At 72.1% G+C, this 57,671-nt stretch carries 47 protein-coding genes (1 of these 47 only partly in view); 29 read left to right on the top strand and 18 right to left on the bottom strand.

All coding sequences use genetic code 11. From position 1 onward, the window contains the following. The 9 genes in view from ACGFH8_RS00475 to ACGFH8_RS00435 are tightly spaced (at most 18 nt apart) and all read left to right on the top strand, a layout consistent with a single transcriptional unit that may run on beyond the window. Window positions 1-1,299 carry the 3' portion of an ABC transporter substrate-binding protein gene (locus tag ACGFH8_RS00475; RefSeq protein ID WP_393361147.1) on the top strand. It extends 345 nt beyond the left edge of the window, so only the last 1,299 of its 1,644 coding nucleotides appear in the window; the start codon falls outside the window, past its left edge; it ends in the stop codon at window positions 1,297-1,299. A 1-nt stretch (window position 1,300) separates the two neighbouring features. Further along, window positions 1,301-2,236: an ABC transporter permease gene (locus tag ACGFH8_RS00470; protein WP_393361144.1), complete on the top strand. Its 936-nt coding sequence runs from the start codon at window positions 1,301-1,303 to the stop codon at window positions 2,234-2,236. A gap of 5 nt (window positions 2,237-2,241) precedes the next feature. Then, window positions 2,242-3,132, top strand: a complete 891-nt coding sequence (locus ACGFH8_RS00465; RefSeq protein WP_393361141.1) for an ABC transporter permease — start codon at window positions 2,242-2,244, stop codon at window positions 3,130-3,132. After that, window positions 3,132-4,757 carry a dipeptide ABC transporter ATP-binding protein gene (locus tag ACGFH8_RS00460; RefSeq protein ID WP_393361138.1) on the top strand — a complete coding sequence of 542 codons (1,626 nt, stop codon included), beginning with the start codon at window positions 3,132-3,134 and terminating at the stop codon, window positions 4,755-4,757. Before ACGFH8_RS00465 ends, ACGFH8_RS00460 begins: the two co-directional genes overlap by 1 nt. A gap of 11 nt (window positions 4,758-4,768) precedes the next feature. After that, complete coding sequence (locus tag ACGFH8_RS00455) at window positions 4,769-5,977, top strand: LLM class flavin-dependent oxidoreductase (protein ID WP_393361135.1); 1,209 nt, start codon at window positions 4,769-4,771, stop codon at window positions 5,975-5,977. Window positions 5,978-5,993: 16 nt separating this feature from the next. After that, window positions 5,994-7,340, top strand: a complete 1,347-nt coding sequence (locus ACGFH8_RS00450; protein ID WP_393361132.1) for an NtaA/DmoA family FMN-dependent monooxygenase — start codon at window positions 5,994-5,996, stop codon at window positions 7,338-7,340. Then, window positions 7,337-7,852 (top strand): GNAT family N-acetyltransferase, encoded by a 516-nt coding sequence (locus ACGFH8_RS00445; protein ID WP_393361129.1) that lies wholly within the window; start codon window positions 7,337-7,339, stop codon window positions 7,850-7,852. The genes ACGFH8_RS00450 and ACGFH8_RS00445 overlap by 4 nt, the downstream gene beginning before the upstream one ends. Continuing rightward, window positions 7,849-8,916, top strand: coding sequence for an LLM class flavin-dependent oxidoreductase (locus ACGFH8_RS00440; RefSeq protein ID WP_393361126.1), 1,068 nt, complete (start codon window positions 7,849-7,851; stop codon window positions 8,914-8,916). The genes ACGFH8_RS00445 and ACGFH8_RS00440 overlap by 4 nt, the downstream gene beginning before the upstream one ends. An 18-nt stretch (window positions 8,917-8,934) precedes the next feature. Further along, window positions 8,935-10,059: an LLM class flavin-dependent oxidoreductase gene (locus ACGFH8_RS00435; protein WP_393361123.1), complete on the top strand. Its 1,125-nt coding sequence runs from the start codon at window positions 8,935-8,937 to the stop codon at window positions 10,057-10,059. A 13-nt stretch (window positions 10,060-10,072) separates the two neighbouring features. Here ACGFH8_RS00435 and ACGFH8_RS00430 read toward each other — a convergent pair whose 3' ends face one another. From ACGFH8_RS00430 to ACGFH8_RS00420, 3 genes are read right to left on the bottom strand one after another with little or no spacing between them, the layout of a single operon-like run. Next, window positions 10,073-10,729 carry a response regulator gene (locus tag ACGFH8_RS00430; RefSeq protein ID WP_393361120.1) on the bottom strand — a complete coding sequence of 219 codons (657 nt, stop codon included), beginning with the start codon at window positions 10,727-10,729 and terminating at the stop codon, window positions 10,073-10,075. Continuing rightward, window positions 10,726-12,021: a sensor histidine kinase gene (locus ACGFH8_RS00425; protein WP_393361117.1), complete on the bottom strand. Its 1,296-nt coding sequence runs from the start codon at window positions 12,019-12,021 to the stop codon at window positions 10,726-10,728. The genes ACGFH8_RS00430 and ACGFH8_RS00425 overlap by 4 nt, the downstream gene beginning before the upstream one ends. A gap of 42 nt (window positions 12,022-12,063) precedes the next feature. After that, the gene (locus ACGFH8_RS00420; RefSeq protein WP_393361114.1) at window positions 12,064-14,004 is read right to left on the bottom strand and encodes a serine hydrolase domain-containing protein; all 1,941 of its coding nucleotides are present in this window, start codon (window positions 14,002-14,004) and stop codon (window positions 12,064-12,066) included. A 321-nt stretch (window positions 14,005-14,325) separates the two neighbouring features. Here ACGFH8_RS00420 and ACGFH8_RS00415 point away from each other — a divergent pair, with 321 nt between their 5' ends. Both ACGFH8_RS00415 and ACGFH8_RS00410 read left to right on the top strand, forming a co-directional pair. Next, entirely contained in the window at window positions 14,326-15,015 is a 690-nt protein-coding gene (locus ACGFH8_RS00415; protein WP_393361111.1) for a hypothetical protein, read from the top strand. Between the two features lie 187 nt (window positions 15,016-15,202). Further along, a complete protein-coding gene (locus ACGFH8_RS00410; RefSeq protein ID WP_393361108.1) occupies window positions 15,203-15,907 on the top strand; it encodes a hypothetical protein in 705 nt (234 codons plus the stop codon). Here the strand turns inward: ACGFH8_RS00410 and ACGFH8_RS00405 are convergent. Further along, a complete protein-coding gene (locus ACGFH8_RS00405) occupies window positions 15,904-17,268 on the bottom strand; it encodes a serine/threonine-protein kinase (RefSeq protein ID WP_393361105.1) in 1,365 nt (454 codons plus the stop codon). The two genes, ACGFH8_RS00410 and ACGFH8_RS00405, sit on opposite strands and share 4 nt — an antisense overlap. 53 nt (window positions 17,269-17,321) lie before the next feature. Between ACGFH8_RS00405 and ACGFH8_RS00400 the strand changes: the two genes are divergently transcribed. Continuing rightward, the gene (locus ACGFH8_RS00400) at window positions 17,322-17,873 is read left to right on the top strand and encodes an RNA polymerase sigma factor (RefSeq protein ID WP_393361102.1); all 552 of its coding nucleotides are present in this window, start codon (window positions 17,322-17,324) and stop codon (window positions 17,871-17,873) included. A 179-nt stretch (window positions 17,874-18,052) separates the two neighbouring features. Then, the gene (locus ACGFH8_RS00395) at window positions 18,053-20,137 is read left to right on the top strand and encodes a PQQ-dependent sugar dehydrogenase (RefSeq protein WP_393361099.1); all 2,085 of its coding nucleotides are present in this window, start codon (window positions 18,053-18,055) and stop codon (window positions 20,135-20,137) included. Between the two features lie 19 nt (window positions 20,138-20,156). Here the strand turns inward: ACGFH8_RS00395 and helR are convergent, their stop codons facing one another. Together helR and ACGFH8_RS00385 are read right to left on the bottom strand one after the other, a co-directional pair. Continuing rightward, window positions 20,157-22,286 carry an RNA polymerase recycling motor ATPase HelR gene (gene helR / locus ACGFH8_RS00390; protein ID WP_393361096.1) on the bottom strand — a complete coding sequence of 710 codons (2,130 nt, stop codon included), beginning with the start codon at window positions 22,284-22,286 and terminating at the stop codon, window positions 20,157-20,159. Between the two features lie 150 nt (window positions 22,287-22,436). After that, a complete protein-coding gene (locus ACGFH8_RS00385) occupies window positions 22,437-22,817 on the bottom strand; it encodes a YccF domain-containing protein (protein WP_393361093.1) in 381 nt (126 codons plus the stop codon). Window positions 22,818-23,001: 184 nt separating this feature from the next. On the opposite strand from ACGFH8_RS00385, the gene ACGFH8_RS00380 reads away from it, so the two are divergent. Next, entirely contained in the window at window positions 23,002-23,571 is a 570-nt protein-coding gene (locus ACGFH8_RS00380; protein ID WP_393361090.1) for a hypothetical protein, read from the top strand. A 138-nt stretch (window positions 23,572-23,709) separates the two neighbouring features. Further along, window positions 23,710-24,651: a DUF4394 domain-containing protein gene (locus ACGFH8_RS00375; RefSeq protein WP_393361087.1), complete on the top strand. Its 942-nt coding sequence runs from the start codon at window positions 23,710-23,712 to the stop codon at window positions 24,649-24,651. A gap of 75 nt (window positions 24,652-24,726) precedes the next feature. Here the strand turns inward: ACGFH8_RS00375 and ACGFH8_RS00370 are convergent, their stop codons facing one another. From ACGFH8_RS00370 to ACGFH8_RS00345, 6 genes are all read right to left on the bottom strand, one after another. Next, window positions 24,727-25,467: a hypothetical protein gene (locus ACGFH8_RS00370; RefSeq protein WP_393361084.1), complete on the bottom strand. Its 741-nt coding sequence runs from the start codon at window positions 25,465-25,467 to the stop codon at window positions 24,727-24,729. Between the two features lie 74 nt (window positions 25,468-25,541). Further along, entirely contained in the window at window positions 25,542-25,922 is a 381-nt protein-coding gene (locus tag ACGFH8_RS00365) for a DUF742 domain-containing protein (RefSeq protein ID WP_393361081.1), read from the bottom strand. Then, a complete protein-coding gene (locus ACGFH8_RS00360) occupies window positions 25,900-26,346 on the bottom strand; it encodes a roadblock/LC7 domain-containing protein (protein ID WP_393361078.1) in 447 nt (148 codons plus the stop codon). The genes ACGFH8_RS00365 and ACGFH8_RS00360 overlap by 23 nt, the downstream gene beginning before the upstream one ends. Continuing rightward, window positions 26,343-28,310 (bottom strand): nitrate- and nitrite sensing domain-containing protein, encoded by a 1,968-nt coding sequence (locus tag ACGFH8_RS00355; RefSeq protein WP_393361075.1) that lies wholly within the window; start codon window positions 28,308-28,310, stop codon window positions 26,343-26,345. Before ACGFH8_RS00355 ends, ACGFH8_RS00360 begins: the two co-directional genes overlap by 4 nt. A 43-nt stretch (window positions 28,311-28,353) precedes the next feature. Next, window positions 28,354-30,921 carry a LuxR C-terminal-related transcriptional regulator gene (locus tag ACGFH8_RS00350; protein WP_393361072.1) on the bottom strand — a complete coding sequence of 856 codons (2,568 nt, stop codon included), beginning with the start codon at window positions 30,919-30,921 and terminating at the stop codon, window positions 28,354-28,356. 5 nt (window positions 30,922-30,926) lie between these two features. Next, window positions 30,927-32,183, bottom strand: coding sequence for an Hsp70 family protein (locus tag ACGFH8_RS00345; protein WP_393361069.1), 1,257 nt, complete (start codon window positions 32,181-32,183; stop codon window positions 30,927-30,929). Window positions 32,184-32,476: 293 nt separating this feature from the next. On the opposite strand from ACGFH8_RS00345, the gene ACGFH8_RS00340 reads away from it, so the two are divergent. From ACGFH8_RS00340 to ACGFH8_RS00330, 3 genes are all read left to right on the top strand, one after another. Continuing rightward, window positions 32,477-33,364 (top strand): IniB N-terminal domain-containing protein, encoded by an 888-nt coding sequence (locus tag ACGFH8_RS00340; RefSeq protein WP_393361066.1) that lies wholly within the window; start codon window positions 32,477-32,479, stop codon window positions 33,362-33,364. A gap of 115 nt (window positions 33,365-33,479) precedes the next feature. After that, entirely contained in the window at window positions 33,480-35,330 is a 1,851-nt protein-coding gene (locus tag ACGFH8_RS00335) for a dynamin family protein (RefSeq protein WP_393364396.1), read from the top strand. Further along, window positions 35,327-36,787 (top strand): hypothetical protein, encoded by a 1,461-nt coding sequence (locus ACGFH8_RS00330; protein WP_393361063.1) that lies wholly within the window; start codon window positions 35,327-35,329, stop codon window positions 36,785-36,787. Before ACGFH8_RS00335 ends, ACGFH8_RS00330 begins: the two co-directional genes overlap by 4 nt. A 67-nt stretch (window positions 36,788-36,854) precedes the next feature. On the opposite strand, the gene ACGFH8_RS00325 is transcribed toward ACGFH8_RS00330, so the two are convergent. After that, on the bottom strand, window positions 36,855-37,514 hold the full coding sequence (locus ACGFH8_RS00325; protein ID WP_393364393.1) for a DUF2470 domain-containing protein: 660 nt from the start codon (window positions 37,512-37,514) through the stop codon (window positions 36,855-36,857). Between the two features lie 110 nt (window positions 37,515-37,624). On the opposite strand from ACGFH8_RS00325, the gene rpsD reads away from it, so the two are divergent. Together rpsD and ACGFH8_RS00315 are read left to right on the top strand one after the other, a co-directional pair. Beyond that, the gene (rpsD, locus tag ACGFH8_RS00320; RefSeq protein WP_393361060.1) at window positions 37,625-38,233 is read left to right on the top strand and encodes a 30S ribosomal protein S4; all 609 of its coding nucleotides are present in this window, start codon (window positions 37,625-37,627) and stop codon (window positions 38,231-38,233) included. Window positions 38,234-38,490: 257 nt separating this feature from the next. Then, a complete protein-coding gene (locus tag ACGFH8_RS00315) occupies window positions 38,491-42,420 on the top strand; it encodes a ThuA domain-containing protein (RefSeq protein WP_393361057.1) in 3,930 nt (1,309 codons plus the stop codon). 54 nt (window positions 42,421-42,474) lie between these two features. Here the strand turns inward: ACGFH8_RS00315 and ACGFH8_RS00310 are convergent, their stop codons facing one another. After that, window positions 42,475-42,879 carry a hypothetical protein gene (locus tag ACGFH8_RS00310; protein ID WP_393361054.1) on the bottom strand — a complete coding sequence of 135 codons (405 nt, stop codon included), beginning with the start codon at window positions 42,877-42,879 and terminating at the stop codon, window positions 42,475-42,477. Between the two features lie 86 nt (window positions 42,880-42,965). Here ACGFH8_RS00310 and ACGFH8_RS00305 point away from each other — a divergent pair, with 86 nt between their 5' ends. From ACGFH8_RS00305 to ACGFH8_RS00295, 3 genes are all read left to right on the top strand, one after another. Beyond that, window positions 42,966-43,313 (top strand): PadR family transcriptional regulator, encoded by a 348-nt coding sequence (locus tag ACGFH8_RS00305; protein ID WP_393361051.1) that lies wholly within the window; start codon window positions 42,966-42,968, stop codon window positions 43,311-43,313. After that, the gene (locus ACGFH8_RS00300) at window positions 43,310-44,386 is read left to right on the top strand and encodes a hypothetical protein (RefSeq protein ID WP_393361048.1); all 1,077 of its coding nucleotides are present in this window, start codon (window positions 43,310-43,312) and stop codon (window positions 44,384-44,386) included. The genes ACGFH8_RS00305 and ACGFH8_RS00300 overlap by 4 nt, the downstream gene beginning before the upstream one ends. Window positions 44,387-44,492: 106 nt before the next feature. Further along, complete coding sequence (locus ACGFH8_RS00295) at window positions 44,493-48,431, top strand: polysaccharide lyase family 8 super-sandwich domain-containing protein (protein WP_393361045.1); 3,939 nt, start codon at window positions 44,493-44,495, stop codon at window positions 48,429-48,431. An 87-nt stretch (window positions 48,432-48,518) separates the two neighbouring features. Here the strand turns inward: ACGFH8_RS00295 and ACGFH8_RS00290 are convergent, their stop codons facing one another. Then, a complete protein-coding gene (locus ACGFH8_RS00290; protein WP_393361042.1) occupies window positions 48,519-48,983 on the bottom strand; it encodes a septum formation initiator in 465 nt (154 codons plus the stop codon). Between the two features lie 102 nt (window positions 48,984-49,085). On the opposite strand from ACGFH8_RS00290, the gene ACGFH8_RS00285 reads away from it, so the two are divergent. From ACGFH8_RS00285 to ACGFH8_RS00275, 3 genes are read left to right on the top strand one after another with little or no spacing between them, the layout of a single operon-like run. Beyond that, window positions 49,086-49,781, top strand: coding sequence for a response regulator transcription factor (locus tag ACGFH8_RS00285; protein ID WP_393361039.1), 696 nt, complete (start codon window positions 49,086-49,088; stop codon window positions 49,779-49,781). Next, the gene (locus tag ACGFH8_RS00280; protein ID WP_393361036.1) at window positions 49,778-51,067 is read left to right on the top strand and encodes an ATP-binding protein; all 1,290 of its coding nucleotides are present in this window, start codon (window positions 49,778-49,780) and stop codon (window positions 51,065-51,067) included. The genes ACGFH8_RS00285 and ACGFH8_RS00280 overlap by 4 nt, the downstream gene beginning before the upstream one ends. Window positions 51,068-51,095: 28 nt before the next feature. Next, window positions 51,096-51,650: a DUF5872 domain-containing protein gene (locus ACGFH8_RS00275; RefSeq protein ID WP_357250082.1), complete on the top strand. Its 555-nt coding sequence runs from the start codon at window positions 51,096-51,098 to the stop codon at window positions 51,648-51,650. A gap of 33 nt (window positions 51,651-51,683) precedes the next feature. Here ACGFH8_RS00275 and ACGFH8_RS00270 read toward each other — a convergent pair whose 3' ends face one another. After that, a complete protein-coding gene (locus ACGFH8_RS00270) occupies window positions 51,684-52,565 on the bottom strand; it encodes a LysR substrate-binding domain-containing protein (RefSeq protein ID WP_393361033.1) in 882 nt (293 codons plus the stop codon). A gap of 100 nt (window positions 52,566-52,665) precedes the next feature. Between ACGFH8_RS00270 and ACGFH8_RS00265 the strand changes: the two genes are divergently transcribed. Next, window positions 52,666-53,115, top strand: a complete 450-nt coding sequence (locus ACGFH8_RS00265; protein ID WP_393361030.1) for a GNAT family N-acetyltransferase — start codon at window positions 52,666-52,668, stop codon at window positions 53,113-53,115. A gap of 162 nt (window positions 53,116-53,277) precedes the next feature. Next, window positions 53,278-53,850, top strand: coding sequence for a PepSY domain-containing protein (locus tag ACGFH8_RS00260; protein WP_393361027.1), 573 nt, complete (start codon window positions 53,278-53,280; stop codon window positions 53,848-53,850). 84 nt (window positions 53,851-53,934) lie between these two features. Here ACGFH8_RS00260 and ACGFH8_RS00255 read toward each other — a convergent pair whose 3' ends face one another. Together ACGFH8_RS00255 and ACGFH8_RS00250 are read right to left on the bottom strand one after the other, a co-directional pair. Next, window positions 53,935-55,881: an ABC transporter ATP-binding protein gene (locus tag ACGFH8_RS00255; protein ID WP_393361024.1), complete on the bottom strand. Its 1,947-nt coding sequence runs from the start codon at window positions 55,879-55,881 to the stop codon at window positions 53,935-53,937. Window positions 55,882-55,976: 95 nt separating this feature from the next. After that, window positions 55,977-56,675, bottom strand: a complete 699-nt coding sequence (locus ACGFH8_RS00250; RefSeq protein ID WP_393361021.1) for a class I SAM-dependent methyltransferase — start codon at window positions 56,673-56,675, stop codon at window positions 55,977-55,979. 49 nt (window positions 56,676-56,724) lie between these two features. Between ACGFH8_RS00250 and ACGFH8_RS00245 the strand changes: the two genes are divergently transcribed. Then, complete coding sequence (locus ACGFH8_RS00245) at window positions 56,725-57,363, top strand: TetR/AcrR family transcriptional regulator (RefSeq protein WP_393361018.1); 639 nt, start codon at window positions 56,725-56,727, stop codon at window positions 57,361-57,363. The last annotated feature ends 308 nt before the right edge of the window (window positions 57,364-57,671 follow it).

The raw sequence follows: 57,671 nt of genomic DNA, 5'->3' as shown, positions 1-57,671 counted from the left end.
ACCCCCTTCGACTCGGCGGCCGTCAAGGCCAACATCGACAAACTCCGGGAACCCGGGTACGCCCCGGGCGTCGCCGCCGTCCAACTGCGCAACCTCAGGGCCGTCGAGACCGTCGACCCACGCACCGTACGACTCGTCCTCAGCGCGCCGGACGTGCTGATCCTCGACTTCCTGGCCTCCCCGCAGGGCGCGCAGGTCTCCCCGACGTCGCTGCGGCAGGCGAAGAACCTCAAGGCCGGTGGCACCGATGTGGTCGGCACCGGGCCGTTCGTACTGGACCGCTACGTCCCCGGTCAGGAGCTGCGCTACCGGCGCAACCCCGGCTACGACTGGGCGCCGCCCACCGCCACACACACCGGTCCGGCCCACCTCGACGGGATCACCTACCGGTTCCTCAAGGAGTCGGCGGTGCGCGTCGGGGCCCTCACGTCCAACCAGGTGCAGCTCATCGAGGGGGTACCGGCCACCGACCAGCCGCTGGTCACCGGCAACCGGGCGCTGCGCCTGACCCGCGAGCTGAACTCCGGTTCCGCGTACTCCTACTACTTCAACACCTCGCACGCGCCCTTCGACGACCTGCGGGTCAGGCAGGCGTTCCGGGAGGCCGTCGACGTCGACACCGTGTTGAGGTCGGTCTACCGCGACACCGCCACCCGGGCCTGGAGCGTGATCAGCCCGTCCAGCCCGCTCTACGACAAGCGGCTCGAAGGCGGCTACGGCGGCGACAGCGCCAAGGCCAACACCCTGCTCGACCAGGCCGGCTGGGCGGCCCGGGACGCCGACGGCTACCGGGTGAAGGCCGGCAAGCGGCTCACCGTACGCCTCGTGCAGTCCGCACCCTTCGTCCGGGACCGCCGCGACGTCCTCGCCCAGGCCGTGCAGGCCGCGGTGAAGCAGAGCGCCGGCATCGACCTGAAGGTCTCACTCGTCGACCAGGGCACCGCCACCGACGCGTTACAGCGCAACGAGTACGAGGTCTTCGACAACTCACGCGCCGACACCGACGCCGGCGCGGCACTCAACCTGCTGCTGCACTCGAAGGGCGGCATCAACCGCACGCAGGTCAACGACCCGCGCATCGACAAGCTCCTGGAGGCCGGTCAGGCCACCGCCGACCCGACCAAGCGTGCCGGCATCTACGCCGACCTGCAGCAGCAGGTCGTCGCCGAGCAGGCCCTCCTGCTGCCGCTGTACGCCCCGGCCGACCAGATAGCCGCCAGCACCGGAGTCGGCGGGGTGCGCTTCGAGCCCACCGCCGGGGTTCCCGCCAGCGCCTACGACCTGTGGATCGGCAAGTGACATGAGCCGCCCTCCCGTACGTGCCGTGGCCCGCCGACTCGGTGCCGGCCTGATCGTGCTCTGGGTCGCGGCCACCGCCGCCTACCTGGCGCTGCTGGCCGCGCCCGGTGACACAGTGGACAACATCGTCGGCGACGGTGCGGACACCCCGCAGATCCGTGCCGAGATCATCGCCGAGTGGGGCCTGGACCGGCCGGCCATCGTCCAGTACGTCGACTATCTCCGGCGCGTCGCCGACGGCGATCTGGGTCGCTCCTACCTGCTGCAACGTCCGGTCGCCGACGTGATCGGCGAACAACTCGCCCCCACCCTCGCCCTCGCGGTCGCCGCCGCCGGGCTCGGGGTGCTCCTCGCCCTGCTCATCGCGGTGGCCACCGCCGGGGACCGGCGCCCGTGGCTGCGCCGGGCCAGCTCCGGCACCGAACTGCTGCTGGTGTCCACCCCGTCGTTCCTGATCGGGCTCGTGTTGCTCAGTGTGCTGTCGTTCCGGTTCGGGCTCTTCCCGGTCTCCGGTGATCGGGGGGTCGCCGCGTTGGTGCTGCCCGCCGTCACCCTCGCGCTGCCCATCGCCGGGCTGCTCGCTCAGGTGCTTCGCGACGGGCTCGACCGTGCCCTGGACCAGCCGTTCGTGCTCACCGCCCGATCCCGGGGCGTCCGGGAACGAACGGTGCTGGTCCGCCACGCCCTACGCCACGCCCTGCTGGCGGCCGTCAGCCTGGCCGGCTGGATCTTCGGCATTGTGATCGGCGGCACCGTCATCGTCGAACAGGTCTTCGGTCGGCCCGGCCTCGGCCAGGTCATCCTCACGGCGGTCTCGAACCGGGACATGCCGATGGTGCTGGCCGTGGTCACCCTCTCCGCAGCCGGCTACGTCGTAGTCAACACCACTGCCGACCTGGCGTACCTACTGGTCGACCCGCGTCTGCGAAGGAGCTGACCCCGATGACCGTCACCCTGGGCCCCCCGCTCACCGACGCCCCCGCGCTGCCCCTCGCCGACCCCGCCCGTCCGGCCGTACGCCGACGGCCCCGGCCGCGACCCGGCCCGCTCGTCGCCGGGGCGTACCTGCTGCTGCTTGTCGTCGCCGCGGCCTGGCCGGCGGTGCTCGCCCCCGGCGACCCTCTCGCGGCCGACCCGTTGGCCGTGCTCTCCCCGCCGAACGCGGCGCACTGGCTCGGCACCGACCACCTCGGCCGCGACGTCTGGACCCGGGTGGTGCACGGCGCCGGCCACTCGCTCACCATCGGGGTAGCCGCCACCGCGATCGCGGTGAGCGGCGGCGTGCTGCTCGGCCTGCTCGCCGGCCTCGCGCACCGGTTCGCCGACGAGGCGCTCAGCCGCACGCTCGACGCGCTGTCGGCGTTCCCGATGCTGCTGCTGGCGCTGCTGTTCATCGCCATCGCCGGTCCCGGCACCGTCAGCCTGATCGTGGCGATCGGCATCGCCACCCTGCCGCACCACGCCCGGGTGGTGCGCGGTCAGACACTCGTGGTCCGCCGTTCCGGCTACGTCGAGCAGGCCGTCACCTTCGGCCAGTCCCGGCCTCGACTCGTGGTGCGGCACGTGCTGCCAAACGTGGTCGGTCCGGTGCCGGTGCTCGCCGTGATCGGGCTCGGCGAGGCCATCCTGGCCGCCGCCGGGCTCAGCTTCCTCGGCATGGGCCCGCAGCCACCGTCACCGGAGTGGGGGGCGATGCTCTCCGAGGGCCGCAACTACCTCCAGGTGGCCTGGTGGATCAGCATCCTGCCCGGCCTGGCGGTCACCGCAACCGTGGTGTCGCTGACCGTCGTCGGCCGGCACTGGCAGGCCCGCTTCGACGGGCGGCGGCACTGATGGCCCCCCTGGTCACGGTCGAGGACCTGCACGTCGACTTCGACACCCCGACCGGCCCGGTGGCCGCGGTGCGGGGGATCAGCTTCACCGTGGAGCGCGGCGAGTGCGTGGCGGTCGTCGGCGAGTCCGGCTCCGGCAAGAGCGTCACCGCTCGTACCCTTGTCGGTCTCGCCGGGCCGGGCGCGCGCGTCCGCGCCGCTCGGCTCGAACTGGCCGACCAGGACGTGCGGGGCCATCGACCGCGGGACTGGCGGCGGGTCCGTGGCCGGCTTGCCGGGCTGGTCCTGCAGGACGCGCTGGTCTCCCTCGACCCGCTGCGAACGGTGGGCGCCGAGATCGGCGAGGTGCTCACCACCCACGGCATCGTCGGCCGCCGGGAACGAGCCGGCCGGGTCGGCCACCTGCTCGACCAGGTCCACCTCCCGGAGCCGGAGCGCCGCGCCCGGCAGTACCCGCACCAGCTCTCCGGAGGGCTGCGGCAGCGGGCGCTCATCGCCTCGGCGATCGCCGGGGAACCGGCCCTGCTCATCGCCGACGAGCCCACCACCGCGCTGGACGTCACCGTGCAGGCGCAGATCCTGCGGCTGCTCGCCGAGCGGCGGGCCACCGGGGTGAGTCTCCTGCTGATCAGTCATGACCTGGCGGTGGTCGCCCAGATCGCCGACCGGGTCCTGGTGCTGCGCGACGGTCGGATCGTCGAGCAGGGTCCCACCGCCACGCTGCTGCGGGCCCCCACGCATCCGTACACCCGGCAGTTGCTGGACGCGGTGCCCTCGGCGACGTCGCGGGGACGCCGGCTCGGGGTGTCCCGGTCCGGAGGCGCACGGGCGGCCCTGCCCGCCCGGCCCGAGGTCCGTGCCGACGACACCGTGCTCGACGCGACCGGGCTGACCAAGACCTACGGCGAGCAGACCGTCGTGCGGGACGTCTCCTTCACCATCGCCCGGGGCGAGACGCTCGGCCTGGTCGGGGAATCCGGCTCCGGCAAGAGCACCGTCGCCCGGATCGTCGCCGGTCTGCTCGACGCCGACGCGGGCGCCGTCACCTTCGAGGGCGCCGCGTGGGCCGGCGTGCGGGAGCGGAACCGCCGCCCGCTGCGACGCCGGTTGCAGCTGATCTCCCAGGACCCGCTGAGTTCCTTCGACCCCCGCTACACCGTCGGGCGGGTCGTCGCGGAGAACCTCGACGGCGACGTCAGCCGGTCGGACCGGCGCGACCGCGTCGTCGACCTGCTGCGTCGGGTCGGTCTCGGCGCGGACCTGGTCGACAGGCACCCCCGGCACCTCTCCGGCGGCCAACGGCAGCGGGTCGCCATCGCCCGCGCGATCGCTCCCCGACCCAGCGTGATCGTCTGCGACGAGCCCGTCTCCGCCCTCGACGTCTCCGTGCAGGCCCAGGTCCTCGACCTGCTGGCCGACCTACGGGCCACCGACGGCACCGCCCTGCTCTTCATCTCCCACGACCTGGGTGTGGTCCACCACCTCAGCGACCGGGTGCTTGTCATGCACGACGGCGCGGTGGTCGAACAGGGCCCGGTCGGCGACGTCTTCAGCTACCCCCGACACGACTACACCAGGTCCCTGCTGGACGCGCTGCCCACGCTGGTCACCGCCGGCCGACCGTAGGAGGAGACACCATGACCGACAAGAGCCTGCACCTGGCCGTGGCGCTCGACGGTCTCGGCTGGCACCCCGCCGCGTGGCGGCTCTCGCGCGCCGACGCGACCGCCCCACTGACCGCCCGCTACTGGAACGCCCTCGCGGGCGAGGCCGAACACGGCGCACTTGACCTGCTCACCATCGAGGACAGCCTCGACCTCCAGACGTCCCGGCCGGACGGCCCCGACGACCGCACCGACCAGCTCCGGGGACGGCTCGACGCGGTGCAGGTCGCCGCCCGGCTCGCCCCGCTGACCCGGCACATCGGGCTGATCCCGACCACAAGCACCACCCACACCGAGCCGTTCCACGTCTCCACGGCGATCGCCACGCTCGACCACGTCAGCGGCGGGCGGGCCGGTTGGCGGCCCCGCGTCTCCGCCCGCCGGGCCGAGGCCGGGCACTTCGGCCGCCGTGACATCCCACCGCTGGACCCGACCCGGCTCGACGAACCGGAGGTCGTCCGGCTCGTCGGTGACCTCATCGCCGAGGCCGGCGACGCGGTGGAGGTGGTCCGCCGGCTCTGGGACAGCTGGCAGGACGACGCCGTGATCCGAGACGTGCCGACCGGCCGCTTCGTCGACCGGGAGCGGCTGCACTACGTCGACTTCACCGGCCCGTGGTTCTCGGTCCGGGGCCCCTCCATCGTGCCCCGGTCACCGCAGGGACAACCTGTCGTCGCCGCGCTGGCCCACGCGGCGGTGACGTACGCGTTCGCCGCCCGGCACGCCGACGTCGTCTTCGTCACCCCGACCGATGCCGGGCACGCCGCCGCGATCGTGGCCGAAGTGCGGGCGGCCGAGGAGACCGTCGGCCGGAGCGAAGGGCGACTGCGCGTCCTCGCCGACCTGGTCGTGCTGCTCGACGACACGTCGGCGCTGGCCCGACACCGCGGGGCACGCCTGGACGAGCTGCACGGTGCGGAGTTCACGTCCGACGCGGCGGTCTTCGCCGGCACGCCGGGGCAGTTGGCCGAGTTGCTCGCCGAGTGGCACCGGGCCGGAGTGGACGGTTTCCGGCTGCGACCGGCCGTGCTCCCCGACGACCTGACCGCGGTCACCCGGGCGGTGGTGCCCGCGCTGCGGGACCGCGGCCTGTTCCGCGCCGGCTATCCGGCCGGATCGCTGCGTGACCTGCTCGGCCTGCCCCGACCGGCCAGCCGGTACGCCGTCGCGGCGACCGCCTGAGCACTGGAGACCCGTCATGCCCAAGCAGATCATCCTGGCCGCGCACTTTCCCGGCGTGAACAACACCACCGTGTGGCGCGACCCGGCGTCCGGCAGCCAGATCGACTTCGCCTCCTTCGTCCACCTGGCCCGCACCGCGGAACGGGGCAAGTTCGACTTCTTCTTCCTCGCCGAGGGGCTGCGACTACGCGAGCAGCGGGGCCGCATCCACGACCTGGACGTCGTCGGCCGCCCGGACACGTTGACAGTGCTCGCCGCCCTCGCGGCCGTCACCACACACCTGGGTCTCGCCGGCACGCTCAACGCCACGTTCCGCGAGCCGTACGAGTTGGCCCGGCAGTTGGCCAGCCTCGACCACCTCTCCGGCGGGCGGGCGGCCTGGAACGTCGTCACCACCTCCGACGCGTTCACCGGGGAGAACTTCCGCCGGGGCGGCTACCTGGACCGCTCGCTGCGCTACGACCGGGCCGCCGAGTTCGTGCGTACGGCACGGGAGTTGTGGGAGTCGTGGCCGGCGGACGCGATCGTGGGCGACCGGGACGCTGGCCGCTTCGTCACCGAGGCCGCCCCCGGCGGCTTCGCCCACCACGGCGACCAGTTCGACATCGCGGGGCATTTCACGGTGCCCCGCAGTCCGCAGGTGCACCCGGTGATCCTGCAGGCCGGCGACTCGCCGGACGGGCGCGAGTTCGCGGCGTCCAGCGCCGACGCGATTTTCTCCCGGCACGGCACCCTGGAGGACGGCCAGGACTTCTACCGGGACGTGAAGTCCCGGCTGGCCCGCTACGGCCGCCGACCCGAGGACCTGTTGGTCATCCCCGGTGTCACGTTCGTGCTCGGCGACACCGACGCCGAGGCGCAGGAACGCGCGCACCACATCCGCCGCCAGCAGGTCAGCCCGCAGACCGCGATCCTGCTGCTGGAACAACTGTGGAACCGGGACCTGTCCGGGTACGACCCGGAGGGACCACTGCCCGCCGAGGACCCGGACGTCTCCGGCGACGCGATCAGCCGAGGTCGCGCCGGCATGTATCCCGACCCGGTCGATACCGCGCGGCGGTGGCGGGCGCTGGCCGAGGAGAAGGGGCTCGGCATCCGCGATCTGATCATCGAGGTCACCGGCCGGCAGTCCTTCGTCGGCACCGCGCGGCAGGTCGCCGAGCGGATGAACCACTTCGTGCAGTCGGACGCCGCCGACGGGTTCATCCTGGTGCCGCACCTGACCCCCGGCGGGCTCGACGAGTTCGTCGACCAGGTCGTGCCGCTGTTGCAGGAACGCGGTGTCTTCCGCAGCGAGTACACCGGCACCACCCTGCGCGACCACCTCGGTCTCGCCCCCGCCCGTCCGGTCGGTGCGGTGTGACCCCGCCGGCCCTCGTGTGCCAGCGACGCTGGAACGACCCGGACGCCGTCGCGCTGCGCGCGGCCATGACCGGGGAGATGCGCCAGCGGTACGCGGACCGCCTCGCCGACCCGATCCACCTGCCGGACGCGCAGGCGATCGCCTCGACCTCGGTCGCCTGGACCGGTGTGGCCTACACCGCCGACGCCACCCCGGTCGGGCACGCCGCGCTGCGCTGGCGCGGCGCCGACCTGGAGCTCAAACGGATGTACGTGCTGCCCGCTCATCGGGGGCGCGGCGTCGCCCAGGCACTTCTCGACGCGATCCGGGAGACGGCCGATCGGCTCGGCGCGGCGCGGATCGTGCTACAGACCGGTGACCGCCAACCCGACGCGGTCCGCCGCTACGAGGTGGCCGGCTACCGGCCGATCCCGGTGTTCGCCCCGTACGACGTGTTGCCGTACTCCCGCTGCTTCGCCCTGGTGCTGCGTCCGACCCTGACCCTGCCCGCGAAAGTGACGGTCCCGGCGTGAAGTTCCTGCTGATAACGCTCATCACCCACCTGCCCGACCCGGTCACCGGCCAGCGCAGGAGCACCACCGACAGGTTCCGGGACGTGGTCGACACGGCAGTCCTCGCCGAGGAACTCGGGTTCGACGGGTACGGCGTCGGTGAACGGCACGAGCGCCCGTTCATCTCGTCGTCGCCGCCCGTGGTGTTGAGCCACATCGCGGCCCGCACCTCCACCATCCGGCTGTTCACCGCGGTCACCACGCTCAGCCTGCTGGACCCGGTCCGTGCCTACGAGGACTACGCCACCCTGGACCACCTCTCCGACGGCCGACTCGAACTGATCATCGGCAAGGGCAACGGCGCCGCGCAGGCGCACCTGTTCCATGTCACCGCCGAGGACCAGTGGGACCGCAACCGGGAGGGCTACGAGCTGTTCCGCAGGCTCTGGCGGGAGGACACGGTCACCTGGTCCGGGACGTACCGGCCGTCGCTCACCGAGGCCGAGACCTGGCCACGCCCGCTGCAACAGCCCATCCGGGTCTGGCACGGCAGTGCCACCAGCAGGGACTCCGTCGACCTCGCCGCCCGGTACGGCGACCCGATCTTCTCCGCCAACGTCACGAACCCCATCGAGCCGTACGCCGACCTCATCAGTTACTACCGGGAACGGTGGGTCCACTACGGGCACGACCCGGCGGACGCCCTCGTCGGTGCCGGCAGCGCCGGCTTCTACGTGGCCCGCACCTCGCAGGAGGCCATCGAGCGGTACCGGCCGATCTTCGACGCCCGGCTGGTCGCGTTCCGGCGGCTCGGCATCCAGCCGGTCTTCGCGACCCTGGAGGACGCCATCGAGCGCAGCTCGATCCTGGTCGGCAGCCCGCAACAGCTCGTGGACAAGGTGCTGCGCTACCACGAGCGGTTCGGCCACGAGGTCATCCACCTCCAGGCCGACCACGACGGGCTGACCGACAAGCAGCACCGGGAGAGCCTGGAACTCTTCCAGGCCGAGGTGGCCCCGGTGCTGCGCCGGGAGATCCCCAGCCGCCCCTTCGCGCCGCCGGCGACCGCCGCCGCGGCGGCCTGACCAGAAACGGGGACCACGATGCCGTCCACGCCACTGTCCATCCTCGACCTGTCCCCGGTGCCCGCCGGCGGCACCGTCACCGACGCCCTGCGTAATACCGTCGACCTGGCCCGCCGGGCCGAGCAGTCCGGCTACCACCGCTACTGGCTGGCCGAGCACCACCTCGCCGCCGGTGTCGCCAGTTCCGCGCCGGCCGTGCTGATCGGGCAGATCGCCGCGGCCACCAGCGTGCTCCGCGTCGGCTCCGGGGCCGTCCAGGTCGGGCACCGGACCGCCCTGTCGGTGGTCGAGGAGTTCGGCACCCTCGCCGCCCTGCACCCCGGCCGCATCGACCTCGGGCTGGGTCGCTCCGGCCAGCGGCGCATCGAGGCGGCCCGGGAGAGCGCCGCGCCCGCCCCGCCGCCGGTGGCGGCTCGGGTGGTCGACGGGCTGCTCATCCCGCCACCGTTCTCGTACGCCCAGGTGCTCGCCTCGCCACGCTTCGCCCTGAGCACCGCACTGCTGCACCAGCCGGGCGCCCAGCCACCACCCTTCGCCGAGCAGGTGGCCGACGTGCTGGCCCTGCTGCGCGGCGACTACGCCGACGCCGACGGCCTGGACGCGCACGCCGTGCCGGGAGAGGGCACCGACCTGCAGGTGTGGCTGTTGGGCAGCAGCGGAGGGGAGAGCGCGCAACTCGCTGGCGCGCTGGGCCTGCCCTTCGCCGCCAACTACCACGTCAGCCCCTCGTCGATCCTCGACGCGGTCGCCGCCTACCGGGCCGCGTTCCAACCCTCGCCCACGCTCGCCGAGCCGTACGTGGTGGTCTCCGCCGACGTGGTCGTCGCCGAGACCGACGACACGGCCCGCCGGTTGGCCGCACCGTACGGGCCGTGGGTGCGCAGCATCCGCAGCGGCGAGGGCGCGATGCCCTTCCCGAGCCCCGAGCAGGCCGCCGCGCTGCCGTGGACCGACGACGACCGCGATCTCGTCGCCGACCGGGTGGACACCCAGTTCGTCGGATCACCACCGACGGTGGTCGAGCGGCTGCGCACCCTGCGGGACGTCACTGCGGCCGACGAGCTGCTCGTCACCACGATCACCCACGCGCACGCCGACCGGGTCAGCTCCTACGAGCTGCTCGCCAAGGAGTGGAACGACTGAGGCGGTGCGCCCGTCAGGGGCGGGCCACCCCGTTCTGGTACGCCCACACGACGGTCTGCAGCCGGTCCCGTGCGCCGATCTTGCCCATGGCGCGCCCGAGGTGCGACTTGACGGTGCTGGTCTCGATGAACAGCCGGTCGGCGATCTCGACGTTCGACAGCCCCTGCGCGAGCAACTGCACGATCTCGGTCTCCCGCGCGGTGAGCTGGTGGGCCGTCGCGGCGTCCGAGCGGGGCGCGGGGGTGCGCCTGGCGAATTCCGAGATCACCCGGCGGGTGACGGCCTGGTCGACGAGGCCGTACCCGTCGGCGAGGCGACGGACCGCCTCGACGAGGTCCTCCGGTTCGCAGTCCTTGAGGATGAATCCGCTGGCGCCGGCCTCCAGCGCGCCGAAGACGTACTCGTCGAGGTCGAACGTCGTCACCACGAGCACCGCCGGTGGCGTTCCGGCGGCGTCCGCGAGGATCTGCCGGGTCGCGGTGAGCCCGTCGCCGTGTGGCATCCGGACGTCCATGCAGATCACGTCGGGTTGCAGTCGACGGGCCAGGTCGGCGGCGGCCGTACCGCTGGACGCCTCCGCGACGACCTCGATGTCGCCGGCCTCTTCGAGGATGACGCGGAAGCCGGCGCGGACGACCGCCTGGTCGTCGACGAGCATCACTCTGATCATGCCGGGGCCTCTCCCTCTGCCGGCGACGCGACGGGGTCGTTCGTCGGTAGCGTCGTGGTGACCGACCAACCGCCGGCGGTGGTCGGGCCGGCCGCGAAACTCGCGCCGATGAGCTGTGCGCGCTCGCGCATGCCGACCAGGCCGACACCGCCGGTGCGCGGCGCCGGCACGGTACGCCGGGCGGCGGGTTCGTTCACCACCTCCAGGGACACCGAGCGGGGCCGGAAGCGGAGCACCACCCGCGCCGCCGCGCCCGGGGCGTGCTGACGGGCGTTGCTGAGCGACTCCTGCGCGATCCGGTAGAGCGCGACGTCGGCGATCGGCGACACCGCACGCTGCTGCCCCTCGCGGACGAACTCGACCGGACCGGCGAGGGTGCCGACGGTGCGGACCAGGTCGTCGAGCATGCCCAGGCCCGGCACCGGTGTGGCGCCGTCGCCGCCCTCGTGTCCCGGGCGGCCGCGCAGCACGCCGACGACCAGCCGCAGGTTGTCCAGGGTCTCCTTGCCCTGGCTCCGGATCCAGGCCACCCCGGCCTTCGCGGCTGCCGGGTCCCGGTCGATCAACCGCTCGACCGCCGCCGCCTGCACGACCATGCCGGAGAGGTGGTGGGCCGCCACGTCGTGCAGCTCCCGGGCCATCCGGGTGCGCTCCGCGCCGATCGCCCCCTGGATCTTCGTCTGCTGTTCCCGGACCGCCTCCTCCGCCCGCACCCGGACCAGCTCCACATAGCGCCGGGACGTGGCCACGTACGTGCCGACGAATGTCGCGCCGAGGTAGGTCAGCGCGCTCGCGGAGACGTACGCGACGCCCGTCAGGAGATCGGGGGTCACCACGAAGGCCGCCCCGACCGACTCCACCAGCACGGCCGCGCCGACGGCCAGCAGCGCGCGCCGGGACGGCAGCACCGACCCGATGGTGTACGCCACGACGAACGGCGCGACGCCCCGGACGGTCGCCTCGGGCAGCGAGACGCCGATGACGGGCAGTTGGAGGCCGACGACGAGCGCGAGGCAGAGCAGCGGGCGGACCCGACGCAGGCACAGCAGCATCGCCTGGACGCAGCAGACGGCGATGAGCAGCCACGCCCGCGTCGGGTCGAAGGACACCCCGTCCTCCGGTGCCACGAACCAGATCAGCACCGTCAACAGGACGAACGTCAGGACGGTCAGGGCCGCCGCGAGCAGGCAGTCCCGGGGGAACACCCCGGTCACGCCGAGTCGGGTGAGGCGTTCGTCGAGCCACCTCGTCAGTCGCGGCGAGCCGGGTTCGGTGCCGGTGTGGTCCCTCATGCGGTGCGCATCCTCGCTCCGGATCGTCCCGGGTCGGGCGGGTCAGTAGGAGATGCTAGGCGCGAGCAGCCGGAACTCCACGGCGAACCAGCCCGCACCGGCGAGGGCGAGCAGGAGCAGGGCGCTGCCGGCGATCCTGCGCCAGCCGAGGTGGCGTCGGACGTCGTCGGCCAGCCGCACGGCGGCGGGCAGCACACCGAGCAGACCGACAAGTTGCAGCACCTGAACGGCGCGCAGGACACCACCGGGGATCTCCCGCAGGCTCATGATGCTGCTGATGGCCAGCACCCACCCGGCCAGGGCGAGGAGCGTGCCGGCGACGGCGACGCGGCTCAGGATCCGCGCGGTGCGCCCGGCCCGCTCGCGCGGGGCGCGGCCGAGCCGGCGGCGGACGAGCGCGCCGACCGGCCAGGACAGCACGGTCAGCAGCAGCACGACCGTCGAGACGGCGAGCACCGGGACGGCCACCGTCGAGGCGCGGGCGGGCTCGACGGGCAGCAACGCGAACGCGGAGTCGAAACCGATCGCCTCGATCCGGTCGTCGGTTGCCCGCATGGCGATCGTGCGCTGCCCGCCGACCTCCCGCCAGACCCAGGGGGCCACCTCCTCGTAGCGGGCGGGGGAGTCGGACAGCGGCCCGGGCTCGAACAGCAACCGGTCGCCGTCGGTGACGCTCACCGTCGTCCGCCCGACCAGGCCGATCGCCGTCAGGAAGTTGCTCCGTATCGCTCGCGAGGACTCGTACGTGCCGGCTGCCAGCGCGGCGTGCTCGGCGGTGGTTGCCGGGTCGACGCCGGCGGTCGGCTGCCCGCCGCGGGCGGGGAAGTAGCGGTCGGCGAAACCGTTCACGACCGACTCGCGGAGTTCGTGGCTGGCGAGCGCCCCCGAGCCGTTGCTGTTGAGTGAGAGGAAGATGCCGGTCCGGTCGTCGGGGTAGATCTGCAGGTGGGTGTGGAAGTACGCGGTGTCGCCGCCGTGGCCGAGGATCCGGTGGCCGTTGCGGCTCTCGTCGAAGAAGCCGAGGGTCATCCGGGGTCCGTCGGCCAGGGTGCCGAGCGATGTCGCGTCGAGTGCCGGGCGCTGCATCAGCTCGCGGGTCGGCGGGTCCAGCAGTGCCCCGAAACCGACGGGCTCCCCGAGTTGGGCGAGCATGAACCGTGCCATGTCCGTGGCCGGGGCGCTCAGCGCGCCGGGCGGGGGCGTGCCGATGATCTCGAAGGGCGCGGCGGGTGCGCCGGAGGTGTCGTACCCCTTGGACATCCGCTCGCGCAGCGGCGTCGGCAGGGGCTGCTCGAAGCTCGACGACGGCATGCCCGCCCGGTCCAGGATGTTGCGCTGGACGTACTCCTCGAAGCGCGTCCCCGTGACGCGCTCGACGACGTAACCCGCGACCGCGTTGCCGTAGTTGGAGTACGCCGGGACCGTGCCCGGCTCGTAGATCTGCTCCGGCGGGTCGGTCACCAGCGCCCGGCGCAGGTTGACGGTGCCGCCGCCGGTGCCGATGAGGCCGGCGACCCGCTCCTCGAAACCGGCGGTGTGCGTCAGCAGGTGCCGCAGGGTGACGGCTCGCTCGAAGCCGCGCGGCAGGCGGAAATCGAGGTACGTCTGGACGTCGGCGTCGAGGTTCAGCTTGCCGCTCTGCACGAGTTGCAGGACGGCGGTGGCGGTGACGAGCTTCGACACCGATCCCATCCGGAACAGATGCCGGTCCGGGTCGACAGGCACCGCCCCGACGCCACCGTCACCGGTGTCGGCGTGGCCGTACCCCCGGGTGGTGACAATGCGGCCATTGTGGACGACGGCGACGGTGGCCCCGGCGATGCCGGTGCGGTCCAGCGCGGCAGGCAACAGACCGTCGAGCCAGGCGTTGACGTCGGCGTCGGTCAGGGCGGAGGCCGCCCCGTTCGCGGCAGCCGGTGCCGCCGGAGCGTCGACTGGTGGCGCGGGAGCGCTCTGCCCCGCGCCACAGCCCGCGGTGCTCACGGCGATGACGACAGCGGTCGCCACCACCGCGCCGAGGCGGACGACGGGCCGTGCGATTCGGGCGGAGCGGGATGGGGAAGAGGAAAGAGATCGCATCGTCGGTTACTGCCTTTCCAGGCGAACGGGTGTCCGGAGCAGGTCCGTACGGCGTCACCCGACGCCCTGGGCCAAGCCTGTTCCAGCGATCGCACCCCGCCATCTGGCGCAGGACGGCAATGCGCCTACGACCTGAGGAGGAGGGGCATGTGCACCGGCGCGTGAACCACCTCCCGCACCTGTGCATCAAACCAAGTGACAGATCCCGTAGAGAAAGGACCTCTCATGCGCGGCAGACTGCTTGTCGGTGTGGTGCTCACCCTTACGTTCGTCGGCGGTTGCACGTCACCGATGGACCGGGTCGGCGGCGACGCGGCGCCCGCCGGCTCCCCGTCCGCCAGCGTGAGCCCGACACCGAGCGATCCGGCGTCGGCCACCCCCAGCCCGACCGCTCCGGCCAGCCCCACCCCGGCCACCAGCACCACCGGGCCGGCCAAGCCGCCGAGCGAGATCAGGCGGACCGACTGGCCCAACGCGGTCATCAACAACCTGAAATTCTGCGGTGGCTCCGCCACTGTCACGTTCCGCAGCGGATCGAACGGCGCCCCCGTGCCGTGCCGGATCCTGCCGGGCGGCGCGCGCCCGGTGTACGCCGAGTTCCTCGTCGAGGAGCCCGCGATCGCGCCGTCCACCGAGGATGCCCTCGTCCTCGTTCAACTGGGCGATCCCGGCTCCCGACGGGCACAGGCCCTGGTGCCCGTCCAGCTCTCCGACACCGGCGGGAAGCGGTCCGCGTGGCGGCCCATTCTGATCGGCAGCGGCAACCACGCCGACGAGATCGAGACGTTCATCTCGTACCGGGTGGTGGGCGAGCAGGTGCAGGCCACCGTCCGCAAGCTCGATGGCAGCACCGAGAAGCGGCAGTGGCGCAACGCCGACGGCCACGGAGACTGGGAACTGACTACCGTTTCGTGACCATCGACGCGTGCACCCGCAACGTGCTGAGGATCTTCGCTCCCGCGAGAACACGGCACCGCACCTGCGACCTGAGGAGGAGAGGCGTGCGCACCGGCGGTGGAAAGATCCTCGCTCGTTGCGTGAACCACCTCCCGCGTCTGGGCATCAAATGTGGTGACGGATCCCGCAGAGGAAAGGACCACCTATGCACGGCAAACTGCTCGTCGGTGTGGCACTCGGCGTCACGCTCGGCGCTGGCTGCACCCCATCGGTAGACCGGCAAGACGGTGACGCGGTGCCCGCCGGCTCTTCCGCGGGCAGCGCGAGCCCGTCGGCGTCGAGCGCCCCGACGCCCGCCAGCTCCGGCCCGGGTACGCCGGCCACCGCCGGCGCCACCCAGGGTGCTCCCGTCTCCGGCACCTCCGGGCCGGCCACCCAGGTGAGCGAGATCAGGCAGACCGACTGGCCCAACGCGGTGATTCGCAAGCTGACCTTCTGCAGCGAGTCCGACGACGCCGTGGTGTTCCGCAACGGGTCGAACGGGTTCGACGTGCCGTGCCGGATCCTGCCCGGCGGCGCGCAGCCGGTGTACGGCGAGTTCATCGTCGAGGAACCGGCGAACGCGCCGTCGACCGAGGACGCGCTCGTCCTCGTCGAACTGGGCAACGCGAACGCCTCACGACGCCAGGCGCTCGTGCCCGTGCAGCTCTCGGACAACGGCCGGGGACGCCAGGCGTGGCCGGCCATCAGGGGAGACCAGCCCGGTTCCGGAGTTGACCAGGTCATGACGTTCGTCTCGTACCGGCTGGTGGGCCAGAACGTGGAGGCCACCGTCCGCACGATCGACGGCGGCACCGAGACCCGCCGGTGGCGCAAGGCCGACGGCAGCGGCAACTGGGAGCGGTACTAAGGCTCGGCCGTGGTGCCGGTCACGCGCAGCGTGTCCAGGATCTCGTCGGTGCGATCCGCGCCCGCGGTCTGTCTGACCTGGACCCAGACGTCGAGGGTGCCGTTGGCCGTGGTCAGGATGACCTCGCTGAAGGTCGTCGTGGTGTTGGCGCACCGCGTCCAGCGCCGGACGGTCCCGCTGAGGCTGCCGACCGTGATCGTGCGGTCGGCAGCACGGGTGCAACGGTTGTGGCCGGTCAGAGTGGGCGGGACCGTCGCGGTGGTGCGAGTCCGGCTCACCCCGACGAACACGCCGGGCGTGGGACTGTTCGCGTTGGACCACTCGGTGAGGTCGGGCCCGACGACCAGGCCCGGGTAGTGTGCGCCGGGCGGGCCGATCACTCCCGGTTTCCAGCCGCCGTCGCGGAGGTGCCGGGCCCAGTCGTCGGGCACGGCGACGGAGATGGTGCCGGTCGCGTCGCGTACCCGGGTCCAGCCCGGCGGCGTGGCGGAGGCGGCCGACGAACCGGCCAGGACCAGCGTCGTGACCACCGTGCCGACGGTGGTGAGGGCCCGGCGGGCGCGCCGTGGCGACGGCCGGGCCGGACCCGTTCGTGGGGCCAGTAGGCCCTCCAGCGCGGCGGCGTACGCGGCAGCGCTGGGCCAGCGGCGGTCCGGATCACGGTGCAGGGCGCGGCGGACGACGCGCTCGACCACGGCGGGTACGGCCGACGCGGTCTGCCCCGCCTGCCCCGGCGGCGCTCCGGTCATCATGTGCTGGGTCAGGGCGCCCATCGCGTAGACGTCGGCGCGCGCGTCCAGCGTGCCGCCCGCGACGAGCTGTTCCGGTGCCATGTAACCGGGCGTGCCGGCGACGAGCGTGAACCCGGACGCGTGCGCGAGGGCCTTGGCCAGTCCCAGGTCGGCGACCAGCACCCGGGCTCCGGCGGCGGTGGTGTCGAAGAGGACGTTCGAGGGTTTGAGGTCCCGGTGCAGCACTCCCTTGTCGTGCAGGACCGCCACGGCCCGGGCGATGTCGGCGGCGGTCCGTAGCGCCTCGCGTACCGGCATCGGGCCGTCGGCCAGCCGATCGGCGAGCGTGCCGCCTCCGGCGTACGTCATCACCAGGTACGGCCGGCCGTCGGGCAGCTCGCCGATGTCCAACACCCGGACCAGGTGGTCGGAGTCCACCTGCCGCATGAACCGGGCCTCCTGGCGGAAACGCGCCCGGATGTCGGCCCGTTGCGACCAGTTCTCGGCGAGCACCTTCACGGCCACCGGGGCCTGCAACTCGTCGTCGTACGCCAGCCACACGGTGGCGAACGCGCCGGCACCGACCGGGCGTGCGACGCGGTACCGGCCGATCTGCGGCGGAATGGACACCGCCGTATTATCCGGCACCGCGGCAACGGTGTCGCACGAGCGGGGGAGCGCCGGTGGTGGAGGAGTCGTCGACCGAGGAGCTGGCACGCCGGGCGGCGACCGGCGACAGCGCGGCACGTGACGAATTGCTGGCGGCGATCGGTCCGCGGGTCCTCGAGCAGTGTGGCCGGTTCCTGCCCTGTCAGCAGGACGCGGAGGAGGCGGCGCAGGACGCGTTGCTGCAGGTGGCCAGGAACATCGAGCGATTCGAGGGTCGGTCGCTCTTCTCGACCTGGTTGCATGTCGTGGTCGCCAACTGTGCCCGCCAGACCTATCGGTCGCTGCGGCGACGGGCAGCCGAGCGGCCGAGTCCGCTGCTGCCCGTCGAGATTGCCGATCCCCGTACGACGAGCGTCATCGCCGGGTCGCGTCTCGATCTGCTCGACGCGTTGGACCGGCTGGAGGCCCACCGGCCGGAGTTGGTGACGGCGCTCGTGCTGCGGGACCTGTGCCAGCTGGACTACCAGGAGATGGCCGAGCAGTTGGGCGTGCCGGTCGGCACGCTGAAGTCGCGGATCCATCACGCCCGCCGGCACGTCCGGGAGTCGTTGCAGGGCGGGGACTAGGGCGGCGGCCCCTGCCGGACATCGCATCGATCTGGGGTTTTGTCGCCGATCACCTGACATCGTTTGACATGCGCCGGCGACCCATCTTTGATATTCGATGTTCACAGTTCGACTTGGTCGGGCGCCGGGCCATCCGGTGCCGGGGGCGGTCCGGTCGACGCCCCGACCCTGGAGGACTGATGGCAGCCTTCGCGCGGCCCAACCCACGCCACGCACGACGACGACGGCTACTGCCGGCGGCGATGGCAGCGGTGACGCTGCTGACCGTCGCGATCGGCGTACCCGCATCGGCCGCGGTGGCCTCGACGGTGGTCGGCGTGGCCTCGGGCCGCTGCCTGGACGTCGTCGGCAACGTCCGGACGGCCGGCGCCGGCGTCAACATCTACGACTGCAACGGTCAGGCCAACCAGGCCTGGACGTTCACCTCGGCCGGCGAGCTGCGGGTCTACGACGAGACGATGTGCCTGGACGTGGTCGGTCAGGACACCACCGCGCCGGCCACCCTGCAGATCAACACCTGCACCGGTGGCGCCAACCAGCGCTGGCGGATCAACACCAACGGGACCATCGTCGGCGTCCAGTCCAGCCTGTGCCTGGACGTCAACGGCGCCGGCACCGCCAACAGCACCCTGGTGGGTCTCTGGACCTGCAACGGGCAGGCCAACCAGCGCTGGACGACGGCGCTGGGCAGCTCCGACGCCCAGCCGCCCACGGCGCCGGGCAGCCCGCGGGTCAGCGGCCTGACGTGCAACTCCGTGACCTTCGCCTGGAACGCCTCGACGGACAACGTCGCGGTGGCCTTCTACGACATCTACCACGACGGTCAGCTGATGACGTCGGTGAGCGGCTCGACGCTGTCCGCAAGCCTCACCGTGGTCGCCGGAGCGACCTGGGGCCTGTACGTCAACGCCCGCGACGCCGCCGGCAACGTGTCCCAGGCGAGCAGCACCGTGTCGATCACGCCCCCGCAGTGTCAGGCCGACACCCAGGCGCCGACCGCGCCGCAACAGCTCACCGGCAGCGCCTCGGGCACCACCGTGACCCTGCGCTGGACCGCGTCCACCGACAACGTCGGCGTCCGGGCGTACGACGTCTTCCGGGGTGGCGTGAAGGTCGGCACGGTCACCGGCACGCCCCCGGCGACCACCTTCACCGACAGCGGGCTGGCGGCGAACACCGCGTACCAGTACTACGTGGTGGCCCGGGACGCGCAGGACAACACCTCCTCGCGCAGCGCCACCACGACGGTGACCACGGGCGCGGGCTGCGGCAACCCGGTGTGCGGGGTGCGCCAGGTCACCACCGACACCGACATCCCGTGGGGGCTCGTCACGCTGTCGGACGGCACCGTGCTCTACAACCGCCGCGACGCGCACGACGTCATCCAGCTCAACCCCACCACCGGGGTCAAGACCAACCTGGGCACGGTGCCGAACGTGCAGAGCACCGACGGTGAGGGCGGCCTGCTCGGGCTCGCCGTGTCGGCCAGCTTCGCCAGCGACCGCTGGCTGTACATCATGCACACCTCGCCCAGCGACAACCGGATCGTGCGGATCAAGTTCGAGAACGGCCGCCTCAACACCTCCAGCGAGCAGGTGCTGGTCAGCGGCATCCGACGCAACAAGTACCACGACGGTGGTCGGCTGCGCTTCGGCCCGGACGGCAAGCTGTACGCCAGCACGGGCGACGCGCAGAACGGCAACTACGCGCAGGACCGCTCGGCCCTCGAAGGCAAGATCCTGCGCCTCAACCCGGACGGCACCGTCCCCTCGGACAACCCGTTCGGCAACTACGTGTGGAGCTACGGCCACCGCAACCCGCAGGGGCTGGCGTTCGACTCGCAGGGCCGGCTGTGGGAGCAGGAATTCGGCAACTCGATCATGGATGAGACCAACCTGATCACGAAGGGCGGCAACTACGGCTGGCCGGCGTGTGAGGGCACCAGCGGCACCTGCGGCACCGCCGGGTTCATCGCACCGGCGCGCACCTATCCGACCGCGGACGGGTCCTGCTCCGGGATCGCGATCGTGCGGGACGCGCTCTACGTGGCCTGTGCCCGGGGCGCGCGGATGTACCGCGCGGTGATCAGCGGCAGCAGCCTGACGAACGTGCAGACGTACTTCAGTGGCACCTACGGTCGCCTGCGGACGGTGGAGCCGGCTCCGGACGGCGGGCTGTGGCTGACCACCACGACCACCGGCGACAAGGACAGCACCCCGAACAACAGCAACGAGAGGATCCTGCACGTCACGTTGGGCAACTGACAGCCGTGGGCCGGGCGGCTCAGCACCTCGTCAGGATGACGAGCTGCTGGGTCGCTCGGGTCATCGCGACGTAGCGGTCCACCGCCCCCTCGACGCCGGTGCCGAACGCCTCCGGGTCGATCAGCACGACCAGGTCGAACTCGAGACCCTTGGCCTGCTCCGGGCTCAGCGACCGGACCCGCGACGTCGGCGCGAACGTCGGGTCGCCGATCACGCAGGCGGTCCCGTCGGTGTGTGCGGTGAGCCAGGCGTCCAGGATCGCGCCCAGCTCGGCCACCGAGCCGCGCACGACGGGAAGCCCGTTGCCGCGGATGGAGGTCGGCACGTTGGCGTCCGGGAGCACGGCCCGGATGACCGGCTCGGCCTCCGCCATGACCTCCTCCGGGGTCCGGTAGTTGATGCTCAGCGAGGCCAGGGTGATCCGGTCGAACCCGACCCGCTCAAGGCGTTCCTGCCACGACTCGCTGAACCCGTGTCGGGCCTGGGCGCGGTCCCCGACGATCGTGAGACTGCGCGACGGGCACCGCGCCAGCACCATCTGCCACTCGGCGTCGGTCAACTCCTGGGCCTCGTCCACGACGATGTGCGCGAACGGGCCGGCCAGCAGGTCCGGCTCCGCGGTGCGCACCGCGGACTCGCCGGCCAGGACGTCGTGCAGGTCGGGCTGGCGCAGCATCGTCAGCAGCCCCTCACCGTCGTCGTAGGCGTCGGCCGCGAGCAGTTCGTCGACGACCCGGGCGCGGTGTTCGCGTTCCACCTCGGCGGCCGGGTCGTGTCGCTGCGTGTGCCCCGACGCGACGCCGAGGCGCCGCCGGGCCGCGTCCAGCAGCGGCAGGTCGGAAACGGTCCAGGCCCGGGGGTCGTCACGCTGGAGCTTCCGTACCTCCGCCGGGCTGAGCCAGGGCGCGCACGTGCGCAGGTACGCGGGCACCGACCACAGGTCTCCCACCAGGTCGGCCGCGTCGAGCAACGGCCAGGCCCGGTTGACGGCGGAGCGCAGCTCGCGGTTGCGCGACAGCGACAGGCGCAGCACGTCGTCCGGCTCGTCGCCGTCGTACCTGTCCACGAGGATCGTGAGCAACTCCGCCCAGATCTCGTCGCGCGCCTCGTTGTGCGGGGTGCCCGGCCCCGCCGCCTGGAACGCGTCGGCCCAGTCGTCGGCGCTCAGCCGGATGTCGGCCTCGTCGGTCGTGACGGTCATCGGCGCGCCGGGCGGGTCCTCGTAGAACCGGACGGCCGCCTCGATCGCCCCGACCAGGTCCGCCGAGGACTTCAGCCGGGCCACCTCCGGGTCGGGCTCGACGATCGCCGCGCCGCCCTCCTCGACGAGGTCGCGAAGGGTGCAGGTCTGTACGTCCTCCTCGCCGAGACTGGGCAGGACGTCGGAGACGTAGGCCAGGTAGGGCTGGTGCGGCCCGACGAAGAGCACTCCGCCTCGGCGTTGGCCCAGGCGTGGGTCGGAGTAGAGCAGGTAGGCGGTGCGGTGCAGCGCGACGACCGTCTTCCCGGTGCCCGGACCGCCGTCCACGACGAGCGCGCCGGCAGATCCCGCCCGGATGATGGCATCCTGGTCGGCCTGGATGGTGCTGAGCACGTCCCGCATCCGGGCGGATCGGGCGCTGCCCAGACTGGCGATGAACGCGGACTGGTCGTCGAGCGCGACGGCGTGCTCCACGAACCCGTCCGAGGTGAACACCTCGTCCCAGTAGTCACTGATCCGGCCCCGCGTCCACCGGTACCGGCGACGGCTGGCCAGACCCATCGGGTTGGCGTGGGTCGCGCCGAAGAACGGCTCGGCGGCGGGTGAGCGCCAGTCGAGCAGCAGCCGCCGACCCGTGCTGTCGGTGAGGCCGCGCCGCCCGACGTACGCGGGCTCGGGCTCGTCCGCACCGACCACGTGGCCGAGACACAGGTCCAGGCCGTAGCGACTGAGCGCACGCAGGCGGTCGGTCAGCCGGCGGATCTCCTCGTCCCGGTCCATCGCCTGCCGGCCCCTGCCGCCGGGCGCCCGGCGCTCGGCGGCAAGGCGTTCGGAGAGTTCGGCGTTCAGCCGGTCCAGGTGCTGCGCCATCGTGGCGAAGTGCTGCTCGTCCCGGGCGATGAGCGTCGGGTCGGCCTTGGGGGAGAGGTGCGCGGGGAGATCGAACACGGAGGTAGGCAGGGAACTCAAATGACGTCCAATTCGGCAGATTCTGGTCTCGGCCGACGAATTCTGCGGCACGACCCGGGTCTTGCCGCAAGCCCCCCAGTGCGCTATATGTTAGAAGTGGCGGGGACCGAGGGTCCCCGTTTTCCAAGCTCAGGGCGTGTCCACGACCTCGCGGCCGAGGGGCCAGAACGCCGCCGGCACGAGCTTGAAGTTGGCGATGCCGAACGGGATCCCAATGATCGTCACGCAGAGGGCGATGCCCGCGACGACGTGGGACAACGCGAGCCACCAGCCCGCCAGCACCAGCCAGAGGATGTTCGCCACCCCGGAGGCCACGCCCGCGCCGGGCTTCGGCACCAGGGTGCGGCCGAAGGGCCACAGCGAGTAGACGGCGAGGCGCAGCGACGCCACGCCGAACGGGATGGTGACGACCAGGACGAAGCAGATGAGTGCGGCGACGCCGTACCCGACCGCCAGCACGATGCCACCGCCGAAGATGAGCCACAGCACATTCAGTACGAAACGAATCACCCCTCCAGCATGAGCGATGCTCGCCACCCGACCGTCGCCGCACGCCGCCCCGCCGATCTGGCGCGCCTGAGGGGCGAGGGCGCACCGAGGGTCTGCTCGGTGGGAAACCTGAGGCGGAACCCAGGGCCGGGCGAGGGATCTTCCCGGAGGCTGGCGGGGCGCCGACGACCAGATGATGATCGGCATGAAACGCGCAGCGCTCTACGTGATCGCCGGACCGGTCGGCATCGCCGCCTACGGCCTGGTCCGCCTGTGGGCACGATCCGACGGTGTGTACGGCCCGGGGATCGACTGGCAGGCCGCCCATCTGGTCGCGCTCGCCGGCATGGTGTGCTTCGTACCGGGTGTGCTCGCGCTGTCCCGCCTCCTGCCGCGCAGCCCCTGGCGCACCGGGGTGGTGACCCTCACGATGGTGGGGCTCGCCGCGACGATGGTGCAGTTCGGCGCCGACATCGTGGAGGGTCTCCTGGCCGCGGACCGGGCGGAGATGTCGGCGCTCGGCGCGGACTTCAAGGACATCCCCGGCGTCGAGGTGGCCTTCTACGACGTCGTACCCCAGTTCTTCTTCCTCGGCCTGGTCATCCTCGCGGGCATGCTCGCCGCGAGACGGCGGCTGCCGTGGTGGAGCGTGCCGCTCCTGGTCGCCGGCATCGTCCTACCGGTCGTCACCCTCGACCTGCTGCCCGTCGCCGGCCTGGCCATGCTGGTGGCGCTCGCGCCGGCGCTGCCGGCCCTCCGAAGGGAATTCGGATAGTACGTGATCCGACAGTAACCGCGAAGTTGGCCGTATAGCGTCTGACCTGGGCAAACGTTCTGATTGGACCGATCGGGACGACCCACTCCGATGCCACTGCCGGGCATTTCCCGTATTCCGCGCAAGGAAGGCCCGCCCATGCATCGCACGATCCATCGAGGACTGCTCCTGACCGGCACAGCCGTCGTCATCGCACTGCTGACGACCTCGACGGGCGCTGCGGCCCGGCCGGACCGCGTCGCGTCGGCGCGTACCTCGTCCCCCGCTCTGGCGTTGTTGGACGCCGGCCCCTGCACGATTCTGTGGGACCTGCTCAACGCCGGTGGCCGCAACGGTCGGGTGGCGGTCGGTCTGACCGAGGACCAGCAGTTGTTGAAGTTCGCCGCCAACCGACCGGAGCTGCCCTGCGTGATCGGCACCGTGGACCTGCCCGGCGCGGAGAACCTCGTGGGCATCGACTACCGGGTCCAGGACGGCCGGCTCTACGGCGTCGGGAACAACGGCGGCATCTTCACCCTGTCCACGAGCACCGCCGCCGCCACCAAGGTCAGCCAGTTGACCGTCCCCCTCAGCGGGTCGTTCTTCGGCGTCGACTTCAACCCGGCCGCCGACCGCCTGCGCATCATCAGCGACGTGGGCCAGAATCTGCGGCACAACGTCAACGTCGGCGGCGTCACCCTCGCCGACGGCACCCTCACCTACCCGCCCGCGGTCGCCGCCGCCCCCGGCCTGACCGCGGCGGCCTACACGAACATCGACCTCGATCCGTCCACCGCGACCACGTTGTTCGACATCGACACCAACCTCGACCAGGTCGCGCTGCAGTCCCCGGCCAACTCCGGCCAACTCGTCGCCACCGGCAGCCTGGGCGTGGCCGCCAACCCACGGGCCGGCCTCGACATCCACAGCACCCTGCGCGGCGGACGAGCGGTGAGCAACAACGCCTACGCCGTCCTCAACGGCGGCTTCCCCAGCCAGGTGTACCAGATCGACCTGCTCACCGGCGCGGCACAGCTGACCGGCGCGTTCGCCGTGAAATACCTGGTCATCGATCTCGCGCTGCACCTCAACCAGCAGTAGGCCGGGTGTCCGGCAGGGGGTGGCCCACCGTCGGGTGGGTCACCCCCGGGCCGTGCTCCGGCCGGCGCGTGCCGGTCAGTTCGGCAGACCGGTGCAGGCGGCCCCGTCGATGGCGCACGCGTCGGGGGCGGCGCCGGCGGGCGTGCCGTTGACCCGGAACGTCACCCGGACCGACGCGTTGCCGAGCGCCGGACCGGTGCTGCCGTCCGGCACGAACGTCCACACCGCGCCGTCGCGGCTGGCCCGCGCGCCCTCGACCGCGCTGACCCGCAGCGACTCCCGGGGAAACGTGAGCACCAACGTCCACTGTGCCGCCGGCGCCGGTTCGGGGTTGGTGATCGTCACGGCCGCACCGTAACTGAGCAGGGCGGTGTCCTCGATGGTGAAGGCGGCGGTCCGGGCGGCCGGCGGGGGCGCGGCCGTCGACCCGGTCGGCGCGGGCCTGGTCGTGGCCCCGACGGTCGGTGGGACCGCGGTGACCGAGGCGGACGGCGGGGGAGCGGCCGCCGCCGGGCTGGTGGCCGCCGGTCGTGCCCGCGCCTGGGGAGTGCCGGCCGGCGGAGTGCCCGCCTGATCCACCGACAGTGGCGGGTCGAGAGTCACCGGCGCCAGCTTCCCCGGCGTACGCAGCACCCCGGCGACGAGTACGGCTGTCGTGACCAGCACCCCGAGCACCGCGACCACCGCCACCCAGATGACCCGCGAGGCGTCGTCCCGGCCGGTGAGCACCCGCCGGGCGGCGGTGGCGAAGGCCACGATCCGGTCCAGCAGGATGATCGCCACGGTACGGCGTGGCTGGGGTGGTGTTGCCGGCACTGCCTGTCTCCCCTTCGGTTCGTCGCCGGAGGCCCGTCCGCGATCGGGCCGGATCGCGGCTGGCCGCTGTCCTGTCACAGGGCGCGGAGCCCGACGAGTATCGCCTCGAGCAGATCCTCGGTCGGCAGCTCCGACAGCACGGGCGGGTCGTGCGTCTCGATCAGGCCGGCCGCGAGCAGGTCGCCGAGCAGCACCCGGACGGTGCCCAGCGGCAGGTCCAGCTCGGCGCCGACCTCGGCGACCGACACCGGATGGTGGCACAGCTCGACGATTCGCGCCTGTTCGGGAAAGAGGGGTGTGGCAGGCGTGACCCCCCGCCGGGCGACGACAAGTGAGATCAGGTCGAATTGGCCGCGCGCGGGAGCGGTACGCCCGCCGGTCATCGTGTACGGCCGGGCGACCGGGCCCGCGTCGTCGTCGTACCACGCCTCGTCAGCCGTGCCGCCGGTGTGCACCGGTGTCCCCGATCGTCGCGGAGGAGGCCGGACCCAGTGTGATCGGCAGGTGCCGCTCGGCCTGCCCGACGAAGAGCGCCACCTCGTACGCCATGTCGCCGACCTTGACGTCGTCACCGGCGATCCGCACGGTGAGGATGGTCCCGTTCGGGACGGTGGCGACGAACAGGAAGGCGCGCGTCATCTGCACCACGACCTGACGCAGAGCGCCCGCGTCGCAGGTCCGGGTGGCGGCGAGCCCCAACGCGATCAGGCCGGCGACGACACCGGAGATCTGCTCGGCCAGCTTCGTCTCCACCTGCCGGGAGCCGCCGAGGAGCAAGCCGTCCGGGGAGAGCACGAGGGCGAACTCCGCGCCGTGCACTCGGTCGACCAGGCGGTCCAGGGCGCCGGTCAGGTCGTCGCTGACCACTGCGGAGGTCATGGGTGTCTCCTCGCTGCTCTGGCGACCGGCATCTCGACCGTGTCGAGGGCGGCCCCGCCGTGTTCGGGGTGTGCCGGCCCGGTCTGCCGGGCCCGGGTCGGCAGCGCGCCGTTGCCGCCCGCGTCGGGTGGGCCGGTGCCGTGGTGCGCTGGCGGGGCCGGGGTGGTGGGTGGTGCGGTGGAGGGCCCCCGGCCGGTGTCGTTCACCGGGACCAGGTGGGCCGGCAGGAGCACGACCGCCGCCGTCCCACCGCGCCGGCTGGGACGCAGCGAGACGTGGATGCCACACCTGTGGGCCAGCACGGCGACTGTGTACAGACCGCTGGGACCCGTGGGTGGAGCGGCCGGCGGGCTGGCGAGCCTGTGGTTCGCCTCGGCCAGCGCGGTGGCGTCCAGGCCGGACCCGTCGTCGACGACGAGGACCGCGCACCCCTGTGGCCGGTGCTCACCGCTGATCCGGACGGTGGTGTCGGGCGGGGAGAAGGCGAGGGCGTTCTCGATCAGCTCCGCCAGCAGGTGGACGACGTCGGTGACGGCCGGGCCCGCGAGTGACCACGGCCAGTGCGGCGCGATCAGGACCCGGTGGTAGTCCGGCACCTCGGCGACGGCGCCGCGTGCGACGTCGAGCAGCGGCACCGCGCCGCGCCAGCGACGGGCCGGCCGTGCGCCGGCCAGGGCGATCAGCTTCTCCACGTTGCGCCGAACCCGGGTGGTCAGGTGGTCGAGTTGGAACAGCTCGCCGCTCTCCTCGGCGGACCGCTCCCGGCGCTGCATCCCGTCCAGGAGATTGAGCTGATCACGCAGCAGGACCTGGTTGCGACGGGTGATCCGCAGGAACAACTCCCGGTCGGGGCCGTCGGGCGCCGCCACGACATCCGGCGCCGCCACGACATCCGGCGGGGTCGGGACCGGCGGGGTCGGGACCGGCGCGTCGACGACCGGCCGGGTCAGCGCGTCGGTGAGCCGTCGGACGGTGCTCGCCCAGCTCACCAGGAGCACGAGCACGACGATGAGGCCCAGCCCCACCACGGCGCCGGTCCGGGCGACGAGCACGGCGGCGCCCGGCGTGGCCCGCTCGACGCTGCCGCGGGCGGTGCTCGTCACCAGGGTCTGCAGCGCGCCGAGGGCGGAGTCCGCGGCGGCCCGCCAGCCCGCCAATGTCGTCCCGGCCAGGGCGTTCGCGGTGTCCGCCCGCAACAACCTGTCCTCCAGGGCGAGCAGCCCCGCGAACTCGGGGCCGCTCGTGATGCGCTGGTGCTCACCCGGGCCGTCGTCGGGCAACCCGGCCGCCGCCTCGGCCCGCGCGAACCGCTGGTTGTTGACGAGTTCGGTCAGACGGCGTCGATCGTCGGGGCCGAGCCGGTGGGCGGTCAGGGCCGCGCTGACCAGGGTGTCCTCGCGCGCCAGCAACTCCCGGGCGCGGGCCAGCGCGATCACCGCACGGGTGTCGGCGGCCAACGTGCTCTCGTACGCGCCCCACTCCGGGCCGTACACCCGGAAGGCGACGTCGACGACCTGGTCGTACCCGTCGACCGCCTCGGCCTGGTCGAGTTGCCCGGCGTCCACCTGGGACCGGATCGTGCTCAGGCCGTCGAGCCGGCGGACCAGCTCGTCGGCCCGCTCGCGTACCTCGCCGGCGCTGAGCAACCGGACGTCGCGGCCCACCGTGAACCGGCGAATCTCGGCGGCGGCCCGGTCGGTGAGCTCGCGCGCCCCGCCCAGCGGGGTCGCCGTCGCCCCGGCCCCGGCCCCGGCGATCGTCTCGGCGCTGGCGCGGCGTTCGGTCTGCAGACTCAGGATCAGCCTGTCGATGGGCTGGCCGAGGGTGTCCGCGAGGGCCTGCACACGCAGCAGGTCGATGGCGTCCTGGCTGGTCAGGTAGGCCGCGTACGACCAGAGTGTGACCAGGACGGCGGTCAGCACGACGAGCCTGGTCCGGATCAGCCGGACCTCGCTGGGCGTCACGCCCCACTCCGCCCGGCGCGGCGGCGTCCCCGGCGCGAGCCCCTCATCGGGTCGTCCGCTGCGGCCACGGCTGCCCGGCCGTGTCGCTGGCCCGGTCGGCGACGACGGTGCGCAGCAGAGCCAGCAACTCGGTGCGGTTGGCGCAGTTCAGCCGGTTACGCATCCGCGCCACGTGGTGTTCCACGGTCTTCGCCGAGATGAAGAGCCGGTCGCCGATCTCGCGGTAGGTCAACCCGGCGAGCACCAGCTCGGCAACCTCGTACTCGCGGTCGCTGAGCCCCTGCGGGGTGGGGCCGGCGACCCGCGTGGTGCTCTCGGTGGTGCTCGTCGGCGCCTGCTCGCCGTGGCCGCCGGCCGGCCGCCCCTGCAGTGCCCGCGCGCACTCCAGCAGCGTGGTCATCGCCCGCCGGTCCGCGGTGCGGATGGCGGCCTGGCCGGCGAGGCGAGCACCGTCCCAGCGCAGTCCGGTGTCGTGCAGCGCCCGGGCGGCGGCCTCCACGCGGGCCGGGTCGACGACACCCCGGAGCACCTCCACCCAGCACTCCGCGGCGGCGGCGACCACCGCCGCGTACCGGCTGTGCTCGGCCGCGGCCAGCAGGGCCGTGACGTGGTCGTCGGCGACGTCCGGCGCGCCGGTGAGGATCGCGGCGTGCAGGCCGCTCCAGTGCAACGGCACACTCCACAGTGGTGGATCGCCGAGCCGGCCGAGCAGCGCTCGCGCCTCCCGCAGGTACGGTTCGAGTCGGGCCAGGTCACCGAGGCGCGCGCCGGCGATGGCCAGCTCACCCAGCGGCAGGAGCGTGAACAGGTCGACGGGGTGCCGGACCACCGCCTCCAGCGCCTGCCCCCAGCCACTCTTGAGCGCCCCGATGTCGCTGGTGCGCCGGCCGACGCCCATCCGGATCGCGGCGGCGAAGAGCAGGTCGCGTGACTCCAACTGCCGTCCGTCGAGCGTCACCGCGGCGAGGTGTTCGGTCGCGGCGCGGGTCTCGCCCCGGACCATCAGGATCCAGGCCTGCAACAGCCGGTGGCGGCGAGCCATCAGCGGGCCACCCACGCCGGCGTCCAGGGCGCGGTGCAGCACCTGCTCGGCGATCTCCAGCTCACCGCAGTGCACTGCCGTCAGCGCGGCGAGCGCCGCCGGGCTGTCCGGGAGGAGAGCGGCCCGCCCGTCGGGTTCCAGCAGCGCGGCGGCCTGCACCAGCGCGGAGAGCGCGGCGGTCGGCGGGCCGCTGACGCTCTCGCGTACCCCCTCGGCCATCAGTCGGGCGGCGCTGGCGTGCAGGGTCGGTGGTTCGCCCAGCCGGTCACCCGCCGGTGCCGCGGCGGTGGCGTCCAGCTCTCCGGTGGCGAGCCCACCGACGACGGCGAAGGCCAACGCCGAGGCGGTGCCCGACCACCGGTACAGCTCCACGCTGCGGCCGACGTGGCCCCGGTGCGCCAGGGCGGTCGCCGCCACCACGGCCGCCTCGCGGCGGTCGGACGGGGCGGCGGTGGCCAGCAGTCGGTCCGCCAAGCGCAGGGCGTCGTCGAGGTTGCCGGCGAGCGCGGCGGCGAGCGCCTGCTGCGCGCTGGCCGGCTGCCCGGCCGCGGTGGCGGCGGCGAACAACTCGGCGGCGAACGCCGGCTCGTCGGCCAGGGCCTCACCCGCCGCGGCGGCCAGCGTCGAGGCCGGGCAGTCGCCGAGCGCGCCGACCGCGAGCAGGGAGCGGACCAGCGGCAGCACCGCGCCGCCCCGCGCGAGCTGCACCTCGGTGAGCCGACGCCAGACCGCGGTCCGGTCGGTGGCGGGGCTGAGCGTCGTGACCGCCCGCCGGACGATCGGCGCGAGCCGGCCGTCGGCGCCGAGCAGCCCGGCCGCCCGCGTCGTGGCGATCAACTCGTCCACCGCCGCCGGGCCCACGCCCAGGAGCGCGGCGAGCATGTTCGCCGGCAGCGACCCGCCGGCCGCGACGGCGAGCAGCAGCCGTCGTACCTCGGCGGGCTGCACGTCCAGGTCCGGCCCGAACTCGGCGACGACGGCCCGGGGTGGGTTGACCACCGCGCCGGTCCGGCTCTCCGCGCCGGTCAGGCCGCGGGCCAACCGCTCGACGTCCCGGGGTACGCCGGACGTCTGCGTGTGGACGAAGTCGACGAGGTCGTCGCGGCGGCCCAGCTCCGGCGCGGCGGTGAGATAGCTGGCGGTCTGCTCCCGGGTGAACGGGGTGAGGAGCACGGCCTGCCCGTCCCGCCGCAGGGAGTCGACGAGCTCGCTGAGCGCCGCGGACCGGGGCCACGGGCGGTGGGCGACCACCAGGCGGTGCCGGCGGGCGCCGAGCAGGCGCAGGAGCACCTCGATCCGGGCGTCGTCGAGCAGGTGCGCGTCGTCGACGAGCACGAGTGTGTCGGGGTCGACCGGTTCGTCGGGCTCCGGGGCGGCCGTGCGTACGGGGATCCCGGCCCGCTGGTGGACCCGGGCCAGCTCGGTGAGGAGCGCGGTCTTGCCGTGCCCGCCGGGGCCGGCGATGCCGACGGCCAGTGGGCCGGTCGGGTCCTGCGCGACCGTGTCCAGCAGGGTCTGTGGCCCCCGGTCCAGCGTCAGCCCCGGTGCGTCGACGTCATTCATGATCATTGAGGTCATCCTTCGCGTCCCCGGCTGCGGGCCAGCGCCAGGCGGGACGGCTTCGGCAGGTCCAGTGGGAGGACCCGGACCGGCGGCCGCGGTGGCGGGTCGCCCGGAACGGTGTCGTGGTGGGGGCGGCGCGACGCCGGGATGGCGGCCCGCCCGGCGCTGCGCACCGGGTCGCGGAACGGCGCGGGCCGGCGAGCGCGCGGCGACACCACCTGGGCGGCGGCCAACGCCGCCCCGGCGGCGGCGGTCAGTTGCGAGTCCGGTTCGACCTCGACGGGCACCGGCAGGGCCGCGCTGATCAGCTCGACGACGAGCGGTACGCGGGTCGAGCCGCCCGCCAGCAGGACGCCGTCGAGCTGCGCCGACGTCAGGTCCGCGCTGCGCACGGCCCGCAGCAGCAGGTCGACTGTGGTCTGCACCATCGGGCGGATCATGTGCTCGAACTGCGCCCGGGTCACCGGTATCCGGGCGGGTCCGCTCGGCAGGGTCACCACCACGTCGGCCGTCAGGTCGACGGTCAGCGCCCGCTTGGCCCGGTCGCACTCCGCGCGCAGCCCGCGGAGGGCGGCCTGGGTGCCGCGGCGTGCGGTGCTGGCCAGCTCCCGGGCCAGCATCGTACGGGTATGCCCGGCCAGCGCCTCGTCGAAGTCGACGCCGCCCACCGAGTCGAGACCCTGCGGCGTGCCGAACGTCTCGTAGGTGCCGCGCGCGGTGCGGCGCACCATTGCGGCCTCGAAGCTGTTGCCCCCCAGGGCGTAGACGGCGGCCGTGGTGCCCGCGAACCCGCGAGCCGCGTGGCTCTCGGCCACCGTGACCGTACGCGGCAGCAACGTCACGTGCCGCAGGCCGAAGTCGGACAGCGCCCGGTGCAGCACCTCCCGCCGGTACGGACGCCACCCCGCCGGGTGACTGAGCACGACCGCCTCGGCCGGGCCGCCCTCCAGGGCGTGTACCCGCTCCACCACCCAGGTCGCGAGTTCCGCGGTGAGCGTCTGCGGTGTGCACGCCTCGCCGCCCAGCAGCAGGGGCACGTCGTCACCGATGCGGTGGACGAAGTCGCGGGTGGTGCGGCTGCCGTCGTCGGTCGTGGGCTCGCCGACGTGCAGCGAGCCGTCCTCCGCCAGGCACAGCACCGACGGCACGAGCGGGGAGCCGACCTGCAGTGGAACGGCCTCGGGACGCGTCCAGGTCGCGCCGGTGCACCGTGCGACCGCGGCGGCGGTGTTGGTGCTCCCGATGTCTATCCCCAGGACGTACGGCATCGTCTCTTCTCCCCCCGTGAGTTGGCCGGCCGGTGGCGATGGTGTCGGTGCTGCCGACGACCCACCCCCGGCGAACCCCGCGGGCTCCTACGTTCGTACCAGAGATCAGCCCCTGGTCGGGACCCTAATCTCGCCGGGATGGTTTCCCCCTGTCCCCCTAACGTACGAGGTCGCGGAGCCCCTAGTTCAACCGGGCCGGTTGCGGGTTGAGCCCCGATGCCCGGGGCGAGCCCCGGCAATAGCGTCAGTGTCGACGTACGACACCCGGCGCCACTTCCGAGGAGAACCGGCACATGGACTCGCACCAGACGCTCCACGACTTCGTTCTCGACCTGCTGACGAACCCCGACGCGCGGTCGGCATTCGACCTCGACCCGGAGGGCGCGCTGCGGGGCGCCGGGCTCACCGACATCACCGCCGCGGATGTGCAGGACGTCGTGCCGCTTGTGGTCGACTACGCGCCGGGGGCGGGTCTCGCGCCGTTGACCGGACCGGTCGGGCAGCTCGGGCTCGACCCGCTGCTCACCGACACCACCGATGTGGTGGGTCAGTTGCAGAGCGTGGCGCAGCAGATCAGCGTCACGAGCTCGCCCACCGGCGTGGACGTCAAGGCCGGCGTGCTCGGCGCCATCGCGGTCGACCCCTCGACGGCCGCCGCCGGGGTGACCGTGCTGCCGGGGATCGGCCTGGGCGTCGGCCCGTACGGCCTGGACACCGACTTCGCCGGCGTCGCCGACGTGGCGCACACCCTCGACGCGGACGTGGTGCAGCCGGTGGACGCGATCGCGGACCCGGTGCTCGGTGACGTCACGGGCACCGTCGGCGACCCGACCGGTCTGCTCGGCGGCGCTGACCCGAATCTGATCGGCGGCGACCTGTCCGGTGGCGTCCTCCCCGGCGCCCACGGTCAGCTCGGCGGGGTCGTCAGCTCGCTCGGTGTCGGCGACACCCTCGGCGGGCTGGGCCTCGGGCACGGCGACGGTCTCGTCGGCGGCACGGTCCCGCCGCTCGACGTGCCGTCGACGGTGGGCGGCGTGGCGCACCAGGTGGACAGCCTCCTCCCCGGTGTCACCGGCACTGTCGGTGACGTGACCGGTGGGGTCACCGATGGTGTGCTCGGCGGCGACTCGCACGCCTCGTCCGATCACGGGCTGCTGGGTATCACCGGCGGCCTGCTCTGACCCGGATCTCCGGTCGGAGCGGAGGGCCGGATCGTCTCGGGCGGTCCGGCCCTCTCCGGTTCCAGTTCCGGAACCTCTTGATAATTGAGCCGAAATCCGCACACTTGGTGCGGTGATGGCCGGGATCTGGTTGGACGTACTGGACGACATCGCCCGCACGTGCAGTGCACACGGTCGTGGTGACCTGCTCCAGACGGTCCGGCAGAAGCGCGCCCAACTGCTGGATCCGACGCTGCGCGTCCTGGTCATCGGTGAGCCGAACCAGGGCAAGAGCCAGTTGATCAACGCGATCATCAACGCGCCGGCCTGTCCGGTCGGCGACGGCCGCACGACTGTCCTTCCGACAGTGGTGTCGCATGCCGAGGCCCCGACCGTCGCGGTCGCCCAGGCGCCGCGGCCCGCCCGGGGCGGCGCCGCCGTCGCGGGGGCCGTCGAGCGGACCCCGATGGCACTGAACCAGGTCGCGGAGAGCGTCGCCGGCCTGGTCGGACGCCGGCCGGGTGGTGGCCCGGCGTACGTCGAGATCGGAGTGCCCCGCGCCCTGCTCGGCGCCGGGCTGGTGTTGGTGGACACTCCCGGCGCCGACGAGGTCTCCGCCATCGGCGGTGCGGCCTCGGTCGCCGCGCCCGCCCGCGCGGACACCGTGCTGCTGGTCTCCGACTCCACCCGGGACCTGTCGGTCGCCGAGTTGAACATGTTGCTGCACGTCATGCGCGCACACCCCAACGTGGTCGTGGTGCAGAGCAAGACCGATCTGGTGGCGGACTGGCGCGCGGTGGCCGACCGCAACAGGCAGCACCTGGCCGAGGCGGGCATCCCGGCGACGCTGATACCCGTCTCGGCGACGTTGCGACTGCGCGCCGCCGGGGCCGACGACCGGGGTCTCAACGCCGAGTCCGGCTTTCCCGCGCTGATCGCCCGACTCCAGCGGGACCTGGCCGGCAAGGCCGACCAACTGGCCCGGGCCTCGGTGCAGACGGTGGCCCGGACGGTGGTGGAGCAGTTGGCCGCCCCGCTGCGCGCCGAGTTGGCGACCACCCAGGAGGCCGAGGAGCAGTCCGGGCCGATCTCCCGGCTGCACGCGGCGCAGCGTGAGGTCGACGAGCTGCGCCGGTGCTCCACCCGGTGGCAGAACACCCTCAGCGACGAGATCGCCGACCTGCTGTCCGACATCGAGTACGACCTGCGCGACCGGACCCGGGAGATCCTGCGGACCGTCGACGAGGCGTTCGACACGGCCGATCCGTTGGTCGCCTGGGACACCTTCCAGGACTGGCTGGAACGCAGCCTGGTGGAGGCGGCGGAGGCGAACCACGAGTGGCTGATCCAGCGCTGCGACTGGCTTGCCCGCCGGGTGGCCGCCAACTTCACCAGGTACGGCTACGACGTGCTGCCGCCCTGGTCAATGACGATGCCGGAGGACATCGGGCAGCGGCTGCCCGAGTTGCAGATGCCGACGATCGACAGGTTCACCCCGAGCCAGAAGCTGTTCACCGGCATGAAGGGCTCGTACGGCGGCATGCTGATGTTCGGTCTGGCGACCACCCTGGCCGGCATGCCGATGATCAACCCGGTCTCGGTCGGCATCGGGGCGCTCTTCGGCGGCAAGAGCATCCGCGACGAGAGCAAGCAGTTGCTCCGTCGCCGTCAGGCGACCGTCAAGACGGCCATCCAGCGGCATGTCGACGACGTCTTCGTCCGGATCATCCGCGACTGTCGGGACACCGCCCGGCAGGTGCAGCGCATGCTGCGGGACCACTTCACGGGCCTGACCGAGGAGCTTCAGGAGGCGATCGTCCAGTCGTTCCGCAGCGCCAAACAGGAGGCCGACACGGATGCGTCGCTGCGCGAGCAGCGGCAGCGCGAGATCCGGTTGAAGATGACCCGGTTGGCCGCGCTCTACGAACAGGCTCAGCAGTTGACCGGCACCCGTGCCGCCCCGCTGCTGTTGGAGCCGCAGGCATGACCGTGGGTCTGCGCCTGGACGAGGCGGCCTGGGGGTTGTTGCACCAGGCCATCGACCTCTATCAGGACCATCCGCGGGCCGTCGGGCAGTTGCGGCACCAGGTCGCCCGCCTGGAACAACCGCTGCGGATCGCGGTCGCCGGCCCCTGGCGTTCCGGCAAGTCGACGGTGCTCAACGCCCTGATGGGTGAGGAGGTCGCACCCGTCGAGCGGGCCGACGGTGCGTTCACCTGGTACGAGGACGGCGCCGAGCCGCGCGCGACCGCCTATCCGGCCGGTCAGCCTCCGCAGGAGTTGACGGTGGTCAAGTCGGCGACCGGTCTGCGGGTGGACCTCGGCTGGGGCGCGGGCGACGTGCGCGACATCGTGGTGCGGTGGCCGACGCGGGCGCTGCGGCAGGTCACGCTCATCGACACCCCGGCGGTCACCGGCAGCGTCGAGCAGGGTCGGACGCCGGTGTGGGAGCGGGTGTTACGGGATTCGGACGCGGTGTTGTATCTGACCCGCGACGCTCGCGACAGTGATCTGCGGGTGCTGGAGTCCGGCCGGGACAGCGTGGTCGGGCAGGCCGCCCCGGTCAATGTGATCACGGTGTTGTCCCGGGCGGACGAGATCGGCGGAGGCCGGATCGACGGCCTGCTCACCGCCCGGCAGCTCGCCCGTCGGCACTACCGCGATCCGCGGGTGAGCGCGGTCAGCGTGAACGTGGTGGCGTGCAGTGGAATGCTCGGCCTGGCGGGCCGGATGCTCGGCGAGTCGGACTTCGCCGCGCTCGCCGCCATCGCCCAGGTGCCCCGGGCCGAGCTGGACGTCCACCTGATCTCCGCCGATCGTTTCCTCAGTGGTGAGCTGCCGGTACGCCTGGAAACCGAGGTACGTGCCGCGCTGCTGGACCGGTTCGGGCTCTTCGGCGTCCGGCTGGCGACCACGTTGGTGCGCAGTGGGTTCGACAGTCGGGTGAAACTCTCGGCGGAACTCATCCGGCGCAGCGGTCTCACCGAGCTGCGCGAGTCGGTGACCCGCTGCTTCATCGACCGCGGCGACGCCCTCAAGGCCCGGTCCGCGCTGGCCGCGGTCGAGGCGCTGCTGCGGGCCGAGCCCGTCCCCGGTTCCGCGGAGCTGGCCGGAGCGGTCGAGCGGATCCTCGCCGGCGCGCACGAGTTCCGGGAGCTGCGCCTGCTTGTCGCGCTGCGCAACGCCCGGCTCGGCTTCGACGCGGAGGTGGCCGCCGAGGCGCAGCGGCTCGTCGGTGGTGACGGGGTGGGTCTCGCGGCCCGACTGGGTGTCGAGCACGAGGCGACCGTGCGACGGCTCTGGGAGGTGGCCACCGACGCGCAGTGGCGGTGGCGGGACCGGGCGGAGGACCCCCTGCTCCCGCTGGCGCAGCGGCGTGGAGCCCAGGTCGTCGTCCGCAGTTGCGAGGGGATGATCGCCGAACTGGTGGCGGGTGGTCGCTGAGCCGCGGCGTCTGCCGTCGCTGAGCTGCGGGCTCTGCCGTCGCAGCGGTGCGGGCCTCCGGAGATCGTCAGCGGGCGCGTCGGGTTCGGCAGCCGTGCGACTGCCGCAGCAGGGCCTCGATCTGGGCGCCGAGTTGGTCGGGATGCCGCAGCGGCGTGCGGAAGCTCAGTCGGACGTCCCGGTCACCGCTGGCCAGTTCCAACCGGAGCACGACACCGTGGCGGTCCAGGCGTACCGGTCGGACCTGGCGAACTCCCTGGAGATGGCGACCGGGGACCAGTCGGCACAGCCGCTCGACGGTGCGCGGGTGGTGATGGTCGAGGTGGCACAACAGGTCGGCTTCGGCGTCCGCCAACGGATCGGGCTGGGCGGCCGCGAAGACCTCCGGGTCGACGCCTCTGGTGCGGCCGTCGACGGTCAGCTCCGCGGTGGCGAGGTCGAGGACCACCGCCAGGTCCTGATCGTTTCCGGTCGCGGCGGCCTCGGTCACCAGCCAGCCGGTGAGCCTGCCCCGCGCGCGTACCCGGTTGCGGACCGGGACGGGCGCCAGGTCGGTCACCTCGATCATCGCCACGGTCTCCCGGTGCTGCGCGAGGTGGTGGGTCAGGTGGGAGCCGGTCGGCAGGTCGATCCGCAGTCGCCCGTCGGGCGTCACGACGTGCCGGCCGGCGACGTACGCCTCGACCCCCGGGACGTGCAGGGTGAGGGAGTCGGTGGCGACCAGCATCGATCGTAGTCGGACACCTGCGTCGTCGGTCGAGTCCGTGTTCGTCGACGGCTTGCTCACGGCGATCATCTCCTAATAAGGTTAGGCTTACCTTACTTGAGAGGTGAAGGATGAATCAGACCCGCCCCAAGGTCAAGCGTTCCCGCGCTCTGGGCATCGCGCTGACCCCGAAGTGCGTGCGCTACTTCGAGCGCCGTCCGTTCCCGCCGGGACAGCACGGCCGTGCGCGACGGACGACAAGTGACTACAAGGTCCGGCTGTTGGAGAAGCAGCGGCTCAAGGCGCAGTACGACCTGCACGAGGGCCAGCTCCGGCGTGCCTTCGACCGGGCGGTGCGCCGGCCGGGCAAGACCGGTGAGGAGCTGATCGTCGAGTTGGAGAGCCGTCTCGACGCGCTGGTGCTGCGAGCCGGCTTCGCCCGCACCATCTACCAGGCCCGCCAGATGGTCACCCACCAGCACGTCACGGTGAACGGCCGTCGCCTGGACCGGCCGTCGGCACGGCTGCAGCCCGGCGACGTCATCGCCGTGGCGGAACGCAGCCGGGGCAAGGCGCCGTTCGTCGTCGCGGCGGCCGGGGCGCACGCCGCGGAGCGCCGCGCACCCTACCTGGACGTCAGTCTGCCCGGCCTGACCGCGCGTCTGACCCGGCTTCCGGTGCGCGCGGAGGTCCCGGTGGTCTGCGACGAGCAGCTCGTCGTCGAGTACTACTCACGCTGAGCGGCGACCGGCCGTCGGGGGAGGGTTCCGAGCGCCTTCGTCGCGCGTCGGGACCCTCCAGGCGCGGATCGTGACCCGAAAACCGTTATTCGATCTTGCTGGCAACCGTCGCCCCTGACCTGCGGAGATAACGCTCTCACAGATGGTGGAAGAGGCTTGACGCGACCGTGACCCGGACGCAACGATGCATTCACATTCCTCGTTCCACTGCCAGGCGTGATCGGCGCACGCCGTCCTCGCACCACGAAAGGACAACCGTGCGCAGATCCCTGAGATCATGGCTCGGTGTCGCGCTGAGCGCGATCCTCGTGGCCGGCGGCATCGTCGCCGCGCCACCCACGGCCGGCGCCGCACCGTTCACCGTGTTGGTCTTCAGCAAGACCACCGGATTCCGGCACGGGTCCATCACCCCCGGCATCGCCGCCATCCAGCAGCTCGGCGCCGCCAACGGCTTCACCGTCGAGGCCACCGAGGACGCCGCCCAGTTCACCGACGCCAACCTGGACCGGTTCGCCGCGGTGATCTGGTTGTCCACCACCGGCGACGTGCTCAACGCCGCCCAGCAGGCCGCGTTCGAGCGCTACATCACCGGCGGCGGCGGGTACGTGGGCGTGCACGCCGCCTCCGACACCGAGTACGACTGGCCCTGGTACGGCGGGCTGGTCGGGGCGTACTTCGCCTCGCACCCGGCCGAGCAGAACGTCACCGTCAAGGTCGCCGACCAGGTGCACCCGTCCACCGCGACCCTGCCGCAGCGGTGGAACCGGTTCGACGAGCTGTACAACTACCGCACCAACCCCCGGGGCGCCGCCCACGTGCTGGCCACCCTGGACGAGAGCACCTACACCGGCGGGAGCATGGGCGCCGACCACCCGATCTCCTGGTGCCAGAACTACTCCGGCGGCCGAGCCTGGTACACGGGCCTGGGCCACACCGACGCGTCGTACACCGAGGCGACCTTCCGCCAGCACCTGCTCGGCGGCATCCGGACCGCCGCCGGCGCGGTCGACGCCGACTGCGGCCCCACCGTCACCAGCAGCTTCCAACAGGTGGAGCTGGCCAAGGGCGCGGCCGAGACCGGCGAGCCGATGAGCCTCACCGTCCTGCCGGACCGGGGCGTGCTGCACACCTCCCGCAACGGTGTGATCCGGCACACCGACGCCGCCGGCAACACGAAGATCGCCGCCACCCTGCCCGTCTACACCGGCGACGAGGAGGGCCTGCAGGGCATCAAGGCCGACCCCAACTTCGCCACCAACCGCTGGGTGTACGCCTACTACGCCCCACCGCTCAACACTCCCGGTGGCGGCGCCCCGGCCACCGGCACCCCTGCCGACTTCGCCGTCTGGGACGGCGTCAACCGGCTGGCCCGGTTCACCGTCAACGCCGACAACACCATCAACCTGGCCAGCGAGACACTGATCCTGAACGTGCCGACCAGTCGGGGCATGTGCTGTCACGTCGGCGGCGACATGGACTTCGACGCGGCCGGCAACCTCTACCTGTCCACGGGTGACGACACCAACCCGTTCGACTCGGCCGGCTTCACCCCGATCGACGAGCGGGCCGGGCGCAACCCCGCCTCCGACGCCCAGCGCACCTCGGCGAACAGCAACGACCTGCGCGGCAAGGTGCTCCGGATCAAGCCGAGCGCGGCCGGCGGCTACACCATCCCGGCCGGCAACATGTTCGCACCGGGCACCGCGCGGACCCGCCCGGAGGTCTACGCGATGGGCTTCCGCAACCCGTTCCGGATGAGCGTGGACAAGGCCACCGGCATCGTCTACCTCGGCGACTACGGTCCGGACGCGGGCACCGCCGACCCGAATCGGGGACCGGCGGGCAACGTGGAGTTCGCCCGCATCGACAGGCCCGGCTTCTACGGCTGGCCGTACTGCACCGCCCGCAACGACGCCTACAACGACTACACCTTCCCGTCCGGGCCGTCCGGGCCGAAGTTCGACTGCGCGGGCGGGCCGGTGAACAACTCGCCGAACAACACCGGCATCACCCAGCTGCCGCCGGCCGTCCCGGCGTGGCTGCCGTACGGCGGCTCCGGCTCACCGCCGGAGTTCACCGGCGGCGGCCTGTCGCCGATGGGCGGCCCGGTCTACCGGTACGACCCGACCAACACCTCGCCGGTGGCCTTCCCGGAGTACTACGACGGGACCTACTTCGCCGGTGAGTTCGGTCGCCGCTGGATCAAGAACATCAAGCTCGACGCGTCCGGCCAACCGCTGAAGATCAACCCGTTCCCGTGGACCGGCACGCAGGTCATGGATATGGAGTTCGGGCCGGACGGCGCGCTCTACGTGCTCGACTACGGCACCGGCTGGTTCAACGGTGACGCCAACTCGGCGCTCTACCGCATCGAGTACGCCCGCGAGGGCAGAGCGCCCGTCGCGAAGGTGTCGGCCACCCCGACCAGTGGCACCGCCCCGCTGACCGTCGCCTTCTCCTCGGCCGGCACCCTCGATCCGGACGGCGACCCGTTCACCTACGCCTGGGACTTCGACAACAACGGCAGCACCGACTCGACCGCCGCGAACCCGAGCTTCACCTACACCACGAACGGGACCCGCAGCCCGACACTGACGGTGCGGGACACCACCGGCAAGACGGCCACCGCGAGCGTGGTCGTCACCGTCGGGAACAGCGCACCGGTGGTCACCGTGAACACCCCGTCGAACGGGCAGACGTTCGCCTTCGGGGACGCCGTGCCGTTCAGCGTCACGGTCACCGACGCCCAGGACGGTGCGATCAACTGCGCCCGGGTGAAGGTGAACTACGTCCTCGGCCACGACTCGCACGGCCACCAACTTGGCAGCGCGCAGGGCTGCACCGGCGTCATCCAGACCACCGCCGACGGTGAGCACGACACGGCGGCGAACATCTTCGGCATCATCGACGCCGAGTACACCGACCTGGGCGGGGGCGGCCAACCGCCGCTGACCACGCACACCCAGGCGGTGCTGCAACCCCGGGTCCGTCAGGCCGAGCACTTCGGTGACTCGTCCGGCGTCCAGATCGTGTCCGGGGCGGCCGGGCACGGCGGCGCGGCGGTCGGCTACATCGACAACAACGACTGGATCTCGTTCCGCCCGTACAACCTGACCGGCGTTCAGTCGTTCAGCGCCCGGGTCGGTGCCCCGGCCGGCGGGGGCGGCACGGTGGAGCTGCGGGTCGACTCGCCCACCGGGCCGCTCGTCGGCTCGGCCACCGTGGTCCCCACCGGTGGGTACGCCAATTTCGCCACGGTCACCGGCGGCGTCACCGCCCCGACCGGCACCCGGACCCTGTTCCTGGTCTTCAAGGGCGCCGGCCCGTGGTTCGACATCGACGAGTTCACCCTCTCCGCCAGCCCCGGTGGGCCCGGTCCCGACCCGGACCCCGAACCGGGCGCCAACCTGGCTCGGGGCAAGCCGGCCCGCGCGTCCAGCTCCGAGGGGGCCTACACGCCGGCGAACGCGTTCGACGGCGCGACCGGCACCCGCTGGAGCAGCGCGTTCAGCGATCCGCAGTGGGTCGACGTGGACCTGGGCGCCACGTACGCCATCAACCGGGTCAAGCTGACCTGGGAGGCCGCGTACGGCAGCGGGTACCAGATCCAGACCTCGGCGGACGGCGTCACCTTCACCACGATCCGGACGGTGACCGGCGGCGACGGCGGCGTGGACGACCTGACCGGGCTCACCGGCTCCGGCCGGTACATCCGGCTGCTCGGCACCACTCGGGGCACCGCCTGGGGTTACTCGGTGTTCGAGTTCGAGGTGTACGGCGGCACCGGCGGCTCGACCGGCGGCAACCTGCTGCTGAACAAACCCACGTCGACGTCCAGCAACGAGGGGGCCGACGTGTCGGGCGCCCAGGCGGTCGACGGCAACCTCACCACCCGCTGGTCGAGCACGTTCTCCGATCCGCAGTGGATCCGGGTCGACCTCGGCAGCCCCACCGCGATCGGCCGGGTCAAGCTGAGCTGGGAGGCGGCCTACAGCAGCGCGTACCAGATCCAGACCTCGAACGACGGCACCACCTGGACCACCGCGAAGACGGTGACCGGGGCCGACGGCGGCGTGGACGAGCACACCGGGCTCGGCGCCAACGGCCGTTACCTACGGATCAACGGCACCGCCCGGGGCACCGGCTACGGTCACTCGCTCTGGGAGGTGGAGGCGTACGCCAGCTGAACCACCACCGCGGACGGGGCCGGCACGGTGTTCCGTGTCGGCCCCGTCAGTCGCTCACGTGCTGGGCGTCGGTGTGGGCGTCCGGGTGAACGGCCACGGGTACTTGCCGAACAGGTCGGTGCACGCGGTCAGCAGGCCCTGGCGTGCGTCGGCCAGACGTTTGTCGGCCGGTCCCTTGTCGACGGTGGGGTCGTTCAGTACCCAGAGGTCGGCGGCTTCCTGGGCGGCCGGCCCCAGTCGCTGGCCGGCCTCCCGGACACCGGGATCGGTCGACTCGATGGCGCGCATCGCGGTGCCCGTGTCCCCGAAGGGTTTTCCGCCCTCCTCCATGGCGTAGACCAGTCGGGTGCAGGCGGCGGCCGCGGCCTTGTCCGAGGGTGTGGTCGAGGTGGGGGTGGGCGCTTCGGTCGCGGAGCAACCGGTCAGCAGCAGAGAGGCGACGACGAGGGTGCGGATCACGGCAGGGAGCATAACGATCTTCAGCTTTGCGCGCCGGTCATTGTTGTCGGCTTGCATATACCGATCGTCGGTATATACATCTCGATGTGACTGACAATCCTCTGCGGGAACCGACGTTCCTGGTGCTCACCGCGCTGGCCGAGGCGCCCAAACACGGGTACGCGGTCATCGAGGACGTGCTGCGCATCTCCGACGGCCGGGTGCGCCTGCGCGCCGGCACCCTCTATGCCGTGCTCGACCGGCTCCGCGCCGACGGCCTCATCGAGGTCGAGCGGGAAGAGGTCGTGCAGTCGCGACTGCGCCGTTACTACCGGCTCACCGCCCTGGGTGCGCGTCGGCTCGCCGACGAGGCGTCCCGCCTACGACACAACGCGGAAGCCGCTCGCACGCGACTGCGCCGCGGCGGCCTACTGATCGACGGGGGTGCGGCATGAGCGGCGACGATCTGGAACGCCGCTACCGGCGGCTGCTGGCCGTCTATCCGTGGGAGCACCGCCGGGCGTACGAGGACGAGATGCTGGCCGTGCTCCTCGCCGGCGCGCGGCCGGATCAACGACGACCCGCCGCCGCTGACGTGCGGAACCTGGTCGGCGCCGGCCTGCGGGCTCGGCTGCGGGTGGGCGCACGGGGGTTCACCGAGCCGGCCTGGGCGGACGCGGCGGCGGTGACGGGTCTGCTGGTCAGCCTCGTCCTGCTCGCCCTGGCCGGGAAGTCACTGCTCGACCAGCTCATCCGGGATCCGAGCCTGCCACCGCAGCTCGGGCCGGGCGGCGTCGACCTCGTCGACTGGCTGCGGTTGGCCGGCTGGGCGGGCGTCTGCGTGGCCGCGCTTGTCGGCTGGCGCTGGGTGGCCGCCGGTCTGGCCTGGGCTGGCGTGATCGCGTGGGGCGCCCTCGTCGCTCCCCAGGCCGGTGCCAATCTCACCTACGTGGTGGACACCCTGCCGCAGGTCGCCCTCGCCGTCGTCGCGGGCGCGGCGCTGAGCGTGCCGGCGCCGCGTTACCGGATATTCGCGCTGCTGGGCGTACGCCGGCTGTGGGCCCTGCTGCTCGCGCCGATCGTCATGGTCGTGCTGTTGGAGATCAACCGGGCGACCGGCCCCTCATTCGACCCGGTGAGCGGAACGTCCTACCAGGTCCTGTACGGCATCGAGGCGACAAGCGAGCTGGTCGTGTGGCTCTACGTCGCGGCGCTGGCGGCCGCCGCGCTGGCCATGCTCGTCGCGCTTGCCCGCCTCGACTCCGGGGTACGCCGACGGATCGTCGTCCTGCTCCTGCCGGTCGCGGTGCTCGCTCTGGTGATCGACAGCGCTCTCGCCGGTTGGGCCACCTCCACCATGTACCTGGGGCACGTCATTCCGCTGGTGCCGGCGCAGTGGGCAATGCTGGTGCTCGTTCCACCGGTGACCTTCCTGGCCGGAGCGCTGCTGGTCCGACGCCGAGAGGAGACCCTGCGCATGGTCGCCCTCGGCCGCGCCGCGGACCGCGAGCAGCCGGTGGGGCAGTAGGGCGATCGTCCGCAGACCTGCGGCGACGTCAGTCGTCGGCGACGGGGGCCTGCGTGCCGGCCACACCCTTGCTAGGCTCCGCCCAATTTTCACGGGGGAGAAGATCATGGGTGTCCGCTCTCGACAGTCGCGTGGGGTCTACCGGCACCCCAAAGTGCTGCTGCTCGTCCTCATCCTGCTGGTAACCGGCGCGGCCCAGGCGGTGGCGATGCCTGCACGTGCGGCGAGCGACGTGGAGACCGTTCGCCACCGCTGGCTACAACTGTTGACCGACAGTGACACCAACCACGCCGGTGATGCCCGCTACGCCGGCCGCCTCCCCGATGTCCCCCAAATCCAGGGGTACGCCGCCAGCATCGATCCGCTGGCCGTCTCAGACGCGGACAATCCCGAGCACGGCCGGCTGTGGCCGATCGAGTTCGACTACGACAGCACGACGGGCGTGTCCAGGTCGGTCGATCGGCTGGCGCAGATGGCCACCGCCTACGCCACACCGGGGACCATTCTCACCGGCAACGCGGCGCTGGCCGACACGACGGTCGGCGGGCTGAACGCACTCGTCGACACGTTCCCGAACAGTGCTGCCGATCTGCCGCTGCCGCATCCCGCCGCGGAGTGGTACGACTGGGAAATCGTCATCCCCAAGCAAATCGTCAACATCACGGTGATGATGTGGGGGCATCCGAGACTTGCCGTGCGGGACTACCTGTCGGCCATCGAGGTGCTCACGCCCACCTGCACGCGGTCCGGCCGCAGCACCAACAGCGACGACTACGCCGAACCGACCCGTGGCGCGAACCGCACCTGGAAATGCGCCACCGAAGTGATGATGGGTGTCCTGGCCAACGACGTCGCGGCCATCGCCACGGCACGGGACAACGCCCTGGAGACGATGGCGCCCGTGCAGGTCGGCGAGGGCATCTATCGCGACGGATCCTTCATCCAGCACGGCCGGCATCCGTACAGCGGCGGTTACGGCACCTCGATGGCCCAGACGTACGCGGAGCTGATCTACGCCCTGAGTGGCTCGCCCTGGGCGATCGACGGCGCCGCCAGCACCGCGTTCGCTGGTTGGCTGCGAGACGGCCTGCGGCCCCTGGTGTACCGAGGTGCCGGCACGCCCGGCGTGCGGGGGAGGGAGATCGCGCGGGCCGGGACGGGGAGGCGCGGCGATCCCGCCGGGACCAGCATCAGCAACCACCAGTCCGGGCACGGTCTTACGCGGGCTGCGCTCATCCTGGCCGAGGTGGTGCCCGCGACCGAGGCGCTGCGACTGCGCCGGATGGCGAAGGGGCTGATCAGCGGCGACACCTTCGCGCAGTACCCGGACAACTATTTCCTGTCGCTGTTCACGCTCGCGCGGGCCTACGCGGTGATCGACGCGGTCGCTGTGGTCGGCGAGGTGGATCTCGTCGCCACCAAGGTGTACGCGGGCATGGACCAGGTCACCCACCAGCGGCCCGGTTACCTGGCCGGGGTGAGCATGTTCTCCAACCGGATCCTCGACTACGAGACCCTCGGCCAGAACCCGCGCGGATGGTTCACCCGGTACGGCATGACGCAGCTGAGCCTGCCGAACGACCTCGGTCAGTACGACGACGCCTACTGGCCGACGGTGGACGCAACCCGTCTGCCCGGCACGACCGTCTCCACCGCAGCCCGGTCCACGACGCACCCCACTGGCGTGCCATCCACCGCGAGTTGGGTCGGCGGCGCGTCGCTCGACGACCGGTACGCCTCGGTCGGCATGGAGCTGCGCGACCCGTTCTCGGACCTCACGGCGAAGAAGTCCTGGTTCCTCTACGACAACGAGATCGTCGCGCTCGGCGCGGGCATCACCGGTACCGGCACGATCATCACCACCGTGGACCAGCGGCGAGTGAGTGGTGCCGAGGCGCTGACCATCAACGGGACGGCGCGCTGCGCCACAAACGGCAGCACCGAGGTCATCAGTGGCGTGACGAACGCTCACCTCAGTGGCCAGAACATCGGTTACTACTTCCCGGGCGCGGTGACGCTGCACTGCAAGCGTGAGATCCGAAGTGGCGCCTGGAACGCGATCGACCCGGGTGGCAGCACGACGCCGCACCAGCGTGCGTACGTGTCCCTCTGGATCGACCACGGCACGAACCCGTCGAACGCCTCCTACAGCTACGCGCTGCTGCCCGGGGCGGGCGCACAGCAGACCGCCGAGTACGCCGCGAATCCGCAGTTCCGCGTGCTGCGCAACGAGAAGACGATCCAGTCGGTCCAGCAGAACCCGCTCGATGTCATCGGCGTCAACTTCTGGCAGCCCCGGGCGACCCAGCGGTTGGACGCGTGGGGCGAGGCCGACTTCCTCACGGTCGATGACGCGGCTTCGATGGTGCTGCTGCGTACGCCCACCACCATCAGGGTTGCCGCGGCTGATCCCACCCAGCGCCGTACGGGCGCGCTGCACATGAAGCTGAACACTCCCAGCGGGGGCCTTGTGTCCGGGTCGCCCGGCGTACGGCTGGTGCAGACGGTGCCGGCGATCCTGAGCGTGACCTCGTTCCAGACCGGTGGCGCCACCGAGACCGCGGTGGTGTCGACCGACCCGCGGGTACTCCGTCCGACGGACGATGCGATGGTCTGGAAGGACAACGGCGACGAGAACTACGGCGGCAGCGGTCTGGTCGTGAAGAGCACCGGCGACGGCTGGACGCGGCACAGCTACCTCAAGTTCAACCTGGCCGGTGTGGACCCGACCGACATCGCCAGCGCCACCTTGCGGATGTACGGCAGCAACACGACCTGCACCGGATGCACCACGGACCTGGTTGTCCAGGCGGCTGACGACAAATGGTACGAGAAGGCGCTGACCTGGAATAACGCTCCCCTGCCCGATGGGGGTCCGGTCGGCAACCTCACGGTCGGCACGGCGCCCGCGTACGCCAGCGGCGACGTCACCACCCATGTCCGGGAGCAGGCAGCCGGTGACGGAGTGGTCACCTTCGTGTTGAGCGAGCCAGCGCGGACCGGCGACTTCGTGCTGCTCAACAACAGGGAGGCCCCGACCGGTCAGCCGGAACTCATCCTGACTCTTCGCGGACCACAGCTGGACAACTGGCAGCAGCCAAATGCCAGCAGCATCCCCATCGGCGACACGTGGGTCGACTCAGGCGTACCCGGCGGCGCCTATGGCCAGTCGACGGTGAACGCCGTCAAACACACCACCACTCGGCAGCGGGCCACCTACTTGACCTTCGACATCGCGCAGTACGGCGAGATCGAGTACGCCAAGCTGCAGTTCCACGCGCGGGTGACGGACGCCGTCCCAGGCGCGGACAGAGTGGTCGTCTCCGAGGTCGGCGATGCCTGGAACGAGGGTCTGGTCAGCTGGAACAGCAGGCCCGCTCCCGGCGCGGCCCTGAAAACGGTGAACGTGTCCGCTGAAGGCGGCATGGTCGAGCTGGACGTGACCGACTACCTACGGCGCAACGCCGCCGACGGACGGGCCTCGTTCGCGATTACCGGCGATCCGGCGGGAAGCCACAAGTACATCGACATCACCTCACGGGAGAGTGCGGTGAACCCGCCGGAACTGATCATCCGGGCCGAGCACGCCGACCGGCCGGCGCTCGCGGACACCTACGTCGACGCTGCCAGCCCGGCGGCGGCACCTGGCAGCAGCACCACGCTGGCGGCCGATGCCGGCAATCGGGTGGCCCTCCTGCGGTACAGCCTCGCGGCGGTCGCCGATATGAACCGGGTCGCCGTCAACCTGTACGTCAGTCAGTGCGCTACGCAGCCGGTGACGCTCAGGGTCAACGGCGGCGCGGATGGCGGATGGACAGAGAGTGGTACGTCCTGGAACACCCGGCCGTCGGCGACGCTCACGTCGGTGCGAGAGGTGACGTGCACCGGCGACAGTCCGTATGTATCCATTGATGTCACTGGCTTTGCGATAGCGCAGTGGTTCGGTGATCTGAGTCTGAGCCTGCAGGTCACCGCGGACCGCCCCGTCACCATCGGGAGCAGGGAGTCGGCCAACCCGCCTACCCTGACCATCAAGACGAGTTGATCCGACCCGCTGGCGGAGCCCTGCTCGTCCGTCGCCGGGAGAGACACCGCCCATGGTCGCCCTGGGCCGCGACGCGGTACATCCGGCTCAGTCGTCGGCGACGGCCACCGGCTCCGAGCCGATGCAGCGGACCTTCAACTCGTACTGGCGGGTCGACCCCGCGAACGTGACCTCCACGTCGTCGTCCGGGCCCCGGTCCACGTCCCGGACCCGGTAGCCCTGCGCGGGCGCCCAGGAGACGAGGCGTACGCCGTCGGCCCCGCACTCGGCCACGGCCGTGCCGCCGTCGGTGGCGAAACTCCGACGGACCCCGGGACTGGCGCTCGGTGCGGCGCCCGTCGTGCCCGGAGCGGCCGAGCCGCCGCCGGTGGCGCCGGTGGGCGCCGGCTCCGGCGAGGCGAGCGCGCGTTCGATCTCCGCCTCGCTGCGCACCCCACCCGGGGTGCCGGTGATGCTCTCCCCGACCAGCCGGATCGCGCCCAACCCGATCAGGGTGGCCACGGCGACCGTGGCCACCCACCCGGCGGCGACGAGAAGCGAACGACGGCCCATGCGCTGACTATCCCCGATCCGTCCTTGTCGTTGGCACATCCCGACGCTAAGGCATGGTTAACGTGCGCCTCGCCGCAGGCGGCAGCCGTTAACCTGCCAGCTGTGGCCCGCCTGCTGCTCATCGAGGACGACCTGACCATCCGTACGCCGCTGATCCGGGCGTTGCGAGAACGCGGGCACGCGGTGGCCGCCGCCTCGACCGCGATGGCCGGCCTCCGGGACGCCCTGGAGGACCGCCCCGACCTCGTCGTGCTCGACCTGGGCCTGCCCGACCTGGACGGCCGCGAGCTGCTGCGGATGTTGCGCGCGGTCAGCTCGGTGCCGGTCATCGTGGCCACCGCCCGCGACGACGAGGCCGAGATCGTCCGGGTGCTCGACGCGGGCGCCGACGACTACGTGGTCAAGCCGTTCACCGCCGCGCAGCTCGACGCTCGCGTCCGGGCGGTGCTGCGGCGGGGCCCGACCGGCGGGGACGGGCAGGACCCGTCGCTCGTCGTGGGTGGGCTGCGCGTCGACCCCCGGTCCCGGCAGGTCACCCTGGACGGGACGGCTGTGGAGTTGACGCCGCGCGAGTTCGACCTGCTGCACCACCTGGCCGGCCGCCCCGGCCAGGTGGTCACCAAACGTGAACTGCTCACCGAGGTGTGGCAGATCCCGTACGGCGGCGCCGACAAGACCGTCGACGTGCACCTGTCCTGGCTGCGGCGCAAGCTGGGGGAGAACGCCCAGCAGCCGCGCTACCTGCACACCGTGCGCGGGGTCGGGGTGCGTCTCGAGGCGCCGGTGGCGCAGCCGTGAGGGCCCGGCTCGCGCTGCTGGTCGCCGCCGTCAGCGTGCTCACCCTCATCGCGTTCCTGGTGCCGCTGGCGCTGCTGGTCCGTACCGTCGCGGAGGACCGGGCCACGGTCGCGGCCACCGCCGACGCACAGAGCCTGGTGCCGGTGGTCGGCACCGCCGACGCGACGACGATCCGACTCACCGTCGAGCAACTCGCCGCGGAGTCCGGGCGACCGGTGAGTGTCTTCCTGCCGGACGGGTCGGTGCTCGGCGCGCAGACCCCCCGTACCCCGGCGGTGGCCCTGGCCGCGCGCGGGCAGAGCCTCACCGGGGAGTCGGCGGCCGGCCGGGAGGTGGTCATCGCCGTGCAGGGCCGGGCGGACGGTACCGGAGTGATCCGGATCGTGGTGCCGCGACACGAGCTGACCGCCGGGGTCACCCGGGCGTGGTTGGTGCTTGCCCTGCTCGGTGTGCTGCTGGTGCTGATCGGTCTGTTGGTGGCCGACCGGCTGGCCCGTAACCTGGTCCGGCCGATCAGCGACCTGTCCGCCGTGTCGCACCGGCTGGCCAACGCCGAACTGGACGCCCGGGTCACCCCGGCCGGCCCGGCCGAGCTGCGCGAGGTGGCCGGCGCGCTCAACCATCTCGCCACCCGGATCCAGGTGCTCCTGGTGCAGGAGCGCGAGCAGGTCGCCGACCTGTCGCACCGGTTGCGTACCCCGTTGACGGCGTTGCGGCTGGAGGCGGAGTCGTTGCGGGACCCGGACGACGCCGCCCGGATCACCACCGCGGCCGACGGTCTCGAACGCGCGGTCAGCGGGCTGATCCGGCAGGCCCGCTGGCGTCACTCGCCGACGGCGCGGCCGGCCACCTCGGACGCGGCGGCGATCGTCGCCGACCGGGTCGCGTTCTGGTCGGTGCTGGCCGAGGACACCGGCCGGGCCGTCACCCTCGACCTGGTTGCCGGCCCGCTGCCGGTGGGCGTGCCCGCCGACGACCTGGCGGCGGCCGTGGACGCCCTGCTCGGAAACGTCTTCGCGCACACCCCCGACGGGACGCCGTTCGCCGTCCACCTCACCCGCGACGAGGGTGAGGTGGTTCTCACCGTGGTGGACGCCGGCCCGGGCCTGCCGGTCGGGGCGGTCCGGCGGGGCGCCAGCGCGGCCGGGTCGACAGGTCTCGGCCTGGACATCGCCCGGCGCGCCGCGCAGGCCGGCGGCGGCAGCCTGGAGTTGCGGGCCGGTCCGACCGGCGGGGCGCGGGTGTTGCTGCGGTTGCGTCCACCGGCGTCGCGGCGGGAGGGTTAGGCGCGCCGCACTCGGGTAGCTGCCAGCTATGGCGCGGTATACGAAACCCGAGCTCAGGGAGCAGATCAAGGAAGAGGTCAAGGCCTCCGACAAGGGCGGCAGACCGGGGCAGTGGTCGGCGCGCAAGTCACAGCTGGTGACTCAGGAGTACAAGAAGCGCGGCGGAGGATTCCTGGGCGAAAAGGACGAGCGGCAAAAGTCGCTTCAGCGCTGGGGCAACGAGAAGTGGCAGACGAAAGAGGGCGACACGCGGGCGCGCAAGGGCGACACGACGAGCCGCTATCTGCCCAAGAAGGCCTGGGACGAGATGTCGGACAGCCAGAAGCGCGCGACCGACACCAAGAAGCGTGCCGCCTCCCGGTCCGGCAAGCAGTACGTGGCCAACACCGGGCCGGCGAAGCGGGCGCGTCGCGACGCCACCACGGCCGGCCGGATGTCGGAGATGTCGGTCGCCGAGGCCGCCAAGTTGGTCCGTGGCCTCGACACGCGACAGCTCAGGACCGCGTTGCGCAACGAGCATGCCGGCAAGGACCGCAAGACGCTCGTCCAGCGACTCGAAGCGGAACTCAACAGGCGCGGCTAGCCGCGCGGTCAGGGTGCTGCCGCACCGCGCCGGTCAGGGTGCCTGACCTGCGGCCTCGAAGCCCGTCGACGTGATCCGGTCGTCATCTCGGCGGCGCAGGATCTGCACCTCGGTGGTGGCCTCGGTGTCGGTCAACGGCAGCACTGCCACCGAGGCGGGCACCACGGCGGAGATGCTCGCCGGCGCGATCGTCACCCCGAGGCCGGCCGCGACCAGGTGCGCCACAGTGGCCCAACTGGTGGCGTCCTGGACGATGCGCGGGGTGTAGCCGGCTTCCAGGCACGGCCGGAGATTGCGCTGGTAGGCCCGCTCGCCGGCCACCCGGGGGAAGAAGACGAACGGGTCGTCGCGCAGCACCACGGCGTTTATCGCGAGGTTGGCCGCCCGCGGGTGGTCGGCCGGCAGGACGGCGACGAATGTCTCGGTGGCGAACGTGGTGCCGACCAGGTCGTCGTGGTCGTCCGCGTCCCGAACCACGCCGAGATCGACCTCGCCGTTCAGCAACCGGTCGACGATATGCGCCGTGTACGCCTCGTGCAGGCGCAGGTGGACGGCCGGATGCCGCTCGCGGAAACGACGGATCGGCCCGGCCAGCCCGAGCGGGATCGCCGAACTGACGAAGCCGATGTCGAAGCGCCCCTGCTCCCCGCGCCCGATGCGGCCCGCCTCGTGCACGTCGTCGGCCACGGCGGCCAGCACCCGCCGGCACCGGCCCAGATACGCCTCGCCGGCGGGCGTCAGCGCCACCGACCGGGAGGTGCGCACGAACAGCGGCGTACCGATCATCGCCTCGAGTTGGCGGATCTGCTGCGACAGCGGCGGCTGGGCCATCCGCAGCCGCGCCGCGGCCCGGCCGAAATGCAGCTCCTCGGCGACTGCGACGAAGTAGCGCAGGTGGCGCAACTCGGGTTCCATACGTCAAGGATACGAATGACTCCGAACAAGATATTGGACGTTCGAATGGGGGCAGCCGGAGAATCGAACCATGAACCCGAGCACGCTCACCGTCACGTCCATGACGACCGCTGCGGAGGCCGAGGCCTTCCGGACGCTCAACGAGGAATGGATCGCCCACTTCTTCACTATCGAGGAGTCGGACCGTAAGACGCTCGGCGACCCGTTCGCCGCGATCGTCGCCCCGGGCGGCGACGTGCTGATCCTCCGCGACGGCGGGGAGATCATCGGCTGTGTCGCCCTGGTCCGCAGCTCGAACGACGTCTTCGAACTGTCGAAGATGACGGTGGTCTCGGCGGCGCGCGGCAGGGGCCTCGGCCGCCAGCTCATCGAGGCGGCGATCGAGCGCGCCCGTCAGCTCGGCGCGACCACCCTGTTCCTGGGCAGCAGCACCACGCTCGCGAACGCCGTGCACCTCTACGAGACTGCCGGCTTCCAGCACGTCAGCCCGGACCAGATCCCGCTGCCGCCGTACGCCCGCGCCGACGTCTTCATGAAGATGGCGCTCTGATCACCTCCGGCCGACGCGGGGTTCCGGGGCTCGGCGCACGGCCGACGCCAGCGCCGGCTTAACCCGGCCTTAGCGTTCGGACAGCGCGGTGCTATCCCCGTTCAGCCGATCCTCAGAGTCGACAACCCAGGAGTTGACATCCGAGGAAAGGTGGACACCACGATGAAGCGCACCAACCTGCTTCTGGCGACGGTCGGCGGGTCGGCGGTGCTGGCGGTGGCCGGGGTCGCGCTCGGCGTCAACGCCGCGAGCGACACGCGGGCCGGCGGCACGGCACTCGCCGCGGCCACCGTCGCCCCGACGGCCACGGACGCGCCGGAGGCCGGCGCGACCACCGCCACGCCGGGGACCAGCGGTACGCCGTCGGCCGGCGCCTCGTCGGGTACGCCGTCGAGCGGTACGCCGACCACGAGCACCGCCCCGGCGGGCAGCGCAGTCGACGAGAAGCGTGCCGGCGAGATCGCACTTGCCAAGGCCGGTGGCGGCCAGATCGTCGAGGTCGAGGCCGAGCAGGAGAACGGCCGGCCGGTGTGGAGCGTCGAGATCGTCGCCGGTGAGACCGAGCACGAGGTGGACGTCGACCGGGACAACGGCTCGGTGGTCAAGGCCGAGCAGGAGCCCGTCGACGCCGATGACAACGACGCCGACGACAACGACGCCGACGACAACGATGCCGACGACAACGACGCCGATGACAAGGACGACGACAAGGACGACGACGACGACAACGACTGACCGTCCGCTGCCGCCGCCCGTTCCGGGGATCCCCCGGGGCGGGCGGCGGCTCGCGTCGTGGAGCAGGCGGCCGGTGCGGCGGCCTCAGATGGCGACGCGCTGCTCCTGGACCGTCGGCTGCTCCTGGACCGTCGGCTGCTCCTGGGCCGTCGGTTGCCCCTGGACCGTCGGCTGCTCCTGGTCGAACTGGGTGCGGTACAACTCCTGATACCGGCCACCGGCGGCGAGCAGGTCGCCGTGTCGCCCACGCTCGACGATCCGTCCGTCTTCGACGACGAGGATCTGGTCTGCCGCGCGGATGGTGGAGAGCCGGTGCGCGATGACCACACTCGTCCGGCCGGTCAGGGCTTCGGCGAGGGCCTCCTGAACCGCGGCCTCGGAGGTGGAGTCGAGGTGCGCGGTGGCCTCGTCGAGGATGACCACCCGCGGGCGGGCCAGCAGCAGCCGCGCGATGGTGAGCCGTTGCCGTTCCCCGCCCGACAGCCGGTACCCGCGTTCACCGACGACGGTGTCGAGCCCATCGGGAAGTGAGCGGATCAGGTCGTCGAGGCGGGCCCGTCGGAGCACCTCCCACATCTCGTCCTCCGTGGCGTCCGGCTGGGCGAACGCCAGGTTGGCGCGGATGCTCTCGTGGAAGAGATGCCCGTCCTGGGTGACCACGCCCAGCGCCGTCCGGATCGACTCGGCCGACAGGTCGCGTACGTCGACGTCGGCGAGCGTCACCGTGCCGTCCTCGACGTCGTACAGGCGGGGGACGAGCTGTGCGATCGTCGACTTGCCCGCCCCGGAGGAGCCGACGAGGGCAACCATCTGTCCCGCCTCGGCGCGGAACGACACCCCGTGCAGCACCTCCTCGCCGCCGCGGGCATCGAGCTTCACCACGTCCTCGAGGGACGCGAGCGACACCCTGTCCGCCGAGGGGTAGCCGAACCGCACCTTGTCGAACTCCACCGCGACCGGTCCGTCGGGAAGCGGGCGCGCGTCGGGCCGGTCGCGGATCAGCGGCGTGAGGTCGAGGATCTCGAACACCCGCTCGAAGCTCACCAGCGCGCTCATCACCTCCACCCGAGCGCTGGCCAGCGAGGTCAACGGCGCGTAGAGGCGCGACAGCAGCAGCGCCAGGGCGACCACGGTCCCGGCGTCGAGGCTGCCCCGGAGGGCGTAGAGACCACCCAGCCCGTAGACCAGGGCCAGCGCCAACGAGCCGACGACGGTGAGCGCGGTGATGAAGACCCACTGGAGCATGGCGGCACGGATGCCGATGTCCCGCACCCGACGCGCCCGTGCCGCGAACTCGGCCGACTCCTCGGCCGGCCGCCCGTACAGCTTGACCAGGGTCGCGCCGGGCGCGGAGAAACGTTCGGTCATCCGTGTGCTCATGGCCGCGTTGTGCTCGGCCGCCTCACGCTGCAACTGGGCGAGCTTCGAACCCATCCGGCGCGCCGGGAGGACGAAGACGGGGAGCAGCACGAGCACCAGCACCGTGATCTGCCACGAGAAACTGAGCATCACCGCAAGCGTCAGCGCCAGGGTGACAGCATTGCCGACGACCCCGGACAGGGTGTCGCTGAAGGCCCGCTGCGCGCCGATCACGTCGTTGTTCAGGCGGCTGACCAGCGCACCGGTGCGCGTCCGGGTGAAGAACGCCACAGGCATGCGTTGGACGTGGTCGAAGACTGCCGTCCGCAGTTGGACGATGAGCCCCTCACCGATGCTGGCGGACAGGAACCGCGTCACCAGACCCAGGCCGGCTTCGGCCAGGGCGATCACGGCGATCAGCACCGCCAACCGGATCACGACGTCGCTGTCGGCACCGTCGACGATGGCCTCCACCACCCGTCCGGCGAGGACCGGCGCCGCCACCGTGAGGACCGCCGTCACCACGCTCAACAGCAGGAACCTGATGATCAGGGCACGGTGCGGCCGCGCGAACCCCGCGATGCGCTTCAGGGTGACACGGGACAGCGGTCGTTCTTCCTGCGCGTTCATCGCGTGGTGCAGAGACGTCCACGCGGTAAATTCCATGCTCATGCATTACCTCCGATACCGGAGGTTAGGACCTCACCCGAGCTTGAGGTCAAGTCACCGCGCCGAGCGTTCCCGCCCGGCGGGCGACCGGAGATTGGCTAGGCGTCGCGGCGCAGCGTGAACCAGAAGGTCGGCACCGCGTTGGTGCCCGGTGTGACGTCGAGTAGTTCCCAGCCACGGAACCTGGCGCGGAGCTCGTCGGCTGTGACGCCTGCCGCCCACGATGCGACCTCGGGGACGGGATTGCCGATTGGCTCGGGGCCGTACCCGAACATCAGCAACCGTGCTCCGGGAGCGGCGCGGTGGGTGAGCCCGGCGGCGTAGGCATCGCGGCGGTGTAGTGGGACGCCGCAGTAGCAGCTCAGGTCGAAGAACAGGTCGAAGGGGCCCGGCACGTCCAGCTCGTCGAGGCGGGTGGCGTCTCCGTGCCGCACCCGTACCGCCACGCCCGCCGCCGCGGCCTTCTCCCTGGCCTGGTCGACGGCGCGGTCGATCAGGTCGACGGCCGCCACCTCCCAGCCGTGCCGCGCGAGGTAGGTGGCGTTGGTCCCGGTGCCGCAGCCGAGTTCGAGGGCGCGGCCGGGCGGCAGCGCCCCGGGCCCCTCTACCAGGTCGACCAGCTCGGGCGGCGTCACGCCGGTGTCCCACGGTGGCTTGCCGGCGCGGTAGTAGCGCTCCAGCGCGCGGTGGACGGCCTCCTCCTCCGGGTCTCGCTGCTCCTCCGGGTCTCGCTGCGTTGAGGCCAGGTCCGGGTCCGGCTTCTGGGTGGCGTTGGGCTGGGCCATCGTGTCCTCCAAGAATTTAGAGTGCAACTCTAGTGGCATGCTCTAAAGATAGGCTCGCAATATGGACAAGGTCAAGCGGCCGGACAAGCGGGCCGAGCGCTCACGCCGTACCCGTGACAAGGTCGTCGACGCGGCTCGCGAGTTGTTCGTCGCGCAGGGTTACGGGGCGACGAGCCTGCAGGAGGTCGCGGACCGGGCGGGCGTGGCCGTCCAGACGGTCTACTTCGTCTTTCGCAACAAGCGCACGCTGTTCAAGGACGTCGTCGACGCGTCCATCGCCGGGGACACCGAGCCGATCGCCACAATGGATCGTGAGTGGTTCCGCGCCGCGTGCGCCGAACCCACCGCGGCCGGGCAGTTGCGCGCGCACGTCCACGGCACCTGCGAGATCCTGGGCCGGGTCGCCCCGATCATGCCGCTGATCGCGGCTGCCGCGGCCACCGACCCGGAGATCGCGGCACAGTGGCCGGACGGCCCCGACCCGCGCTACACAGTGCAGTACGCGGCGGCCGAAGCCCTGGTCGGCAAGCCCGACACCCGTCCCGGCCTCTCCGTCGAGATGGCGGCGGACCTGCTGTTCGGTCTGCTCAGCCCGCAGCTCTACCTGATCTTCGTCCGCGACCGCGACTGGTCACCGGACACGTGGGAAGAATGGGCCCGCACCACCTTGACCTCCCAACTCTGCGCCGACCCCGGCTAGGCGGACGGACGTCACGATCGCCCTTCAGCCGCGCGATGGTAGGCGCCGTGGTCGCGGCGGATCCCAGGAGCCGCAGCACCGATTGGGTATCCACCTGATCCAGGCGATCAACGCCAGTTCCGGGTGGTGGGCAGGGACGTGGATATGCCGGGTCGCGGATATGCCGGGTCGCGGATATACCGGGTCGTGGTGGGCAGCCATGGGTGGCCCAATAGCTGCCGGCTCGCCTTGAGGCCCTGCCCCGGGCGGGTGCTCGGTCAACGCCGCTCCACCTCGGTCGGTCTCGCCGCCGCGGTTGATGATGGTGA

Source organism: Micromonospora sp. NPDC049175, from assembly GCF_043197345.1.
Classification (GTDB): domain Bacteria; phylum Actinomycetota; class Actinomycetes; order Mycobacteriales; family Micromonosporaceae; genus Micromonospora.
This window is presented reverse-complemented; position numbering and strand designations above follow the sequence as displayed.

Coding starts and splice junctions, on each gene's coding strand:
- ACGFH8_RS00470 (WP_393361144.1), top strand. CDS start 1,301: ATGAGCCGCCCTCCCGTACGTGCCGTGGCCCGCCGACTCGGTGCCGGC.
- ACGFH8_RS00465 (WP_393361141.1), top strand. CDS start 2,242: ATGACCGTCACCCTGGGCCCCCCGCTCACCGACGCCCCCGCGCTGCCC.
- ACGFH8_RS00460 (WP_393361138.1), top strand. CDS start 3,132: ATGGCCCCCCTGGTCACGGTCGAGGACCTGCACGTCGACTTCGACACC.
- ACGFH8_RS00455 (WP_393361135.1), top strand. CDS start 4,769: ATGACCGACAAGAGCCTGCACCTGGCCGTGGCGCTCGACGGTCTCGGC.
- ACGFH8_RS00450 (WP_393361132.1), top strand. CDS start 5,994: ATGCCCAAGCAGATCATCCTGGCCGCGCACTTTCCCGGCGTGAACAAC.
- ACGFH8_RS00435 (WP_393361123.1), top strand. CDS start 8,935: ATGCCGTCCACGCCACTGTCCATCCTCGACCTGTCCCCGGTGCCCGCC.
- ACGFH8_RS00430 (WP_393361120.1), bottom strand. CDS start 10,729: ATGATCAGAGTGATGCTCGTCGACGACCAGGCGGTCGTCCGCGCCGGC.
- ACGFH8_RS00425 (WP_393361117.1), bottom strand. CDS start 12,021: ATGAGGGACCACACCGGCACCGAACCCGGCTCGCCGCGACTGACGAGG.
- ACGFH8_RS00415 (WP_393361111.1), top strand. CDS start 14,326: ATGCGCGGCAGACTGCTTGTCGGTGTGGTGCTCACCCTTACGTTCGTC.
- ACGFH8_RS00410 (WP_393361108.1), top strand. CDS start 15,203: ATGCACGGCAAACTGCTCGTCGGTGTGGCACTCGGCGTCACGCTCGGC.
- ACGFH8_RS00395 (WP_393361099.1), top strand. CDS start 18,053: ATGGCAGCCTTCGCGCGGCCCAACCCACGCCACGCACGACGACGACGG.
- ACGFH8_RS00380 (WP_393361090.1), top strand. CDS start 23,002: ATGAAACGCGCAGCGCTCTACGTGATCGCCGGACCGGTCGGCATCGCC.
- ACGFH8_RS00375 (WP_393361087.1), top strand. CDS start 23,710: ATGCATCGCACGATCCATCGAGGACTGCTCCTGACCGGCACAGCCGTC.
- ACGFH8_RS00360 (WP_393361078.1), bottom strand. CDS start 26,346: ATGACCTCCGCAGTGGTCAGCGACGACCTGACCGGCGCCCTGGACCGC.
- ACGFH8_RS00350 (WP_393361072.1), bottom strand. CDS start 30,921: ATGATCATGAATGACGTCGACGCACCGGGGCTGACGCTGGACCGGGGG.
- ACGFH8_RS00345 (WP_393361069.1), bottom strand. CDS start 32,183: ATGCCGTACGTCCTGGGGATAGACATCGGGAGCACCAACACCGCCGCC.
- ACGFH8_RS00340 (WP_393361066.1), top strand. CDS start 32,477: ATGGACTCGCACCAGACGCTCCACGACTTCGTTCTCGACCTGCTGACG.
- ACGFH8_RS00335 (WP_393364396.1), top strand. CDS start 33,480: ATGGCCGGGATCTGGTTGGACGTACTGGACGACATCGCCCGCACGTGC.
- ACGFH8_RS00330 (WP_393361063.1), top strand. CDS start 35,327: ATGACCGTGGGTCTGCGCCTGGACGAGGCGGCCTGGGGGTTGTTGCAC.
- ACGFH8_RS00325 (WP_393364393.1), bottom strand. CDS start 37,514: ATGCTGGTCGCCACCGACTCCCTCACCCTGCACGTCCCGGGGGTCGAG.
- rpsD (WP_393361060.1), top strand. CDS start 37,625: ATGAATCAGACCCGCCCCAAGGTCAAGCGTTCCCGCGCTCTGGGCATC.
- ACGFH8_RS00300 (WP_393361048.1), top strand. CDS start 43,310: ATGAGCGGCGACGATCTGGAACGCCGCTACCGGCGGCTGCTGGCCGTC.
- ACGFH8_RS00295 (WP_393361045.1), top strand. CDS start 44,493: ATGGGTGTCCGCTCTCGACAGTCGCGTGGGGTCTACCGGCACCCCAAA.
- ACGFH8_RS00290 (WP_393361042.1), bottom strand. CDS start 48,983: ATGGGCCGTCGTTCGCTTCTCGTCGCCGCCGGGTGGGTGGCCACGGTC.
- ACGFH8_RS00275 (WP_357250082.1), top strand. CDS start 51,096: ATGGCGCGGTATACGAAACCCGAGCTCAGGGAGCAGATCAAGGAAGAG.
- ACGFH8_RS00270 (WP_393361033.1), bottom strand. CDS start 52,565: ATGGAACCCGAGTTGCGCCACCTGCGCTACTTCGTCGCAGTCGCCGAG.
- ACGFH8_RS00265 (WP_393361030.1), top strand. CDS start 52,666: ATGACGACCGCTGCGGAGGCCGAGGCCTTCCGGACGCTCAACGAGGAA.
- ACGFH8_RS00260 (WP_393361027.1), top strand. CDS start 53,278: ATGAAGCGCACCAACCTGCTTCTGGCGACGGTCGGCGGGTCGGCGGTG.
- ACGFH8_RS00255 (WP_393361024.1), bottom strand. CDS start 55,881: ATGAGCATGGAATTTACCGCGTGGACGTCTCTGCACCACGCGATGAAC.
- ACGFH8_RS00245 (WP_393361018.1), top strand. CDS start 56,725: ATGGACAAGGTCAAGCGGCCGGACAAGCGGGCCGAGCGCTCACGCCGT.